Below are 55,562 nucleotides of genomic sequence, written 5' to 3'. Positions count from 1 at the left end.
CCGCCTAACTGTCGGACCTCTTCATGGACCACGTCCATGCCGACGCCACGGCCAGAAATCTGGGTGATTTTTTCGGCGGTGGAAAACCCTGGCTGCAGAATGAATTGCAGCACGTCGCGGTCGCTGATGTCGCTGTCCTGGGCCAGCAAGCCGCGCTTGATTGCCTTACGCCGCACCGCGTCCAGCGGCACGCCCGCGCCATCGTCACGGATGTCGAAAATGATGTCGCCGCCCTCTCGCGACAGGTCGAGCGTAATCTTGCCCTGCGCCGGTTTCCCTGCTGCCAGGCGTACTTCGGCGGATTCCAGGCCATGATCCACGGCATTGCGCAGCATGTGTTCCAACGGCGCCGCCATGCGTTCGAGCACGTTGCGGTCCATTTCGCCTTCCGCATTGCCAACCACGAACTCCACGTCCTTGCCCAGTTCGCTGGATACCTGACGGACGATACGTTTAAGCCGCGGGAGCATTCGCTCGAACGGCACCATGCGCGTACGCATCAACCCTTCTTGTAACTCGGTGTTGATGCGGCCCTGCTGTTGCAGCAGGTTTTGCGCGTCATGACTGCGCCGGTCCAGGGTTTCCTTGAGGTCGAGCAAGTCGGAAGCCGACTCGAACAGCGCCCGCGACAGCTGTTGCAACTGCGAATGACGGTCCATTTCCAGCGGATCGAATTCTTCGTAGCCCAACCGCTCGGCGTCGACTTGCTGCCGGCTGAGAATCCGCCCTTGGGTTTCGGTATCGAGCCGGCGTAACTGGTCGCGCATGCGCTCGATGGTGGTCTCCATCTCGTTCAGCGCGACCTGTGCGTCATTCACCTGTTGCTCGATACGCCCACGAAAAATCGACGTTTCTCCCGCCAGGTTAACCAGATCGTCAAGCAGTTCCGCAGAGACCTTGACCATGTCCGCACCGGCCTCGGGCAATAGCGCCGGCGGCTCGGATTTGAGTACGGCAGGCACCACGGCAGGTACTTCAGGCACGGCCGGGTGGCTGAAATTGCGGATCTCGTCGATCAATCGATCGGCCGGCGGCAAAGGCTGGCCGGCGCGGGTCGCGTCGAGCATCTGCGCCAAGCGGTCATGGCTACTCTGCAACAGCCCGAACAAGGCCGGCGTCGGTTGTAGAACCCCGGCAGACAAGCCTTCGTAAAGAAATTCCAGCTCATGGGCAAGGTCGCCAATCGGGGCGATTTCAACCATCCGGGCGCCACCCTTGAGGGTGTGCAAGTCGCGCAACAGGGTTTCCACTTCCTGGCGATTCGACGGCTCGGACTGCCAGCGGACCAATGCCGCTCCGGAGTTCTCGATGATGTCGAAACCTTCCTCGAGGAAGATATCCAACAGCTCTGGATCGTGGCCCGCTGAATCCTCGGCGGGCATTGCCTCCATGACATCCGGGGCGTTGTTGCTGCCTTGACGGAAGTCGCGAATGGCTTCGATCAGCTCGCGCGGATCGTCCAACGGTGTGTGCGTTTGCAACTGCTCGAGCAACTCGGCCAAGCGGTCATGGCTCTGTTGCAGCAAACTCGATAGCGCTTCGCTGTGACTGTAACGGCGGTCCACCAGACCTTCGTACAGGTTCTCCAGTTCATGGGCCAGATCGCCGACCGGCTCGACCTCGGCCATCCGCGCACCACCCTTCAAGGTGTGCAAATCTCGTTGCAGAGACGACAACGGCGCGCCGTTGTCCGGATCACTCAGCCAGCGTTGCAAGGCTTGGCCAGCGCTTTCGAGAATATCCACAGCCTCTTCGAGAAAGATCGAGACGATTTCATCATCCGGCGAGGCCTGTTCCAGCTCAGCCGTCGCGCTGCCCAGTTCGCGAATACTCAGGGTGCGGCTGCCATCACTGCGAATCAGGCCGGTTGCCGATGGATCAAGGCTCTCATCGAGCAAACTGCGCAACGCTCGAACGCGCTCCGGCTGCGGGCTGACTTCCTGGCCGGCGGCCAGTTCGTCGAACATGTTGATCAGTGCTTCATGTGCATTTTGCGCTTCGTGGAAAAAGCGATCACTGACCGCCAGGCTGCTTTCTTCCACCGCGCCATAAAGGTCCAGCAAGGCTTCGCACAACTCATCCACGGGATGCAGGTCAGCCAGGTGCGCGCCTTCACCGAGGGTGGTCAACTCATCCAATAGCGCACTGAGTTCCTGGCGCTCGCCGGGGTGTTGCTGCCAGCGCTGCAACAGGCTTTCAGCGTCGAGCAGGATGTCCATGCCTTGGGCAAGAAAGTTGTTGATCAATTGCGGATCGCGTTTGGTGCGAAGCGCGGTACTGGACGTATTCAGCAACGTTTGCAGACGCTCCGCCAGCAACGCCTGTGTCTTGCGGATCAAGGCCGGTGCGCCGGGAATCTCGGCCAACGGATCGGACTTGAGTTGGCGCAGCCCCAGGCGAAACAAACCCTCGGCCTCCAACAGCAATTCGACTTCGTCCAGGTCCAGCGCGATCAAATGCGCCTTGTATTCGCGGGCGAGCTGATCAAGCGGCGCCGCCAGTTCGGCAATCGGCAACACACCGGCCATCGAGGCGCTGCCCTTCAGGGTGTGTAACGCACGTTGCAACTGATCGCTGGCCTGCAAGGGCACATGCTCGGCAGCTTGATCGAGGAAACGATTGACGCTGGCCAAGTGAGTGTCGGCTTCGTTGCGAAAGATCTCCAGCAACAGCGGGTCGAGCGCTGCGACATCCTGCACGTCCTCATCCAGCAAGGGTGCTTCACCCTTGGCCAAGGCATGCGCACGTGCCGCCAATTGGTCGACATCGTTGCGTTGGCGCTGGGTATGGGTCGCGTATTCCGTCACCAGTTCCGGCAACAGGCTCAGGGTATCTTCCAGCAATTGTTGCACTGCAAGCCCCGGCTCAACGCTGTGCTCCAGCACGCGATTGAGCAGGTTTTCCACAGCCCACGCCAACTCGCCCAGCACCAAGGCACGAACCATCCGGCCGCTGCCCTTGAGCGTGTGAAAGGCTCGGCGCAGTTCACTCAAGTGCAGCATGTTCTCGGGGTCGGCCACCCACAACGGCAGGCATTCATGGAGGACCTGCAGGACTTCGTCGGTCTCCTCCAGAAAGACTTCGCGCAGTTCATCGTCCACCGGCTCTTCGCCGGCGGGCGGCGGCAGCAGACTACCCGGCGTGCTCTGCGCTGGCGGGTTGACCGCCGACACCGGGCTGGCCAGCACATCGGCCAGGGTCTGGACGATTGCCGGATCGTCCAGCGCCTGCATGTGCTGCATGTCCTGCGCTTCACTCGGACTCAGCACATCCTCAAGCACCGGCACCTGCTGTTCACTGGGGAAAAAACCAAGGGATGCCAGGCTTTTTTCGGCGATGTCGAGCAACTGTTCGCCGGGCGCTTCAGGGTCGTCGCTGAGACGTTCCAGGTAGTACTCAAGGCTGGCAATCACATCGGCCAGGCTGTCGAGTTCCTGCCAGTCGGGCTGGTCCGGGTCCAGCAGCAAATGCTCGCGGATGAAATGATTGCACGTCTCGATCAGGCTCGCCGCACGGCTCAACGGAATCATCGCCAGCGCACCGCGAACCTGTGTCAGCAGGGCCGGTAATGGCTGCAAGTGCTGGCGATCCCAGTCGGCATCGATGTAATCGATGATCATGTCTTTGGCCTGCTGCAGGCAAATACGCGCTTCCTTGATCACGATCTGGTGAATCTGCGTCAGGTCGGTGGTCGGCAGTTGGCTTTCTTCCTGGCTCTGCGTTTCCACGGTGCCGACCATGCCGGCCAACGTCGCTTCGACGTAAAGCAAGGCGCCCGCGACGTCCATGAGGATTGCGTCATTGGGTTCGCGATGACCCTGAGCGAGGCTCAGCACTACCGCCAACTGATCGATGATGACTTTGCGCGGCTGACCGAAACCGAGCACTGCCAAGGTGTCGGCTATTTGCCGCAAGGGCGCCAACAGGCTGTCGAGATCAGAGGTGTGCTGGCGGTCACTGCGCACAAACAAGTCCAGCCGCTCTTTCACCCGCACCAGTTCTTCGCACAACGCCGCCAGCACCGAGCGCATGGCGTCGCGGTCCGGACCGGCCAGGCGTGCACGCTCTTCATCGACCATTGCGCTGTCAGGCAAGGCGTCGTCCAGTGAATAGCGATCTTTCATGGTCAGCATCTGCCCGGTGGGGTGTTCGGCTTTGGCAATGTAGAACAGCAAACTCTTGAGCAGCTCCGACGGAGGCGGCTGATTGATCCCGAGCATACCTTGCTCGAGCAGGCGTTTGAGTTCCTGGTCGGCGTCCTTGAACAGGCTGCGCAACGCCGGACTGTTAGCAATCGAACCGCCGCGCATGCCTTCCACCAGCGCCGAGGCGACTTGCCACAGAGGGCTCAACGGCGCATCGCCACAGATCCCTTCGAGACGCGCAAAAACCTTGGCCAGGTAACCAAGGTGGGTGTCGTCATCTTGCTCGCGCAGCAAACCCACCAGTGCCATCTGCAGCATTTGCCGCAGCTTGCGCAGCACATTCATCAATTCGGCGGGTTCCAGCAGCGCCAGCGCTTCTTCATCCAGTGCAGGCAAATCCGGCAGTTGCGGACTGAACAGGCTGGTTTCCGACAACAGACTTTCGCCTCGTGCACTGCGCAGGTCATTGATCAGCGGCAATACCACCAGCGGCAGATCACGGCGGGCGCTCTGCACCCGGTCAAGGTAGATCGGCAATTGCCCCAGGGCCTGCATCAACAAATGGATCGCTTCATCACGATGCTGCACACGGTTGTGTTGCAAAGCCGTGGTCAGTTGCTCCATTTCTTCGGCCAGCAGCGCGGCGCCGTAGAACTCGACCATCTGCAAACTGCCGTGAACCTGATGGATGCACGACAGGCACTCGCTGAGCGCGTGCGTTGCTTGTGGGTCATCCAGCAGGTTTTCGATTGCCTGATGCGCCACTTTCAACGTTTCGGCAATCTCGCCCTTGACCCATTCGAGGGCCACATAGTCGTGCCGATCACCCATAACCACTTCAGTCCCCGCTCCAATCAAGAGTCTTGCGCTTTTGCGGCCGGCAACGTGAAGCCAGACACCGAACGCCGCAGCTGGTTGGCCATTTTCGTCAGGTTGCCGATGCTTTCAGCGGTGGCGGTAGAACCGGACGAGGTCTGCGTGGTGATCTGCTGAATGACGTTCATTGTCAGCGAGATCTGCCCGGCCGAAGACGTTTGCTGCTGCGCCGCGTTGGAAATGCTCTGGATGAGCGCGGCAAGCGTCTTCGACACCCCTTCGATTTCTTCCAGGGCCACTCCGGCATCCTGCGCCAGACGCGCGCCGCGCACCACTTCGGTGGTGGTTTGCTCCATGGAAATAACGGCTTCGTTGGTGTCGGTCTGAATCGCCCGCACCAGGGTTTCGATTTGTCGGGTGGCGGCAGACGAGCGCTCGGCAAGCCGCTGCACTTCGTCAGCGACCACCGCGAACCCGCGTCCCGCATCACCGGCCATCGAGGCCTGAATAGCAGCGTTGAGCGCGAGAATATTGGTTTGGTCGGCAATATCGTCGATCAGGCTGACAATGTCGCCAATTTCCTGAGACGACTCACCCAGGCGCTTGATGCGTTTGGCAGTGTCCTGGATTTGCTCGCGAATGTTGTCCATGCCATGGATGGTGTTGTGCACCACTTCGTTGCCCTTGTTGGCGATCTCTACCGAACGCTCGGCAACCGCCGAAGACTCGGCCGCATTGGCCGAAACCTGATCAATGGACTGTGCCATTTCGTTGATCGCAGTCGAGGCTTCGCTGATCTGTTGCGCCTGATGTTCGGACGCCTGCGCCAGGTGCATGGCGGTGGCTTGGGTTTCCTGGACGGCAGCAGCCACTTGGCCTGCGGTGAGGTTGATGGTCGCCACCAGATCGCGCAGTTGGTCTACGGAATAGTTGATGGAATCGGCAATGGTCCCGGTGAAGTCCTCGGTGACCGAGGCGGTCACGGTCAGATCACCATCGGCCAGGTCTTCAATTTCGTCGAGCAGACGCATGATCGCATTCTGGTTGCGCTCATTCTTCTCCGCCGTTTCACGCAATTGGCGATTGGTTTCGCGCACCATGACCAAGCCGATCAGGATGATCGACGCCAATGCCAACAAACCCAGCACGTAGCCGCCAATGGTATCGGTGGTACGCCCACCGGCGAGGTTTTCGAAACCGGTGGCCAAATGCGAGGCTTCATCGAGCAGGGTTTGCGACAGTGTGAAAATGTTAGTCGCCGACTCGCGAACCTTGAACAACTCTGGCGAGGTTTCAAGGATTTCATCCACCGAGCCGGAGACGAATTCGAACAGCTCCGAAATCTCGGTCAGCCGTGCCCGTGCGTCGCGGTCCTCCACCTGGCTTACGCGCAGCGTCGTATTGCCCTGCAACATGCCATTAAGCACCTGACCAAAGCGTGCGGCATCACGCCCAAAAGCATCGGCGGCCTGCTGCGAACTTTCATCGCCGGACAACACGGTATTGACCGCGCCCAAAATACGTTCGGCGAGCAGCGATTGCCGCTGAGCCATCGCCACCTGAGCCGCCGGTGCGCCGCGTTGCAGCAGTATCTCGACAACCTTTTCGTACTCGACCTGCAACTGCGGCACGGTTTCGGCGAGGGTCGCGGCAACCTGGTGCAGCGACAACACGGTTTGTTCGCTGGAAAGAATGGCGTCGGTATTTTTCAGCAACCGTTCCCAATCGAGCTGAACGGCGCGCATTTCCGGGCGCACGGTAGCCGGCGCAGGTGGCAGGCCCGTGGCCGGGTCACCCTTTTTCAGGTAACTCCAACGCTGGGCAAAGTCATTGCGCGCATCGCTGAGCAATTTGAACGCGGCAGCTTTGCCGGCGGCGGCTTCAGTGGCGTTTTTGGCGATACGCTGGGACAGCACGCGCAGTTCACCGGCATGGCCGATGTACTGTTTGTCGTAAGTGGCCTGAGTGTTGAGGTAAGCGAAGTTGGCGAACAGCAGCATGATGAAAACAATCAGCGCGATGAACAGCACGATGATCTGCGAACGGCTGCGCGACCCTTCCATTGGCTTGCCTGCTTTTGCTTTTATCATCGGTCCTCGCCTGTTAACCAACCTTTAGAACCCGCCAAACATCCCCTGCGGCAGCGGGTTTGCTCGCGAAAGCGGTCATTCATTCAACATTGAGGTGTGACCTGCACGACGCCTTCGCGAGCAAGCCCGCTCCCACATTGGATGAGTGTTGGGCCAGCCGTCACACCGCGACACTCATAAAGCCCTGCGATTGCACCAGCGCATACGGGCTGAACACCTGCCAGTTTCGCTCGCGCTGAAACCGGCCTTTGATGAAGGCAGCGACCGGGCCAGCCAGGGTTGTCGTCGGTGCAAGGCTGTCCTGGGCAAAGTGCTGCAAGCCTGCGACTTCATCCACTATCAGCCCGGCGAACACCTCGCGATGCTCCACCACCAACACCCGCCGCTGCTTGCGGACCGCCGACAGTTCGTGGCCAAAGAAGCCGCTCAAATCCATGATTGGCAACAGCCGCCCACGCAAGTTGGCCACACCCTTGACCCACGTCTTCACACCCGGCAGTTGAGTGAAGCGCGGTTCATGCAGGACTTCGCTGACTTCGCCCATGGGCGCGACATACCACTCTTCGCCCAAACGAAAACCAATGCCGCTCCAACTGTCTTGCCGGGTTGGCTGGGACGGCAAATCCGCGGCCAGCAAACGACAGCGCTGGTCGATCTGCAGCAGCAGCTCGAAGGCAGTCAGCGACTCGCTCATGGCCGCACGATCAACCGGCCAGCACGTTGTTCAGGGTTTTGATCAGGGTTTCTTCGTCTACAGGCTTGGTCAGGTAATCCTTGGCGCCTTGGCGTGTGCCCCAGACCTTGTCGGTTTCCTGATCCTTGGTGGTGATGATAATCACCGGGATATGCCCTGTTTCCGGGTCTTTGGTCAGCTGACGGGTCGCTTGGAAACCGTTGAGGCCGGGCATGACGATGTCCATCAGCACTGCATCGGGTTTTTCCTGACGGGCCAGGGCCACGCCATCCGCGCCGTTTTCGGCTTTCAACACTTCATGACCGTGCTTTTCCAGCATGCCGGTCAGTTTGTACATTTCAGTCGGCGAATCATCGACGATCAGAATACGTGCCATGGTCTTCCCCATTCTTGTCGACGCCGGGCCCGCTGGCCGAGCATCACTGTGCGTTTCCTATTGCGGCAAAACGGCGGCGAAGCCCGGAACATGGGCCTGGATCGCGTTCAGTAGTTCTTCCTTGCTGAAAGGCTTGGTCAAAAACTGATCGGAACCAACGATGCGTCCCTTGGCCTTGTCGAACAGCCCGTCCTTGGACGACAGCATAATCACCGGCGTGGACTTGAACGCACTGTTGTTCTTGATTAAAGCGCAGGTCTGATAGCCATCCAGTCGCGGCATCATGATGTCGACAAAGATGATGCCGGGATGATTATCGGCAATCTTGGCCAGCGCATCGAAACCATCGATGGCGGTTATGACGTCACACCCCACGTTCTTCAACAGCGTTTCGGCGGTGCGACGAATTGTTTTCGAGTCGTCGATCACCATGACCTTCAAGGCGCTGGAATGCTGTTCCATAGTTGCTCTACCGTCGCCTTTGCGAATCAATTTGTCCGTTTCCGGTTTTCCGGGGCCCGAAACCCTTGATGCTCAAGGGCCAGCACGACATGGCAGCCTTTTTAGCACAGTCTCCAAATCCAATCTATCGGGGCACCTTCGCAGTGGTTTTTCCTTGACCGGGAACACACTCAGCGCCACTCTGACGCCACTTTTATACGGCTCTTTGGACTGATCTTTTACGGGATCGACACCAGGCCTCATCTAATTTTCAGAGGAGTTACCCATGAGCGTTCGCGTCGGGATTGTCATGGATCCTATTGCTGGCATTTCCTATAAAAAGGACAGCTCGCTGGCCATGTTGCTGGCCGCACAGAAGCGCGGCTGGGAACTGTTCTATATGGAACAGAGCGATTTGTACCAGGCCGAAGGGGAAGCCCGGGCCCGGATGCGGCCGCTGAAGGTCTTCGCCAACCCGGAAAAATGGTTTGAGCTGGAAGCCGAAACCGACGCGCTGCTGAGCGATCTGGACGTGATCCTGATGCGCAAAGATCCGCCGTTCGACATGGAATTCGTGTACTCCACGTATTTGCTCGAACAAGCCGAGCGCGCCGGCGTATTGGTGGTCAACAAACCGCAGAGCCTGCGTGACTGCAACGAAAAACTGTTCGCCACGCTGTTTCCGCAGTGCACGCCGCCGACCATCGTCAGCCGTCGCCCGGACGTATTGCGTGAATTCGCCGACCATCATGGCGATGTAATCCTCAAGCCGCTGGACGGCATGGGCGGCTCTTCAATCTTCCGTCACACCGCCGGCCACCCTAACCTGTCGGTGATCCTCGAAACCCTGACGCTGCACGGCAAGCAGCAGATCATGATCCAGGGTTACTTGCCGGCCATCGTCGATGGCGACAAGCGCATCCTGATGATCGACGGCGAGCCTGTGGATTACTGCCTGGCGCGAATTCCTGCCGCAGGCGAAACCCGTGGCAACCTGGCGGCCGGCGGTCGTGGCGAAGCTCGTCCGTTAACCGATAAAGATCGCTGGATTGCCGCTCAAGTCGGCCCGACCCTGCGTGAAAAAGGCTTGCTGTTCGTGGGCCTGGACGTAATTGGTGAGCACTTGACCGAAATCAACGTCACCAGCCCGACCTGCATTCGCGAGATTGATAACGCGTTCGGCACCGACATCGGCGGCCTGTTGATGGATGCCATCGAGAAGAAGCTGCAAGTTGCAAGCGCCAAGCCGACCGTTTGAAGCGCGCGCGTACAGCCTGTCGCTTGAAGCGTGTAGCGTGAAGCTAAAAACCAACATTGCGTTATCATGCCGGGCTTGTAAAAACGCGATGTTGGTTTTTCTGTCATGACGCTCCCGTCCGATCTGCCCTCCGAACTCGCCCACCGTGGCGTGCGCCCGGCCGATCGCCTCGGATTTACCCTGTTCATCGCGGCGCTGATCCACTTGGCGCTGCTGCTGGGCGTGGGCTTTACCATGGTTGAGCCCCAGCAGATCAGCAGAACCCTGGAAATCACCCTCGCCACTTTCAAAAGTGAAAAGAAACCAGCGAAAGCTGATTTCCTGGCCCAGGAAAATCAGGAAGGCAGCGGCACCCTGGATAAAAAGGCAATTCCCAAGACCACCGAGGTCGCGCCGTTCCAGGACACAAAAGTGCAGAAGGTCATCCCACCGCCTTCAGCCAAACCGGAAGTGCAGCAAGCGGCGCCAAAGGCTGCCGTAACAACCATTGCACCGAAGCCGAAAAAAGCACCCGCCAAGAATGAAGAAGCCAAACCTCAGGCCAAACCCGAGGTGGCGGCGCCAACGTTCGATAGCTCACAGCTGTCCAGCGACATCGCCAGCCTTGAAGCCGAACTGGCCAAGGAACAACAGCTATACGCCAAGCGCCCGCGCATCCATCGCCTGAGCGCCGCGTCGACCATGCGCGACAAAGGGGCTTGGTATAAGGATGAATGGCGCAAGAAAGTCGAGCGCATCGGCAACCTCAATTACCCCGAAGAGGCCCGACGCAAGCAGATTTACGGCAATTTGCGCTTGATGGTATCGATCAACCGCGACGGCTCGCTGTATGAAGTGCTAGTGCTGGAATCGTCCGGCCAGCCCCTGCTGGATCAAGCAGCGCAGCGCATTGTGCGCCTGGCAGCACCTTTTTCACCGTTTACCGGTGACTTGTCGGACATCGATCGACTGGAAATCATCCGCACGTGGAAGTTTGCGCGCGGGGACAAGCTCTCGAGTAATTGACCACCACAAATCCCTAGGCCGGGAAAACTGTGGCGAGGGGATTTATCCCCGTTCGGCTGCGCAGCAGTCGTAAAACCGTCGCATGCGGTGTGCCCGACACAGCGGGGCGCAGCCTTGGGGTCGCTTCGCGGCGCAACGGGGTGGTGCGGCATTCCGATAAATCCCCTCGCCACACAAGCCCGCGCCAACATTTGTTCAGTGCTGGCTGCCAAATTGCGGCATCCCCAGCTTGTCAGTTCGCCCCTCCAACGCCACACTAGCGCTCATGAAAAACGTCAGCCCCAGCTACCTCAAGCATCAATTCCTGATCGCCATGCCGCACATGGCCGACCCGAACTTTGCGCACACCTTGACCTATATCGTCGAGCACACGGCCAATGGTGCCATGGGGCTGGTGGTCAATCGCCCGCAAGAGCTGAACCTGGCCGATATCCTCGAGCAACTGCGCCCTGATATCGAACCGCCAGTACTCTGCCAGCACGTGCCGATTTTCATTGGCGGGCCGGTGCAGACTGATCGCGGTTTTGTCCTGCACCCTTCGGGCAAGACATTCCAGGCGACCGTCGATCTGGAAGGCGACTTGTCATTGTCCACCTCGCAAGATGTGCTCTTTGCAATTGCCGACGGCGTTGGCCCGGAAAAAAGCCTGATCGCCCTCGGTTACGCCGGCTGGGAGGCCGGGCAGCTTGAGGCCGAACTGTCCGACAACGCCTGGCTGACCTGCCCGTTCGACGCCGACATCCTGTTCAACACCAGCAGCGAACTGCGCCTGGATGCAGCCGCCAAGCACCTCGGCGTCAACCTGAGCCTGCTGACCAGCCAGGCAGGACACGCCTGATGGCCCTGCGGTTGATTCTGGGTTTTGACTACGGCACCAAACAGATCGGCGTTGCGGTCGGCCAAGTGATTACCGGTCAGGCGCGCGAACTGTGCACCTTGAAGGCGCAAAACGGTATTCCCGACTGGAATCAGGTCGAAGCGCTGATCAAAGAGTGGAAACCCGACGCCGTCGTGGTCGGCTTGCCGTTGAACATGGACGGCACGCCCAGCGACATGTGCCTGCGCGCCGAAAAATTCGCCCGCCGCCTGAATGGCCGTTACAACCTGCCCTTCTATACCCACGATGAACGCCTGACGACCTTCGAAGCCAAGGGCGAACGACGTGATCGTGGCGGGCAAAAGGGCAGTTACCGCGATAACCCGGTCGACGCCATCGCCGCCGCCCTGTTGCTGCAAGGCTGGCTCGACGAAAACAGCGCACTATTCGAATCCTGACGAGCCGTTAAAGCGTCTCTCTTAGCTACACCCCGAGCCACTCTTCAAGCAGTACCCGGCTCGGGCCCAAGAAGGAGCAACCATGAGCCTGCCAAATCCCGCCGAACTGATCAGCCAGATGGCGATCCGTCTCAAGGCACACCTGGAACACCGTGGCATCAGCGAACCGCGTTATATCGGCATTCGTACCGGTGGCGTCTGGGTAGCGCAAGCACTGCTCGAAGAACTGGGCAGCGACTCGCCGCTCGGCATCCTCGATGTCTCCTTCTACCGCGACGATTTCAGTCAAAACGGCCTGCACCCGCAAGTCCGCCCCTCGGCCCTGCCCTTCGAGATCGAAGGCCAGCACCTGGTGCTGATCGACGATGTGCTGATGAGCGGCCGGACCATCCGCGCCGCCATGAACGAACTCTTCGACTACGGTCGCCCGGCCAGTGTGACATTGGTCTGCCTGCTGGACCTGGACGCCGGTGAGCTGCCGATACGCCCGAATGTGGTGGGCGCTACGTTGTCGCTGGCGGCCCACGAACGAGTGAAGCTGTCCGGACCATCGCCGCTGGTGCTTGAACTGCAAGACTTCACCCTTTAATTCGCCCTATTGAGAGTCCCCCTCGCGATGACGCCTCTAGAAACCAAGCGCCCGCTGCAGCTCAATGACCAGGGCCAGTTGCGCCACTTCCTCTCGCTCGACGGGTTGCGCCGTGAGTTGCTGACGGAAATCCTCGACACCGCCGATTCGTTCCTCGAAGTCGGCGCCCGGGCGGTCAAGAAGGTCCCGCTGCTGCGCGGCAAAACCGTGTGCAACGTATTTTTCGAGAACTCCACCCGCACCCGCACCACGTTTGAACTGGCAGCTCAGCGCCTTTCAGCAGACGTGATCACGCTGAACGTGTCGACTTCGTCGGCGAGCAAGGGCGAAACCCTGCTCGATACGCTGCGTAACCTGGAGGCGATGGCCGCCGACATGTTCGTCGTGCGCCACGGTGATTCCGGCGCCGCGCACTTCATCGCCGAACATGTTTGCCCGCAAGTGGCGATCATCAACGGCGGCGATGGCCGTCATGCACACCCAACCCAAGGCATGCTCGACATGCTGACGATCCGTCGGCACAAGGGTGGCTTCGAAAACCTTTCGGTGGCCATCGTCGGCGATATCCTGCACTCACGGGTGGCGCGCTCGAACATGCTGGCGCTGAAAACCCTGGGCTGCCCGGACATCCGCGTGATCGCGCCGAAAACCCTGCTGCCGATCGGCATCGAGCAATACGGAGTGAAGGTCTACACCGACATGACCGAAGGCCTGAAAGACGTCGACGTGGTGATCATGCTGCGCCTGCAGCGTGAACGCATGGCCGGTGGCCTGTTGCCGAGTGAAGGTGAGTTCTACCGCCTGTTTGGCCTGACCACCACGCGCCTGGCCGGCGCCAAACCGGATTGCATCGTCATGCACCCGGGCCCGATCAACCGTGGCGTAGAAATCGAGTCGGCTGTGGCTGACGGTCCGCACTCGGTCATTCTCAATCAGGTGACCTACGGCATTGCGATCCGCATGGCCGTACTGTCCATGGCCATGAGTGGACAAACCGCCCAACGCCAATTCGAGCAGGAGAACGCCCAGTGAAGCTCAGCATTCTCGGTGCCCGCGTAATTGACCCGGTCAGCGGCCTGGACCAAGTGACCGACATCCACGTTGAAGCCTGCAAAATCGTCGCCATTGGCGCTGCACCTGCCGGGTTCGTTGCGCTTGAGACAATCGACGCACAGGGGCTGGTGGCCGCTCCAGGCTTGGTTGACCTGAACGTCGCCCTGCGCGAGCCGGGTTACAGCCGCAAAGGCTCGATCGTCAGCGAAACCCGCGCCGCGGCCGCCGGTGGCGTGACCAGTCTGTGCTGCCCGCCGCACACCAAACCGGTGCTCGACACCTCGGCGGTCACTGAATTGATCCTCGACCGCGCTCGCGAAGCCGGCAACACCAAAGTCTTCCCGATTGGCGCCCTCAGCAAAGGCCTCGAAGGCGAGCAGTTGGCCGAACTGGTGGCATTGCGCGATGCAGGCTGCGTGGCGTTCGGCAATGGCCTGGAGAGCTTTCGCAACACTCGCACGCTGTGCCGGGCGCTGGAATATGCGGCGACCTTCGACCTGACGGTGATTTTCCACTCCCAGGACCATGATCTGGCCGAAGGTGGCTTGGCCCACGATGGCCCGACTGCCAGTTTTCTCGGTCTTCCGGGCATTCCGGAAACCGCCGAAACCGTAGCCTTGGCGCGGGATCTGCTGTTGGTCGAGCAAAGCGGCGTCCGTGCCCACTTCAGCCAGCTCACCAGTGCACGCGGCGTGGCGCTGATCGCTCAGGCACAAGCACGCGGGTTACCGGTGACGGCTGACGTGGCGCTGTACCAGTTGATCCTGACCGACGAAGCACTGATCGATTTCAGCAGCCTCTATCATGTCCAGCCGCCGCTACGCACACGCGCCGACCGCGATGGCCTGCGCGAAGCAGTCAAGTCAGGTGTGGTGTCGGCTATTTCCAGCCATCACCAACCGCATGAGCGCGATGCCAAACTGGCACCGTTCGGCGCAACAGAGCCGGGCATCAGCAGCGTAGAACTGCTGCTGCCGCTGGCGATGACATTGGTGGAGGATGGCTTGCTGGATCTACCGACGCTGCTGGCACGCCTGAGTGCCGGGCCTGCGCAGGCATTGCGCTTGCCGGCCGGGAAACTGGCGGTGGGTGGTGCAGCGGATATCGCGCTGTTTGATCCTGCGGCTTCAACCGTGGCCGGTGAAACTTGGCTGTCCAAGGGTGAGAATTGCCCGTTCATTGGGCACACCTTGCCGGGCGTTGTTCGTTACACGCTGGTGGATGGGCGGATCAGCCACCAGGCTTGATATCGGGTTGGCCCCATCGCGAGCAGGCTCGCTCCCACAGGGGATTTGTGTTGTGCACAGATCCTGTGTGGGAGTGAGCCTGCTCGCGATAACTTATCCGAATGTGCCGCGGTTCTGGGCGTTACGCACCGAAACCTGGTCATTCAGCGTCCAGAAGTCATACAGCACGCCTACAAAGAACAATCCGCCCGTCAACAGGTACAGCAATCCGCTGATCCATTTCCCCTGATACATGCGGTGCACGCCGAATACCCCAAGAAACGTCAGAAGAATCCACGCCACGTTGTATTCGATAGGCCCGGCGGTAAACCGCAGGTCGGCTTCACGATCCATCGCCGGGATCAAAAACAGGTCGATCAACCAGCCAATACCCAACAAACCGAAGGTGAAAAACCAGATCGTCCCGGTGATTGGCTTCCCGTAATAGAAACGATGAGCGCCGGTAAAGCCAAAAATCCACAGCAGGTACCCGATCACCTTGCTGTGAGTGTCTTGCTGCAGAACGGGCTGCTGATAGGTGTTCATGGATGACCTCGATTCACACGATAGATAAATATTCTTGGATTCTTTGTGACTTTTTTACGGGTGCCCGACGTATGGCAAATGTTACCTTGTGTCCCGTCAAAGCCTTATACCACCTGAGTTCTGTCCGACAATTGCGTCCATTTGCCGCTTGTTTGGTTCCGTTGACCTCCAGGTTGAATCGACCAACGGCCTCGGAAGGGACAAAAAAGCTGTTATAAAGTTGCGCGCTAACTAATTATGAGCCTTGCCTAATGCGTCCATTTTTCAAGACATGGCTAACCATTTGCCTTTTGATGCCACTGGCCGCCCACGCCACCAATCGTGAGCAACGTCTTCCTAATGTTAATGGTTACACCCCGAAATCCCATGTTTCTGCTCCTGTCAGCAAAAACAAAGCCACTACCAAAAAAACCACTCACCTGAGCAAAGCCAACAGCAAACTTGTACCGCCGATGGCGACCAAGGAAAGCAGCAACGTGTTGAGCCGCGCAGTAAACGTCTTGGGTACTCCTTACCGTTGGGGCGGCAGCAGCCCAAGTAAAGGGTTCGATTGCAGTGGCCTGGTGAAATACGCGTTTAATGACGCGACGTTCGACCTGCCGCGCACCTCGAATGCCATGGCCAGCGGTCATGGCCAGAAAGTCGATCGCAAGGATTTGAAGCCGGGCGACCTGATTTTCTTCAACATCAAGAGCCGTCAGGTTAATCATGTTGCCATCTACCTGGGCAACGACCGCTTTATCCACGCACCGCGTCGTGGCAAGTCGGTGACCATTGATACCTTGAAGAAACCGTATTGGGAAAGCCACTACGTGGTTGCCAAGCGGGTTCTGCCAAAAGAGCCTAATCAGCTGCGCGTCGTACAGCGCTGATCCTCTTCCAAAATCTGCTTCGAATTTGATGCCCTCATCGCGAGCAGGCTCGCTCCCACAGGATTGATGCAGTCCATGTGGGAGCGAGCCTGCTCGCGATGGCGTCCTTAAAAGCGACGCATCTCCCACAGCATTGATGCAGTCCATGTGGGAGCGAGCCTGCTCGCGATAGCGCTCTTGAATACGCTACGCATCTGCGCTCAGAAACTGTCCGGCGATCGCGCTTTCTCTCGCGCATGATCGCGGCTGATCAGCCCTTTGCTCACCAATTCCTTCAAGCACATATCCAGCGTTTGCATTCCCAGATTCCCGCCGGTCTGAATCGACGAGTACATCTGCGCCACCTTGTCTTCGCGGATCAAGTTACGGATCGCCGACGTTCCCAGCATGATTTCGTGCGCGGCAATCCGCCCGCCACCTATCTTCTTCACCAACGTCTGCGACACCACGGCCAGCAACGACTCGGACAGCATCGAGCGCACCATCGATTTCTCATCGCCAGGAAACACGTCCACGACCCGGTCAATGGTTTTCGCCGCCGAGGTGGTGTGCAACGTGCCAAACACCAAGTGACCTGTTTCGGCCGCGGTCAGTGCCAGGCGAATAGTCTCCAGGTCGCGCATCTCACCCACCAGAATCACATCCGGGTCTTCACGCAGCGCCGAGCGCAATGCCGTGGCAAAGCTGCGTGTATCGCGATGCACTTCACGCTGGTTGATCAGGCATTTGCGCGACTCGTGGACGAACTCGATCGGGTCCTCGATGGTAAGGATGTGGTGGTGGCGATGGTTATTCAGGTAATCGATCATCGCCGCCAGCGTGGTGGACTTGCCGGAGCCGGTCGGGCCAGTCACCAATACCAGTCCGCGCGGCGACTCGGTAATTTTGCGAAATACGTCGCCCATACCCAGGTCGTCCATGCTCAGGACCTTCGATGGAATGGTCCGAAACACCGCGCCAGCACCGCGATTCTGGTTAAAAGCGTTTACCCGAAAACGTGCCACACCGGGCACATCGAACGAAAAGTCGGTTTCGAGATGTTTCTCGAAATCCACCCGCTGGGTGTCATTCATGATGGCGTAGATCAGCTCCTGAACCTGCCTGTGGTCCAAAGCGGGCAGATTGATACGTCGCACGTCGCCATCGACACGAATCATCGGTGGCAGCCCTGCAGACAGGTGCAAGTCGGAAGCGCCTTGTTTCGCGCTAAACGCCAGCAGCTCAGTGATATCCATAGCACTCCTCAATTCCAGTAGAATGCCGCCAACCCTCAGACCGCTGGCGCCTCTTGATGTCCACGATAGCAGACAACATTGCCTTGGTTAGCTCACGCATCCGTGCCGCTGCCCTCGCCGCTCAGCGCGACGAACACAGCGTTCAACTATTGGCCGTGAGCAAAACCAAACCCGCCGAAGCCCTGCGTGAAGCGTATGCCGCCGGGCTGCACAACTTTGGCGAGAACTACTTGCAGGAAGCCCTGGGCAAACAGCTCGAATTGGCCGACCTGCCCTTGATCTGGCACTTCATCGGCCCCATTCAATCGAATAAGACTCGCGCTATCGCCGAGCACTTTGCTTGGGTGCACTCCGTGGATCGTTTGAAAATCGCACAACGCCTGTCCGAACAACGCCCTGCCGACTTACCGCCCCTCAACATCTGCATCCAGGTCAATGTCAGTGGTGAAGCCAGCAAGTCCGGTTGCACCCCGGCCGATCTGCCGGCCCTGGCCAGCGCAATCAGCCGGTTGCCGCGCATCAACTTGCGCGGGCTGATGGCGATTCCCGAGCCGACTGAAGATCGCGCCGCGCAGGACGCCGCTTTTGCTGCCGTGCAACATCTGCAAAACAGCCTTGATCTGCCGCTCGATACACTTTCCATGGGCATGAGCCACGACCTAGAGTCGGCCATCGCCATGGGCGCAACCTGGGTCCGCATTGGTACGGCCCTGTTCGGCGCCCGCGACTACGGCACGCAGCCTTGAACCATGGCTGCGCATCACTTTATAAGGAACTGACATGAGCAAAACCCGTATTGCCTTTATCGGTGCCGGCAACATGGCTGCCAGCCTGATCGGCGGCTTGCGCGCCAAAGGCCTGGACGCTGAACAGATCCGCGCCAGCGATCCGGGGAGCGACACTCGCGCCAAGGTCGCCGCAGAACACGGCATCGAAGTGTTCACCGACAACGCAGACGCCATTCAAGGCGCTGACGTCGTGGTATTGGCGGTCAAGCCGCAGGCCATGAAAGCCGTGTGCGAAGCCATCCGCCCAAGCCTTGCACCGAATCAACTGGTGGTTTCGATTGCTGCCGGCATCACCTGCGCCAGCATGAACAACTGGCTCGGCGCCCAGCCAATCGTGCGCTGCATGCCCAATACGCCAGCGCTGCTGCGCCAGGGCGTGAGCGGTTTGTTTGCCACGGCACACGTCACCGAACAGCAACGCCAGCAAGCCGAAGAGTTGCTGTCGGCTGTGGGCATTGCCTTGTGGCTGAATGAAGAACAGCAACTGGACGCGGTCACCGCCGTGTCCGGCTCGGGCCCGGCCTACTTTTTCCTGCTGATTGAAGCGATGACCGCAGCAGGCGTGAAGCTCGGCCTGCCTGCAGATGTTGCAGCACAATTGACGGTACAAACTGCACTGGGCGCAGCGCACATGGCTGTTGCCAGTGACGTGGACGCCGCCGAACTGCGTCGTCGCGTAACCTCGCCTGCCGGCACCACGGAAGCTGCAATCAAATCGTTCCAGGCTGACGGTTTCGAAGCCCTGGTAGAAAAAGCACTCGGCGCCGCCGCGCACCGTTCAGCCGAGATGGCTGAGCAACTCGGTCGCTAATCAGCTCTTACAAAGGAATAAATGATGCTCGGACTCAACGACGCTGCCATTTTCATCATTAAAACCCTGGGCAGCCTGTACCTGCTGATCGTGCTGTTGCGCTTCATCCTGCAACTGGTCAGGGCGAACTTTTACAACCCGCTGTGCCAATTCATCGTGAAGGCCACTCAACCGCTGCTCAAACCGCTGCGCCGGGTTATCCCGAGCATGTTCGGGCTGGACATGTCGTCGCTGGTATTGGCGTTGATCGTGCAGATGCTGCTGATCGCAGTGATCCTGACGCTCAAAGGCTTCATGGTCGACTGGGTGCTGTTGATTCCTTGGGCACTGATCGCACTGTTCTCGCTGTTTTTGAACATCCTGTTCTACGCCATGATCATCAGCGTGATTTTGTCCTGGGTCGCCCCGGGCAGCCACAATCCAGGCGCCGAACTGGTGGCTCAGATTACTGAACCGGTTCTCGCCCCGTTTCGCCGGATCATTCCTAATCTGGGGGGTCTCGACATTTCCCCGATCTTCGCGTTTATCGTGATTCAGCTGCTGCAGAGCTGGCTGATTCCGCGACTGGCGTACTTCGCGTTCATGCCACAAGGTCTGCTCGGCCTGATCTGATCGGGGTGACCGAGTCATCGTTCTTCGCGAGCAATGGCGCTCCCACATTTGGAATGCAGTTTCCTGTGGGAGCAGGCTTGCTCGCGAATGGCGCACCTGGGTCTGACCGAATGAAATCAGCTGGGCCCTTTGCTTGCCGCTAACCCCACCGGTCTTTAGACTTACGCCTCATTTCAACGAGAGCAGGGTCGATGCCAACTGCCTTTCCCGCCGATTCTGTTGGTTTGGTGACGCCGCAAGTGGCGCACTTCAGCGAGCCCCTGGCCTTGGCCTGCGGCCGTTCGCTTCCAGCTTATGACCTGATCTACGAAACCTATGGCACGTTGAACGCCGCGGCGAGCAACGCCGTGCTGATTTGCCATGCCTTGTCGGGCCACCATCACGCGGCCGGTTTCCATAGCCCCGAAGACCGAAAACCGGGTTGGTGGGACAGCTGCATCGGCCCCGGCAAACCGATCGACACTCGCAAATTCTTCGTGGTCAGCCTGAACAATCTCGGCGGCTGCAATGGCTCCACAGGTCCAAGCAGCATCAACCCGGAAACCGGCAAGCCCTTCGGCGCCGATTTTCCGGTGTTGACCGTGGAAGACTGGGTGCACAGTCAGGCGCGCTTGGCCGACCTGCTCGGCATCGGCCAATGGGCGGCCGTGATTGGCGGCAGCCTTGGCGGCATGCAGGCCATGCAATGGAGCATCACGTACCCCGAGCGCATCCGCCATTGCCTGGCCATCGCCTCGGCGCCCAAGCTGTCGGCGCAGAACATCGCCTTCAACGAAGTCGCGCGCCAGGCAATCCTCACCGACCCCGAGTTCCACGGCGGCTCGTTCCAGGAAGCGGGTGTCATCCCCAAACGTGGGCTGATGCTGGCGCGGATGGTGGGACACATTACCTACCTGTCCGACGATTCGATGGGCGAGAAATTCGGTCGCGGCCTGAAGAGCGAAAAGCTCAACTACGACTTCCACAGTGTCGAGTTCCAGGTCGAAAGCTACCTGCGTTATCAGGGTGAAGAGTTCTCCGGCCGTTTCGACGCCAACACGTATCTGTTGATGACCAAGGCGCTGGATTACTTCGACCCGGCAGCGAACTTCGACGATGACCTGGCAAAAACCTTCGCCAACGCCCAGGCCAAGTTCTGTGTGATGTCCTTTACCACCGACTGGCGCTTCTCGCCGGCCCGCTCGCGGGAACTGGTAGACGCACTGATGGCGGCCAAGAAAGACGTTTGCTACCTCGAGATCGATGCTCCGCAAGGCCATGACGCCTTCCTGATTCCGATTCCGCGGTATTTGCAGGCGTTCAGCAACTACATGAACCGAATTACGTTGTGAGAAAGCCATGAGAGCTGATCTGGAAATCATCCAGGAATGGATACCCGCCGGCAGCCGCGTACTCGACCTTGGTTGCGGCGATGGCGAATTGCTGACCTGGCTGCGCGACAACAAGCAAGTGACCGGCTACGGCCTGGAAAACGACCCGGACAACATTGCCGAGTGCGTGGCCAAGGGCATCAACGTCATCGAGCAGGATCTGGACAAAGGCCTGGGTAACTTTGCCAGCAACAGCTTCGATGTGGTGGTCATGACCCAGGCACTGCAAGCCGTACATTACCCGGACAAGATCCTCGACGAAATGCTGCGGGTCGGTCGCCAATGCATCATCACCTTCCCCAACTTCGGTCACTGGCGCTGCCGCTGGTACCTGGCGAGCAAGGGCCGGATGCCGGTGTCCGAGTTTCTGCCCTACACCTGGTACAACACACCGAACATTCACTTCTGCACCTTCGAAGACTTCGAAGCGCTCTGCCGTGGGCGTGAAGCCAAGGTCATCGATCGACTTGCCGTGGATCAACAGCACCGGCACGGGTGGGCCAGTAAGCTATGGCCTAATCTATTAGGTGAGATCGGCATTTACCGCGTCAGCAGCCCAGGGCTGCAGGATCACAAGATCGCGGTGTGAACCACGACATTCCAAGGAGAACGATCATGGGTCGTCTAGCGCTATTATTACTTTCTACCTGCCTGAGCTTCACGGCCATGGCGGCCGACGTCATCAAAGGTGAGCGCCAGGAAACCTTCGGCGACGTGACGGTGCACTACAACACGTTCAATTCGACTTACCTGACACCGGACATTGCCAAGGCAGCCGAGCTGATCCGCAGCAAGAATCAAGGCGTGATCAACGTGTCAGTGATCAAGGGTGGCCAGCCGCTGATGGCTCAGGTAAGCGGTTCGGTCAAAGACCTGACCAGCAAATCCGTACCGTTGAATTTCCGCCAGATCACCGAACAAGGCGCGGTGTATTACATTGCGCAGTACCCGGTAGATCAGCAGGAAACCCGTACCTTTGAAATCAAGGTGCAGACAGGCGACAAGATCAACACCATCAATTTCAACCAAGAGCTTTTCCCCGGCGAATGATCAACTTCACGCAACTCGTACTGGCCAGCCATAACGCCGGCAAACTCAAGGAACTCCAGGCCATGCTCGGCGAGTCGGTGCAACTGCGCTCGATCGGCGAGTTCAGCAGCGTCGAGCCCGAAGAAACCGGTTTGTCGTTTGTCGAGAACGCCATCCTCAAGGCCCGCAATGCGGCACGTATTTCCGGCCTGCCAGCGCTGGCGGATGACTCCGGGCTGGCGGTGGATTTCCTCGGCGGCGCGCCGGGTATCTACTCGGCTCGTTATGCCGACGGCAAGGGCGACGCGGCGAATAACGCCAAATTGCTCGACGCCTTGAAAGAAGTACCGGAGGCCGAACGTGGCGCGCAGTTTGTGTGCGTATTGGCGCTGGTGCGTCACGCCGACGATCCGCTGCCCATTCTCTGTGAGGGTTTGTGGCACGGGCGCATCCTGCCGGCCGCCAGTGGCGAGCACGGTTTTGGCTACGATCCGCTGTTCTGGGTGCCGGAGCGCGACTGCTCCAGCGCAGAACTGAGCCCGAGCGAAAAGAACCTCATCAGTCACCGCGCCCGTGCAATGGATCTGCTGCGCCAGCGTTTGGGCCTGAAATGACCCACGACTCATCCGCGTCGCCGCTGATTTTCGGCGGCGCCGCACAATCGCCACGGGCCGCATTGCCAGTGCTGCCGCCGTTGGCGCTGTACATCCATATTCCATGGTGTGTACGCAAATGCCCTTATTGCGACTTCAACTCCCACACGGCAAGCGCCGTGCTGCCGGAGCAGGAGTACGTCGACGCGTTGCTGGCTGACCTCGATCAGGACTTGCACGCGGTTTACGGCCGGCAATTGAGTTCGATCTTCTTTGGCGGAGGCACGCCGAGCCTGTTCAGCGCCGAGGCCTTGGGCCGTTTACTCAAAGGTGTCGAGCAGCGCATCCCGTTTGCCAGCGACATCGAGATCACCCTAGAAGCCAATCCGGGAACCTTCGAGCAGGAGAAGTTCGTCGCCTATCGCGCGCTGGGCATCAATCGCCTGTCGATCGGCATCCAGAGTTTTCAGGAAGAAAAACTCAAGGCGCTGGGCCGAATCCACAATGGTGACGAAGCGGTACGTGCCGCCGGGATGGCGCGAAAGGCCGGGTTCGATAACTTCAACCTGGACTTGATGCACGGTTTGCCCGATCAGTCGCTGGACGATGCCCTGAGTGACTTGCGCCAGGCCATCGCCCTCAAGCCAACGCATGTGTCCTGGTATCAATTAACGCTGGAACCGAACACGGTGTTCTGGAACCAACCGCCTGTGCTGCCGGAAGACGACACGTTGTGGGACATTCAGGAGGCAGGGCAAGCGCTGCTGGCCGAACACGGTTACGCGCAATACGAGGTCTCGGCCTATGCGCAGCCAGGCCGCCCGGCGCGGCATAACCTGAACTACTGGAGTTTCGGCGACTTCATCGGTATCGGCGCCGGTGCTCATGGCAAGCTCAGCCATCCCGACGGGCGCATTGTGCGCACCTGGAAGACGCGCCTGCCGAAGGACTACCTTAATCCGGACAAAAGCTTTCAGGCCGGCGAGAAGGCGCTAACCAATGATGAGTTGCCGTTTGAGTTTTTGATGAACGCTTTGCGCCTGACCGAAGGCGTAGATTCGCGGCTGTATCCGGAGCGCACCGGGCTGTCGCTGGAAAGCCTTGCCGAAGGCCGTCTCGAAGCAGAACAAAGTGGCTTGTTGCAGGTCGAACCGTCACGTCTGGCGGCCACGATGCGCGGGCAACTGTTTCTCAATGACTTGCTGCAGAAATTTCTGAGCTGATCTCAGCCTAAGGAAAACCAATGGATCTGATACTCGACCTGCTCGCCACCGTGTCCCGCTGGAGCCGCAGCAACCTGTCGGAAATCTCACTGGCACTGGTAGGCTGTTTGCTGGTGCTGTTCGGGGCCGACATCAAGGGCTGGGTCGACCAACGCCTGGGCAGCATTGCCGGCGCGTTGCGTGTCCCGCTGATGGCGTTGGTGTGCATGGTCGGCAGCGGCGTCGCGCTGATCTATGCGACACCGTGGATCATTCGCGGGTTGAGCCAGTTCAACAACTACAGTCTGGCACCGGTATTGTTGGTGGTGCTGGTGTTGATCGGCGTAGTTGCCGACCGCCGCTGAACCTCGAAAACACCGCAAAACAAATGTGGGAGATTCTATGTTTGGGGGGAACCCCCAACCATAGAATCTCCCACATTGGGTATTGCGTAGGGTTCAGGACTGTTTTTCGAATTTCAAATCCCACACGCCATGCCCGAGGCGTTCGCCACGGCGTTCGAACTTGGTGACAGGACGCTCGGTTGGGCGCGGTACGCATTTGCCGTCATCGGCCAAATTGCGATAACCCGGGGCGACGTTCATCACTTCCAGCATGTACTCGGCGTACGGTTCCCAATCGGTGGCCATGTGCAGTACACCGCCGACTTTCAACTTGCTGCGCACCAATTCAGCAAACGAGGCCTGAACGATACGGCGCTTGTGGTGACGACTCTTGTGCCAAGGGTCCGGGAAAAACAGCATCAGGCGATCAAGGCTGTTGTCAGCCACGCACCGGTTGAGCACTTCAATCGCATCGCAATCGTAAACGCGCAGGTTGGTCAGGCCTTGAGTCAGCACGCCATTGAGCAACGCGCCGACACCTGGCCGGTGCACTTCCACGCCAATAAAATCCTGATCCGGCGAGGCTGCGGCCATTTCCAGCAGCGAATGACCCATGCCGAAACCGATTTCCAGCGAACGCGGTGCCGAGCGGCCAAATACTTGGTCGAAGTCCACCGGCGCATCGGCCAATGGCAGCACGAACAGTGGAGTGCCCTGGTCCAGGCCTTTTTGCTGGCCTTCGGTCATGCGACCGGCGCGCATCACAAAACTCTTGATGCGGCGATGTTGGCGTTCGTCGCCTTCTTCCGTCTGGATTGGCGTGTCGTTTGATTCAGTCATCAATGGCTCTTACTTGATCAGACCATCCAGCGGCGAAGAGGCGCTGGCATAGAGTTTTTTCGGCATGCGGCCGGCGAGGTAGGCCAAGCGGCCCGCCACGATGGCGTGCTTCATGGCTTCAGCCATCATGATTGGCTGCTGGGCGTTGGCGATGGCCGAGTTCATCAGCACCGCTTCGCAGCCCAGTTCCATGGCGATGGTTGCGTCGGAAGCAGTACCGACACCGGCATCCACCAGCACAGGAATTTTTGCTTCTTCAAGGATGATCTGCAGGTTGTACGGATTGCAGATCCCTAGGCCCGAGCCGATCAGACCGGCCAGCGGCATGACCGCGATGCAGCCGATTTCCGCCAGTTGACGGGCGATGATCGGGTCGTCGCTGGTGTAGACCATCACGTCGAAGCCTTCCTTGACCAACACTTCGGCGGCCTTGAGGGTTTCGATCACGTTGGGGAACAGGGTTTTCTGGTCCGCCAGCACTTCCAGCTTCACCAAGTTGTGGCCATCGAGCAGCTCACGGGCCAGTCGGCAGGTGCGCACGGCTTCGATGGCATCGTAGCAACCCGCGGTGTTAGGCAGGAACGTGTAGCGATCCGGCGACAGGACTTCGAGCAGGTTCGGTTCGCCCGGGTTCTGGCCGAGGTTGGTGCGCCGTACCGCAAAGGTGACGATCTCGGCACCCGACGCTTCGATGGCCAGGCGGGTTTCATCCATGTCCTTGTACTTGCCGGTGCCGACCAGCAAACGCGACTGGAAGGTACGACCGGCCAGGACGAAAGGCTTGTCGCTACGAACGATGCTCATGGGAAATCCTCTGTTGGGGTGAGGTTCTTGCATAATAATTCTGTGCCCTTGCGGGCCGGGCGACTAGCCGCCGCCGATGGCGTGCACCACTTCGACGTTATCGCCGTCGTTCAGCGTGGTTTGCTGATGTTGGCTGCGCGGGACGATATCCAGATTGAGTTCGACCGCCACCCGGCGTCCGGTCAGGTCCAGACGGGTGATCAGGTCCGCGACGGTTTCGCCGTCGGGCAGTTCAAGGGATTCGCCGTTCAACTGAATGCGCATGCCGAATGCCGCCATCATTTTTAGGGGCTGGCATTCTAGCCCGATCGTGACCTAAAGGTCAGCAACAAGCATCACGCAGTCAGTGGCAGGCGCCAAGCGGCTAGTCCGAGGCAAATCCAGCCTGCAAGAAACGCCAGGCCGCCGAAGGGAGTGATGATCCCAAGCTTGCTGACACCAGTAATCGTCAGCAGATACAAGCTGCCGGAGAACAGCAGGATGCCGATCGCAAAGGAAACACCCGCCCACGTAACCAGGCGCCCCGGAATGTGCGCCGCCAGCAATGCGACACCCAGCAAAGCGAGCGTGTGCACCAGTTGGTAGGTCACGCCTGTGTGGAAAATCGCCAGGTATTCGGGGGTCAAACGGTTTTTCAGGCCGTGAGCGGCGAACGCGCCAAGGGCAACGCCGGTGAAGCCGAAAAAAGCGGCCAGCATCAGAAAGCCACGCAGCATGAAGAACTCCAGTCAGACTCGATCAACAGGGTCTGTATAATGGCCCGCTCAACGGGTTCGGCCAAGCCATCTCTATGCTGCGTTTAATTTTTCGACGTTTCACCAAAGCCCTGCTGTGGTTCGCGGGCGGCAGCGTAGTGCTGGTGCTGATTTTTCGGGTGGTACCGCCGCCGGGAACGGCGCTGATGGTCGAGCGCAAGGTCGAATCCTGGTTCGACGGCGAGCCCATTGACCTGCAACGCACCTGGAAACCCTGGGACCAGATTTCCGATGATCTGAAAGTCGCGGTCATTGCTGGCGAAGATCAAAAATTCCCGGAGCACTGGGGCTTCGACTTCGGCGCCATCCAGGCAGCGCTGGCCCACAATGAGCTGGGCGGTTCGATTCGTGGCGCCAGCACGCTCAGCCAGCAAGTCTCGAAAAACCTGTTTCTGTGGTCGGGACGCAGTTGGCTGCGCAAAGGGCTGGAAGCGTGGTTTACCGGCCTGATCGAGGTGTTCTGGCCCAAGCAGCGCATTCTTGAGGTGTACCTTAATAGCGTGGAATGGGATGACGGTGTGTTTGGCGCAGAAGCGGCTGCCCGACATCACTTTGGTGTGAGCGCCAAGTCGTTGTCCAGGCAGCAGGCAAGTTTGCTGGCGGCCGTACTGCCCAATCCGCGAGTGTGGAGCGCAAGTCATCCCACTAACTATGTTGCACGGCGAGCCGGGTGGATTCGGCAGCAAATGAGTCAACTGGGCGGCGACAGCTATTTGCTGGGGCTGAACGATTCACGGCGAGCGCCGTGGGCTCAGTAACACCACAAATCCCCTGTGGGAGCGGGCTTGCTCGCGAATGCGGTGTGTCATTCAGCAATGATGTTGACTGATACTCTGCATTCGCGAGCAAGCCCGCTTGTATGTTTAGACTTGAAGGGGTGGGTGGGACTAAAGCCTCGCTTCTGACTCTGACCAGTACAGACTGTGGGAGACATCGTCCCACCCCTTCACCTAATGCGCCGATAAGGAATGCATCGGCTCGGACCGACGATAGAAGCAAGCCAGCGCAACGGTGAACCCCGACAAGCCTTTAAACCGTAGCTCGGAGGACGGGCCATGACAATCTCGAATTCGCAGGTGGTCGTTGGTGTTGATGTCGCCAAGGACGAAATCGTGGTCTATCGAACCGATCTACAGAAAACGCAGGTCGTCAAAAACGAGCGCTCAGCTCTCAAACAGTGGTTAAAGAAGCTGCCTGCAAACAGCGCCATCGCGCTTGAGGCGACCAACACTTACCATCTCGACACAACGGAAATAGCCCATGAAATGGGGCATGACGTTTACGTTATTGATGGCTCTCGACTCAACCGCTATCGCGATGGAATAGGTATTCGAGCTAAAACAGATGCTTTGGACGCGGTGCTGCTGGCACGCTACCTCAGCAAGGAATCTGACCGGTTACGCATCTGGAACCCACCGCCCAAGGCTTACACACAACTCAAAAGCGTACTGCGGCGCAGGGCCGAGCTCGTTCAGCATCGCGTCGCACTTAAGCAAAGCTGGAAGGATGAACCCCTGCTCAAAGAGGCGCTGTCGGCGTATCTGGCCAATATTGAGCAGACTGAAAAAGACATCCAGGCGCTCTTGAAGAAGATCGTCAGTGAAGCCGGCATGGACGCGCAGGTAAAACGTTGCCAAGCCGTTGAGGGTGTAGGTGTCTTGACCGCCACCGCGGCGGTAACCGCCTTCATGCGTGGCGAATTTTCTGACAGCGACGGCTACATCGCCTTCTTGGGGATGGATCCACGGGTCAGGCAATCAGGCAAGAAAGACCAGCGACGTTACTTGTCCAAACGAGGTGACTCGGAGTTTCGGCGTCTGTTTCATAACAGCGCGATGGCCGCCAGTCGCTCTGCGACCTGGAAACCTTACTATCAGAGCTATTTGGCACGAGGCCTGAAAGGGACTGAAGCACTCGTAATCCTTGCCAGAAAACTGGCTCGGGTACTGTTTGCCTTGATGAAAAATCAAAGCGAATACAAACCAAATTCTATGGTTGGGGGTTCCCCCCAAACATAGAATCTCCCACAGGGGTAATGTGTTGGGCACAGAAACAAAAACGCCCCGATCATCACTGATCGGGGCGTTTTTTATTGCCGGTGCGCAGGTTATGCGGCGATCGACAACTTGAGCTTGTTCATCGCGCTCTTTTCGAGCTGACGAATACGCTCGGCCGACACGTTGTACTTCTGAGCCAGGTCATGCAGCGTGGCTTTCTCTTCAGCCAACCAGCGCTGATAAAGAATGTCCCGGCTACGGTCGTCCAGCACTTCCAGCGCTTCGTGCAGGTTGTGGTTGGAGTTGTCGCTCCAGTCGGCATCTTCCAGTTGACGGGCCGGGTCGTACCGGTGGTCTTCCAGATAGTTGGCCGGCGATTGGAAAGCGCTGTCGTCGTCCGCTTCAGCGGCCGGGTCGAAGGCCATGTCATGGCCGGTCAGGCGACTTTCCATCTCACGCACTTCCCGCGGCTCTACGCCGAGGCTTTCCGCCACGCGGTGGACTTCCTCGTTGTTCAGCCACGCCAGACGTTTCTTCTGGCTGCGCAGGTTGAAGAACAGCTTGCGCTGGGCCTTGGTGGTCGCGACTTTCACAATGCGCCAGTTGCGCAGGATGAACTCGTGAATTTCCGCCTTGATCCAGTGCACGGCGAACGAAACCAGACGCACACCCATTTCCGGGTTAAAGCGCTTCACGGCCTTCATCAGGCCGACGTTGCCTTCCTGGATCAGGTCAGCCTGAGCCAGGCCGTAACCGGAATAGCTACGGGCAATATGTACAACAAAACGCAGGTGGGCGAGCACCATCTGCCGAGCCGCCCCCAAATCCTGCTCATAGTAGAGACTCTCGGCCAGTTCACGCTCCTGCTCCGGCGTCAGCAATGGAATGCTGTTCACGGTGTGCACATAAGCCTCCAGGTTCGCACCCGGGACCAGAGCATATGCAGGTTGCAAAGAATTGGTCATTCAAAACCTCCGTCTTACAAAACTCGTGCAGTTCAGCACTGCGAAAATTGACCGAAAACCGAAGAACAAGTTCCCATAAACGCTGAAAGGTCAATACGAGCAAAATGATATTACTTGGGCGCAAGCTCCCTAAGGTGGCGTGCGACTGCAATCCATGCACCGATATACCCCAACAGCACCGCGCCAAGCAAGAGAGACAGACCGTCGGCAACTGGCACTCCTGCCAGCGCAAAATTACTGCCGTACAAACCGGCCAGTCCAACCACTGCCTCGTTCAACCAATTCAGGCCAAACGCCAACAAACCCCAGGAAAGAATCCCTGCACCGAAGCCATACAGCGCGCCCATGTACAAAAAAGGCCTGCGCACATAACTGTCAGTGCCGCCCACGAGTTTAATCACTTCTATCTCTGTGCGGCGGTTTTCAATATGAAGACGAATGGTATTGCCTATCACCAAAAGTAATGCAGAAACCAAAAGCACCGTCAGGCCGAACACAAATCGGTCGCCCAGCTTGAGAATGGCCGCCAAACGCTCGACCCACACTAGATCAAGCTGCGCTTGTTGTACCTTCGGCAGCTCGGAAAGTTTTTGTCTCAATGCTTCAAGAGCGGGTTTGTCGACTTCGTTCGGCGTCACCAAAACCACGCCCGGCAGCGGATTTTCCGGCAGTTCCTTGAGCGCATCGCCCAGGCCAGACTGCTGCTGAAACTCTTCAAGCGCTTGATCACGGCCGACATACTCCGCATCAGCGACACCCGGCATGCCTTTGATCTGCTCGCGCAGCGCCTCACCCTCAGCCGGGCTGGCCTCAAGCTGCAGGTACAACGAAATCTGCGCCGCACGCTGCCACGAGCCGCCGAGTCGTTCCACGTTACTCAGCAAAAGTGACAGGCCCATTGGCAAGCTCAGCGCCACCGCCATCACCATGCAGGTGAAAAAGCTACCGATTGGCTGCTTGCCCAAGCGGCGCAAGCTGTCCATCAGACTGGCGCGATGGCTTTCAATCCAGGCGCGAAACAGCGTGGCGAAGTCCGGACCGTCGTCCTCGTCGCGTTTTTTCTTCTTTTGTTGTGGGTCAGCGGCCTTCGGCGCCACGCGCTCGGAAACCTTGGGGCTGCGCGTTGCACTCATACGCCGGCCTCCCCGTCACCGATCAATCGACCGCGTTGCAGGGTCAGCATGCGATGACGCATGCGGGCGATCAAGGCCAGGTCGTGACTGGCGATCAGCACGCTGGTGCCCAAACGGTTGATGTCTTCGAACACGCCCATGATCTCTGCCGCCAGTCGCGGGTCGAGGTTACCGGTCGGTTCGTCCGCCAGCAGCAAGGCCGGGCGATGGACGATGGCGCGAGCAATACCTACACGCTGTTGCTGGCCGGTGGACAGGTCGCCAGGGTACAGATCGGTCTTGTCCGAGAGCGCCACGCGCTCCAGCGCCGAATCCACACGCTTGGCGATCTCGGGTTTGGACAAGCCCAGAATCTGCAGCGGCAGCGCGACGTTGTTGAACACCGTGCGATCAAACAGCAACTGGTGATTCTGGAACACCACGCCGATCTGCCGGCGCAGGTAAGGAATTTGCGCATTGCTGATGGTGCCAAGGTCCTGGCCCGCCAACAGTAATTTGCCAGTGGTTGGACGCTCCATCGCCAGCAACAGGCGCAGCAAGGTACTTTTACCGGCGCCGGAGTGGCCGGTCACAAACAGAAACTCACCGCGACGGACTCGAAAGCTCAGCTCATGCAAGCCGACGTGACCGTTCGGGTAGCGCTTACCGACCTGCTCGAAACGAATCATGAACGCTCCCGTTCGGCAAACAATGCCTGGACAAAGGGTTCTGCTTCAAAAGTGCGCAAATCATCGATGCCTTCACCGACGCCGATATAGCGAATCGGCAGGCCAAACTGTTTGGCCAGCGCAAAAATCACGCCGCCCTTGGCCGTGCCATCGAGTTTGGTCAGCGCCAGGCCGGTCAATTGCACGGTCTGGTTGAATTGCTTGGCCTGGTTGATGGCGTTCTGTCCGGTACCTGCGTCAAGCACCAACAGCACTTCGTGTGGCGCATCGGCGTCCAGTTTGCTGATGACGCGGCGAACCTTCTTCAGCTCTTCCATCAAATTGTCTTTGGTGTGCAGGCGACCGGCGGTATCGGCGATCAACACATCGATACCGCGCGCCTTGGCGGCCTGCACCGCATCGAAGATAACCGAGGCAGAGTCGGCGCCGGTGTGCTGGGCGATGACCGGGATCTTGTTGCGCTCGCCCCACACCTGCAATTGCTCGACCGCTGCGGCGCGGAAGGTGTCGCCAGCCGCGAGCATGACTTTTTTGCCTTCCAGCTGCAGCTTCTTCGCCAATTTGCCGATGGTGGTGGTCTTGCCGGCGCCGTTGACGCCCACCACCAGGATCACAAACGGCTTGTTTTGCAAACTGATTTTCAGCGGCTGCTCGACAGGCTTGAGCATCGCCGCCAATTCAGCTTGAAGGGATTTGTACAGTGCATCGGCATCGGCCAGCTCTTTGCGCGCAACCTTCTGGGTCAAGCGCTGGATGATCACCGAAGTCGCCTCAACGCCAACATCGGCGGTCAGCAGACGGGTTTCGATGTCGTCGAGCAGTTCGTCATCGATGATTTTCTTGCCCAGGAACAGGCTGGCCATGCCTTCGCCGATACTGGCGCTGGTCTTGGACAGGCCTTGCTTGAGACGGGCGAAGAAACCGGCCTTGGTTTCCTCGGTGCGCACAGGCTCGGCCGGGACTTCGGCGGGCTCGACAACTGCAACAGGCTCCGGAGTCAGAACGACCGGGGTAACGGGCACTTCACGCGCGGGCATCTCAGGTTCTGCAACGACCGCCGGCGCGGGTGCAGCAACAGCCACCGGCTCACGCTCGAGCGCAGGCTCAGGCTCAGGCTCAGGCGCCAATGCAACGGGAGCGGGAATCGGCGGCGTAATGTGCGGCGCCAACGCGTCTTCGACCAGGGCCACTGGCTCTTCCGCTACCGGAAGCGTAAGCCACGGTTCGGCGGCGGGCGCCAGCGGCAGTTCGACTTCGGGTTCAGCCTCGGCCACCGGTTGCAGCACCGGTTCGGCATTCAGCAGGACAATCGGCGCTGGCTCTTCTTCTATTGTCGGCGCAGGCGTTGGCTCTGGGAGTGGCTGTGGCTGTTCGACGGCGGTTTCCTGCGGCTTTTTGCGCAGCCATCCGAACAGGCCTTTCTTCTCGCCAGCCGCAGCTGGGGTCTTCTTGTCGTCGTTGGAACCAAACATGGAGGACGGCTATCTCACGGTAGCGACGCGCCAAAGGGCGCCCCGGCAAATAAATATTCAATGCAGAACAGACTGCGATTCATCGAGCTTGTTCACGCGCAACATTTTGTTGAGGCGCAAACAGCGCCTCAAAGGTCGACTAATACGAAGGACTGCAACGGCATCGTCGGCGAAAACGCTGAGTTTAGCTGACAAACTCAAAGCTTCAGACGCAAACCCAAACAACCTGCTGACCCATTAAAGGCCTGATAGGCGTGGCCGCCAGTAAAACGGATCAGTATCCTAGCACCCTCTCGCCCGCTGACGCTAAGAACAAGCGGGCAGCCCCAAAGGTTTAAAAACGAATGAATGCTCTAGCCCGCCGCGCTGCAGGCCTGCTGCTCAGCACAGTTTGCCTGCCACTTTCAGCTTTGGCTGCCGACCCTCAACCCACCCACGAATTCACCCTGGACAATGGCCTCAAGGTTGTTGTGCGCGAAGACCATCGTGCGCCAGTGGTGGTTTCGCAGATTTGGTACAAGGTCGGCTCCAGTTACGAGACACCGGGGCAAACCGGTTTGTCCCACGCACTCGAACACATGATGTTCAAGGGCAGCGAAAAAGTCGGCCCGGGCGAAGCGTCGTTGATTCTGCGTGACCTGGGCGCTGAAGAAAACGCGTTCACCAGTGATGACTTCACCGCTTATTACCAAGTGCTGGCCCGTGACCGGCTCGGTGTAGCGTTCGAGCTCGAAGCCGATCGCATGGCCAGCCTGCGTTTGCCAGCCGACGAGTTCGCCCGTGAAATTGAAGTAATTAAAGAAGAACGCCGGTTGCGCACCGACGACAAGCCGATGTCCAAGGCCTACGAGCGTTTCAAGGCGATGGCGTACCCGGCCAGCGGTTATCACACGCCAACCATCGGCTGGATGGCAGATCTGGACCGCATGAAAGTCGAGGAACTGCGCCACTGGTACCAGTCCTGGTATGTGCCGAACAACGCCACACTGGTAGTGGTTGGCGATGTGACGCCGGACGAGGTGAAAACCCTGGCTCAGCGCTACTTCGGGCCCATTGCCAAACGTGATGTACCACCGTCGAAAATCCCGCTGGAGCTGGCCGAGCCCGGCGAACGCTTGATTACGTTGCACGTGCAGACTCAATTGCCGAGCCTGATGCTGGGCTTCAACGTGCCGAGCATCGCCACTGCCGAAGACAAGCGCTCGGTGAATGCGCTGCGCCTGATTTCAGCCCTGCTCGATGGCGGCTATAGCGCACGTATCCCGACGCAACTGGAGCGCGGTGAAGAGCTGGTGTCCGGGGGCTCGTCGAGTTACGACGCCTACACCCGTGGCGACAGCCTGTTCACGTTGTCCGCTACACCGAACACCCAGAAAAACGTCACCCTGGCGCAAACCGAGGCCGGTTTGTGGAAGCTGCTCGATCAGTTGAAAACCACCGCGCCGTCCGCTGAAGAACTGGAGCGCGTGCGTGCGCAGGTGATTGCAGGCCTGGTCTACGAACGTGATTCGATCACCAGCCAGGCGACGGCCATTGGTCAACTGGAAACGGTTGGCTTGTCGTGGAAGCTGATGGACACCGAACTGGCCGACCTCGAAAGCGTGACCCCGCAAGACATTCAGAAAGCCGCCACGCTGTATTTCACCCGCGAGCGTCTCAGCGTCGCCCATGTCCTGCCACTGGAGACGACTCATGAGTGAGCGTAAAAAACCACGTCTGGCCCTGATTGGCCTGATCGTTGTCGCATTGATCGGCGCTACCGGTGTCTACCTGTTTCAATCTGACAACTCGAACGCCAGTGAAGCCCTGGACAAAGCCCAATCCAGCAACAAACTGCAGTCGCTGGCCGAACTCGACGGCAAGGCCCCCAGCAACCGCTCGCTGAATGTACAAACCTGGCAAACCGCTGAAGGCGCCAAGGTTCTGTTCGTCGAGGCTCGCGAGTTGCCGATGTTCGACATGCGGCTGATCTTCGCCGCCGGCAGCAGCCAGGACGGCGACGCTCCAGGCCTGGCAGTATTGACCAATGCGATGCTCAACGAAGGCGTCGCAGGCAAAGATGTCGGCGCCATTGCTCAAGGTTTTGAAGGCCTGGGCGCCGATTTCGGTAACGGCGCCTATAAGGACATGGCGCTTGTGTCGTTGCGTAGCCTGAGCGCTGCCGACAAGCGTGAACCCGCCCTGAAGTTGTTCTCTGAAGTCGTCGGCAAACCGACCTTCCCTGCCGACTCCTTTGCCCGCATCAAGAACCAGATGCTCGCAGGCTTCGAATACCAGAAGCAAAACCCCGGCAAACTCGCCAGCCTGGAGCTGATGAACCGTCTGTACGGCGACCACCCTTACGCACACTCAAGCGATGGCACGGCCAAAACGGTTCCAGCCATTACCCTGGAGCAACTGCGTGAGTTCCATCAAAAAGCCTATGCGTCGGGCAACGTAGTGATCGCACTGGTGGGCGACTTGTCTCGCGCTGAAGCCGAAGCGATTGCCGCGCAAGTGTCGAGCGCACTGCCGAAAGGTCCGGCGCTGGCAAAAATCCCGCAACCGGTCGAACCCAAGGCCAGCGTCAGCCATATCGAGTTTCCGTCCAAGCAGACCAACCTGATGCTCGCGCAACTGGGCATCGACCGTGACGATCCGGACTATGCAGCCTTGTCGATGGGCAACCAGATTCTCGGCGGTGGCGGTTTCGGCACCCGTTTGATGAGTGAAGTGCGCGAGAAACGTGGCCTGGCCTATGGCGTGTATTCGGGCTTCACCCCGATGCAAGCACGCGGCCCGTTCATGATCAACCTGCAAACCCGTGCCGAGATGAGCGAAGGCACTCTCAAACTGGTACAGGACGTACTCGCCGACTATCTTAAAACCGGCCCGACCGAGAAAGAACTCGACGACGCCAAGCGTGAACTGGCCGGCAGCTTCCCGCTGTCCACGGCCAGCAACGCCGACATCGTTGGTCAGCTCGGCGCGATGGGGTTCTACAACTTGCCGCTCAGCTACCTGGAAGACTTCATGCAGCAGTCCCAGAGCCTGACCGTCGAACAGGTCAAAACTGCAATGAACAAACACCTGAGCACGGACAAAATGGTCATCGTCAGCGCTGGCCCGACCGTGCCGCAAAAGCCGTTACCGGCCCCATCTGATAAACCTGCCGAGCAGCCGCTCGGGGTTCCGGAGCATTAATGGCTACTCGTCCAAAAAAACCTGTTCACAACGTGCATAACGGCGTGAACCAACTGCGCATCATTGGCGGCGAATGGGGCAGCCGCAAGCTGAGTTTCCCCGATGCGCCGGGCCTGCGCCCGACGCCTGACCGGGTACGTGAAACCCTGTTCAACTGGCTCGCACCGTACATTGCCGGGGCCAAGGTGCTGGACCCGTTCGCTGGCAGCGGCGCGCTGTTTCTGGAAGCGCTGTCGCGTGGCGCCGCGATGGGCCAGGCGCTAGACGCCAGCAATATTGCGGTTTCCAGCATCAAGGAGCACTTGGGCACGCTGCGCTGCACCACCGGCCAGATTCAGACGGCCGATGCGTTGCGCTACCTGGAAACCCAGGCAGCCACGGCCTACGACGTGGTGTTCCTCGACCCGCCGTTCAACCAGAACCTGTTACCGACCGTTTGCACGCTGCTTGAAGAGCGCCAATGGCTGGCTGACGAAGCCTGGATCTACACTGAAAGCGAAAATGCACCGTCCAGCCTTGGTTTGCCGGGCGGCTGGCGTCTGCACCGCGAGCAGAAATCCGGGCGGGTCTACTACGCCTTGTGGCAACGTATGGCAGAGATCGCCGGTTAATCGACCGGCCTGAAAAAGGTGCGCGCCTCGAACGAGGCCCGCACCGCTGCATCGAGAACAATCGTGCCCTCACCGTCTGAACGTTTTACCCCCGCCTTCGGCCTAGGCAACCCGCACCTGCAAACCTTGTGGGGCCCGCTGTGGCGCAAAACCACGCACATCGAACGCGAGCGCGAACGCTTGTGGCTCGACGATGGCGACTTCCTTGATCTGGATTGGCACGGCCCGCACAGCGCTGATGCACCGTTAGTATTGGTGTTGCACGGGCTGACGGGTTCTTCGAATTCACCTTATGTAGCCGGTTTGCAAAAAGTGCTGGGCACCCAAGGCTGGGCCAGCGTCGCGCTGAACTGGCGCGGCTGCTCCGGCGAGCCCAACTTGCTACCCCGCAGCTACCATTCGGGCGCCAGCGAAGACCTGGCAGAAGCCATCAGACACTTGCGGGCAAAACGGCCGTTGGCGCCATTGTATGCAGTCGGATACTCGCTGGGCGGTAACGTCCTGCTGAAGCATCTGGGCGAAACCGGCAGTGACAGCGGCGTACTCGGCGCCGTAGCGGTGTCGGTGCCGTTTCGTCTGGATCAATGTGCAGACCGTATCGGCCAGGGTTTTTCCAAGGTCTATCAGGCGCACTTCATGCGCGAAATGGTGGGCTACATCAAGAACAAGCAACGGCAGTTCCAGCATGACGGGCGCGAGGATGGCCTGGCTGAGCTGGCAGCGTTGGGCTCGCTGGAAAACATGCGTACGTTTTGGGATTTCGATGGGCGGGTGACGGCCCCGCTGCATGGTTTTACCGATGCCGAGGATTACTATCGCCGCGCTTCCAGCCGCTACTTCCTCGGTGAAATCCGCACCAGGACCTTGATCATTCAAGCGGCTGATGACCCGTTCGTGTTTCCTCACAGCCTGCCCGATGCCGAAGAACTGTCTGCCACCACCGAATTCGAATTGCAGCCAAAAGGTGGGCACGTCGGCTTCGTCGATGGCTCCTTCAAGCAGCCGGGTTATTACCTGGAACGGCGTATTCCGCATTGGCTGGCCGCTGTGGGTCGCGGATAGGCCGATGAACACCGATCACGGCGAGTCGATTCGTTTCTGGCAAACGGCACCATTGGCTGGGGTCGAACTGTTGTCGGCGCGCTACATCGAGCACCGCTTTGCGCCTCATGTGCACGACGGCTATGTGATCGGCATGATCATGGCCGGTGCACAGCGTTACCGTTATCGCGGCGCCGAACACCTGGCGGGCAGCGGCACGCTGGTGCTGATCAACCCCCACGAACTGCACACCGGTCATAAGGGCACGGAGGACGGTTGGTTATACCGGGCGTTTTATCCCGACAGCGATCAGATTGTCTCGCTGCTGGCAGAACTGGAGTTGCCGACCAACACGCTGCCGACATTTGGCGCCACGTTGTACCGCGACCCGGATCTGGTGAAGGGTTTCTGCCAACTGCATCGTTTGCTGGAAAGCCCTGCTACCGCGCTGCAACAACAGACGGTTTGGCGAGAAATGATGCTGTCGCTGCTGCAACGTCATGCAGCGGTGCCGATTGCCGGCAAACCCGGCAAGGAGCATCGAGCCGTGATCATGGCCAAGGACTTGCTGCACGCGCAATTGGCGGCGCCGCCGTCGCTGGAAGATCTGGCGGCAGCGGTCAACCTGTCACCGTTCCACTTCGCCAGGGTATTCCGCCGCGCGACGGGCATGCCGCCGCATACCTGGCTGATGCAGCAACGCATCGCACAGGCCCGGGCACTGCTACAGAATGGTTGTTTGCCACTGGAAGTGGCGACGCAGTTGGGATTTGCCGACCAGAGTCATCTGAGTCGGCAGTTCAAACAGGCTTACGGGGTGGGTCCGGGCGCTTATCGCAGCGCCCGGCAATCGCTCAGGCAATGAACCGATGCGGGCGCTGACTTGCAGGCGATGGAGTATCAATCGACATCAATGTGACTGACCCGCCATCGCTGGCAAGCCAGCTAGGGGATTGGGGATTCTTCGCCCTTGGCGACGCCTCGTGCCGGGTCGTTGATCCACTCGCTCCACGAGCCGGCATACAACGCCCCCAATGGATAACCCGCCAGGCACAACGCGAACAGGTTATGGCACGCCGTCACGCCGGACCCGCAGTAAGCCACCAAATCATCCGGGGACCGAGCGCCTATTTTCTCGGCGAAACGCTGCTTGAGCTGATCAGCCGGTAGAAAACGCCCGTCACTGCCAAGGTTGTCAGTAAACGCTGCGCACTGCGCGCCAGGAATATGCCCGGCGACCGGATCGATAGGCTCAACTTCACCCTTGAAGCGTGGCAAACCGCGCGCATCAAGCAATGTCAGCGCGGGCTGGCCCAGACGTTGCTGAAGTTGGTCTGCGCTCAACAGCAGCGTGTTGTCTGGCGTGCCGCTGAAGGTGCCTGGCTTGAGGGTGCACGCATCCAGACTCAGCGGCAATCCGGCGGCGTGCCAAGCCTTGAGGCCGCCATCGAGGATGAACACGCCGTCACGCTTGCCCAGCCAGGCCAGTAACCACCAGGCTCTCGCTGCGAAGGCGCCAGGGCCGTCGTCGTACAAAACAACTTCACTGTCGGCATTGATGCCCCAGGTTTTCAGCCGCTCGATCAGTGCTTCTGGTTCCGGCAGTGGATGACGACCGGTCACACCCTTCACCGCCCGCGCGCTTAGATCACGCTCCAGATCGGCAAAAACCGACCCGGCAATATGCCCCTCGGCATAGCTACGCTGCCCGTAATCCGGGTCTTCGAGGGCAAAACGACAATCCAGAATCACCAACCCCGGCGTGTCCTTTTTAAGGTCTAACGCTTGCGGGCTGATCAGTTGCGCAATGGGCATGACGGGCTCCTGTGATTAAAGCGATGTTTGATCCTAATGTACTTCTTCCAGAGCCTGGACCAGCGGCACGTAAAACTCTTCATACAGCGCATTTACCGCGTCGCGCGCCTGATCCGTGACAAATCCGGCTTCAAGCACCAGCACTTGGTAAATGCCACGTTTGATGGCCTGTTCGCTCAAGTGATTGGAGTTTTCCCGTGTGGTGCACAAAAACCGTACCCAGGACGTGAGGATGATCCAGGCATTCAGGGTCAGGGATTCGATTTGCACCTTGTCCATGGACAGAATGCCGGCCTCCACGAAACCGGCGTAGATGTGAGTGCCATAAATAAGGCAGCGTTGCGAAAAACGCCGGTAGCGGGCAGCCAGTTCGGGATCGCTGTCGAGCAGATGCTCAAGATCACGGTGTAAAAACCGATAGCGCCACATCGCCGCCAGCAGCTCCTGCAGATAGAAACGCTTGTCTTCCACGGTGGCCGCGCGCCCTTGAGGTGGGCGCAAAAAGCTGTCCACCAGGCTTTCGTACTCACTGAACAGCACGGCGATAATCGCCTGCTTATTGGGGAAGTGGTAGTACAGGTTGCCCGGAGAAATCTCCATATGGGCCGCAATATGGTTGGTGCTGATGCTGCGCTCGCCCTGTTGATTGAACAGCTCCAGGCTGTTCTGGACGATGCGCTCGCTGGTTTTTATCCGAGGGGCCATGGCTTGAGCTTTAATTCAGAGTGCGATGAGGGGCATCTTACGACCTATCGTCAGGTGGATAAAACAAAGCGACGTCAGGATGTCATTTGACTTTTTAGAGCATAGACTCTAAAAAAGCTTCATAACACTAAAACCGGAGCCGACCATGACTGCTGACATTGCCTACCTGCAGAACCTGCAGCAGCCTTTGGATGAAGTGCTAACGCTGTTTAACGCTCAGCGCGCAGCTTACGCGGCGAACCCCATGCCGCCGGCAGCCCAACGCTTGCAATGGCTAAAGGCGCTGCGAGATCTGTTGAGCAACGAGCGTCAGGCGCTGATAGCGGCGATCAGCCAGGACTTCAGCCACCGCAGCGCGGATGAAACCTTGCTCGCCGAACTGATGCCCAGCCTGCATGGCATTCACTACGCCAGCCAGCACCTTAAAGGCTGGATGAAAGCCTCGAGGCGCAAAGTAGGCGTTGCTTTTCAACCGGCGTCGGCCAAAGTGGTTTACCAGCCGCTGGGCGTAGTCGGCGTGATCGTGCCCTGGAATTATCCGCTGTACCTGGCCATCGGGCCGCTGGTGGGCGCGTTGTCGGCGGGCAACCGGGTCATGCTTAAACTCAGCGAGTCCACCCCCGCGACCGGCCTGCTGCTGAAAGAACTGTTGGCCCGCATCTTCCCTGAAGACCTGGTGTGCGTCGTGCTGGGTGAAGCTGACATCGGCGTAGCATTTTCCCGCCTGCGGTTCGATCATTTGTTGTTCACCGGTGCCACCAGCATTGGCAAACACGTCATGCGCGCCGCTGCCGAGAACCTGACGCCGGTGACGCTTGAACTGGGTGGCAAGTCGCCGGCCATCGTTTCCCACGATGTACCGCTGAAGGACGCGGCTGAGCGCATCGCGTTCGGCAAAACACTCAACGCCGGGCAAACCTGTGTGGCGCCGGACTACGTGCTGGTGCCTGAAAACCGCGTGGGTGCTTTCGTCGAAGCTTACCGCCAGGCAGTTCGCGGTTTTTTTCCGACGCTGGCCGACAACCCGGACTACACCGCCATAATCAATGACCGTCAATTGGCACGACTCAGCGGCTACATCAGCGACGCCACCAGCAAGGGCGCACTGCTGATTCCGCTATTCGAGCAAGGCCAGGGCCGGCGCATGGCGCACAGCTTGCTGCTGAATGTCAGCGACGACATGACCGTGATGCAGGACGAGATCTTCGGCCCGTTGCTGCCAATCGTCCCTTACACCGATCTGGATGAGGCGTTTGCCTACATCAACCAACGGCCCCGTCCGCTGGCGCTGTATTACTTCGGCTACGACAAACGCGAACAAAACCGAGTGCTTCACGAAACCCATTCCGGTGGCGTCTGCCTCAACGACACGTTGCTGCACGTGGCGCAGGACGACATGCCGTTTGGTGGGATCGGGGCGTCGGGCATGGGCCATTACCATGGCCATGAAGGCTTCCTGACCTTCAGCAAGGCCAAGGGCGTGTTGATTAAACAGCGCTTCAACGCCGCAAAATTGATTTATCCACCGTACGGCAAATCGATTCAGAAACTGATTCAGAAGCTGTTTATTCGCTAACGATGGTCCGCGTCGGGTAATAACAATAATGAACCCCAGCCTGTCTGATACACCCGCGCTGTCACGGCGCGGCCTGCTTAAATTCAGCCTCGGCGCCAGCGCTTTTCTGGCCACGGCCGGTGTGACCGCCAGCCTCAGCGGTTGCTCGTCGAGTGTCCCGGCCAATGGTTTTGCAATTCTGCGCAGCGCCGACCTGTTGTTTTTGCGGGCCCTGGTGCCGGTGATGCTGGAGGGCGCGGTGACTGTCGAGCACATGCCCAGCGCAATCGATGCCACCCTCAAGTCCCTGGATAACGGGTTGAATCACCTGTCACCGTCAATGCTCAAGCTCACGCAGCAACTGTTCGACGTGCAGGCAATGACCGTGACGCGCGGGCCGCTTACCGGAATCTGGGGCAGCTGGGAAAACGCCAGCGCCGACGATATTCGGCACTTTCTGCAGCGCTGGGAAAACAGCTCGTTGAGTTTGCTGCGCATGGGCCATAGCTCGTTGCTGCAGTTGGTGATGATGGCTTGGTACAGCCGCAAGGAATCATGGGCACATTGCGGGTATCCCGGGCCGCCTACTGTTTAAGACCGTGTCGCGCCCTTCGCGGGCAAGCCGCGCTCCCACAAGGGTTTGAGGTGGACCAACCTTTTGTGAGCGACGCAAATCCTCTGGGAGCGTGGCTTGCCCGCGAATGCGCAAGCCGCCTCACCTGCGAATCAACAATAAGAAGAGACCTGAAAATGCCTGTACCTGATCCGTTCCGTGAAGGCTTGGCCCGTGGCTGGAAAACCTACAACGGCGCGCAATTGACCCAAGACCTGACACTGGAAGCGGACGTCGCGATCATCGGCAGCGGCGCCGGTGGTGGTACCACCGCCGAAATTCTCAGCGCTGCCGGCTACAAGGTTTTGCTGATAGAAGAAGGCCCGCTCAAGACCAGCAGCGACTTCAAGATGCTTGAAGACCAGGCCTACAGCAGCCTGTATCAGGAAGGTATTGGCCGCATGAGCAAGGACGGGGCGATCACCATCCTTCAAGGCCGAGCGGTGGGTGGTACCACGTTGATCAACTGGACATCGAGTTTTCGCACCCCCGATCCAACCCTTGAACACTGGGCCACCGAGCACAACGTCAAAGGTCACAGCCCTGCCGAAATGGCGCCATGGTTCGAAAAAATGGAGCAACGTCTCGGCGTTGCGCCCTGGCTGATCCCACCGAACGCCAACAACGATGTTATCCGCAAGGGTTGTGAGCGTCTGGGTTACGCCTGGCATGTGATCCCGCGCAACGTGCGCGGCTGCTGGAACCTCGGCTATTGCGGCATGGGCTGCCCGACCAACGCCAAGCAATCGATGATGGTGACGACCATTCCGGCGACTCTGGAAAAAGGTGGCGAGTTGCTGTACCTGGCCCGAGCCGAAAATCTTTCGATCAAGGACGGCAAGATCACAGGCCTGCAATGCGTGGCGATGGATGAACGCTGCGTCGCGCCCACCGGCTATACCATCACGGTCAAGGCACGGCATTACGTGCTAGCGGGCGGCGGCATAAACAGTCCGGCGTTGCTGCTGCGCTCTGACGCACCAGACCCGCACAAGCGACTGGGCAAACGCACCTTCCTGCACTTGGTCAACATGTCCGCCGGGCTGTTCGACGAGGTGATCAACCCGTTTTATGGGGCACCGCAGTCGATCTATTCCGACCACTTCCAATGGCAGGACGGCACCACTGGCAAGATGTCCTACAAACTCGAAGTACCACCGCTGCAACCCGCGTTGGCCGCGACGCTGCTGGGCGGCTTCGGCCAGGAAAACGCCCGGCACATGCAGAATCTGCCAAACACCCACGCCATGCTTGCGTTACTGCGCGACGGTTTTCACCCAGACAGTCCCGGTGGCAATGTAGAACTGCGCGGGGATAACACGCCGGTGCTCGACTATCAGGTTTCGCCCTATGCCTGGGACGGTTTGCGCCGGGCCTTCCACAGCATGGCCGAGATCCAGTTCGCCGGTGGCGCCAACGCTGTGATGCCGATGCACGCGGACGCTCGTTACGTGAAAACCATCGCCGAAGCGCGCACGCTGATTGATGGTTTGAGCCTTGAGTTGTATCGAACGCGCCTTGGCAGCGCGCATGTCATGGGCGGTTGTGCAATGGGCGAAGACCCGAAAAATGCAGTCACCGACAGTTGGGGACGCCATCATCAGATCAGTAATCTGTCGATCCACGACGGCTCGTTATTCCCTACCAGCATTGGGGCAAACCCGCAGTTATCGGTCTATGGGCTGACCGCACAACTGGCGACGGCGCTGGCCGATCGTTTAAAAAACCCGTGAAAACGAAGGATATTCCTATCGTCTATAGTGCTTTCTTACCCAACAGGCGACTTGGCCGACCGGGAAGGCTGCGATACCATCCGACTCCCCAACGGACTCCCGCCAGGACGACGCGATGAACCGAGTGTTGTACCCAGGTACCTTCGACCCTATTACCAAGGGCCATGGCGATCTGGTCGAACGCGCCTCGCGCCTGTTCGATCACGTGATCATCGCCGTCGCTGCCAGCCCGAAAAAAAACCCGCTATTCCCTTTGGAACAGCGTGTAGAGCTGGCCCGCGAGGTCACTAAACATCTGCCAAACGTTGAAGTCGTCGGCTTCTCGACGCTGCTGGCGCATTTTGCCAAAGAGAAGAACGCCAACGTCTTCCTGCGTGGTTTGCGCGCGGTATCAGACTTCGAATACGAGTTTCAGCTGGCTAACATGAACCGCCAGTTGGCGCCGGATGTGGAGAGCCTGTTTCTGACGCCCTCCGAACGTTATTCGTTTATTTCTTCGACACTGGTCCGAGAAATCGCGGCTTTGGGCGGCGATATCACCAAGTTCGTGCACCCTGCGGTGGCGGACGCCCTGACCGAACGCTTCAAGAAGTAAGACCCAACTGTAGGCGCGGCCAATCGACGCTCGATCGCTGGAGATGGACGTTAACGGTAACGAGAGCTGCCTGAAATAAACGCGGCGCTCTCTCGTCCATCGCCAGTAAGCTGGCTCCTACAGCGCCAATGCGGCACAATTGCGCGCATTGGTTTATTGCGCCCGGGCCTCGCGCCCCGGCTGGAGTTAGCATGTCCCTGATCATCACCGACGATTGCATTAATTGCGATGTCTGCGAACCCGAGTGCCCGAACGCCGCTATTTCACAAGGCGAAGAGATCTACGTCATCGACCCGAACCTGTGCACACAGTGTGTCGGCCACTACGATGAACCGCAGTGCCAACAAGTGTGCCCAGTGGATTGCATTCCGCTGGATGAAGCGCATCCGGAGACTGAAGAACAGTTGATGGAGAAGTACCGGGTGATTACCGGTAAGGCTTGAGCCTGAAGTTGTGTGGCGCTTATTCGCGCTTTATCGCCAGCAGGCTGGTCCCGCATTAGGTTTGTGAACAGTTCAGATCCAATGTGGGAGCCAGCCTGCTGGCGATAAAGCCATCAGCCAAACCAGAAAATCCGGCTGACTTATTCCCGCTGTTCAAACCCCTCCCCAATACACCCAAGGCATCGCACGAACGCAGCCTTCGCCGGGTCGACCACCAACGCCTGTCCCGCATCGCCAATACCGCCGCCCAACGCGGTAAACGGCAACGACACCACAAATGCTCCCGCACCGATGACCGTTGCCACGACCAGCAAGGGTCGGGCAATCAACAGATCGCCGATCATGGCGTACGCCGGTGGATTTTGAATGGTGTAGCGCGGGTCGCCGCTGCCGCTGTTTTCCGCCAATGCTGGCACACCAATGCTCAGCAGCAACGCAACGACAAGGGTTTTAAACAGGTTCATGGCACGGTCCTTCGGCTAGGCAGTGATTACTGACTATAGACCGTAGGCGCTATCAGCTCTGACAGCGAGGGCAAAAGACGCTGGCGCGCTGACCCAGTTTCACGTCTCGCAACTCGGTACCGCAGACTTTGCACTGCTCACCGCCGCGCCCGTAAACAAAAAGTTCCTGCTGGAAATACCCCGGCTGACCATCGCCGCCAATGAAATCGCGCAGCGTGGTGCCGCCACGTTCGATGGCGTGGGCGAGGATGCGCTTGATCTCGATTGCCAATTTCAAATAACGCGCTCGGGAGATGCTTTTGGCCTCCCGGCGCGGGTCGATCCCGGCAGCAAACAGCGCCTCGGTTGCATAGATATTGCCAACTCCTACCACCACAGCGTTGTCCATGATGAACGGCTTGACCGCCATCGAGCGAGAACGTGAAAGCTGGAATAGCCGATCGCCGTCAAACAGATCGGTCAAGGGCTCCGGCCCCAGGCGAATCAGCAGCTCGTGATTCAGCGGGTCGAGGCTCCAGAGCATCGCACCAAAGCGGCGTGGGTCGGTGTAGCGCAGTGCCAGACCCGACTCGAGTTCGATGTCCACATGTTCATGCTTGGCTGCCGGCATGCCGACTTCCACGAGGCGCAGGTTGCCGGACATGCCCAAATGGCTGATCAACGTGCCGACTTCGGCATTGATCAGCAGGTATTTGGCACGACGTTCGACCAGCACGATACGCTGGCCGGACAGCCGCACATCCAGGTCTTCCGGAATCGGCCAGCGCAAGCGGCGATCACGCACGATCACCCGACTGACGCGCTGTCCTTCCAGGTGCGGTGCAATTCCGCGGCGGGTGGTTTCGACTTCTGGCAGTTCAGGCATGGTGCTCTCGAATCAGGCTGTGAGGCACTCAGCGATGAGTGCCGAGGTCGCGAATCGTTTGTTTGAGGGTCTCGAAGTCGTAGTCCGAAAGACCGACATAATCGAGCACCAAATGCCCGATGCTGTTCCATTCGTAGTCTTCGGTCTGGTTGCCCAGCACACGGTAAGACGCACAGATGTGCTCGGCCATTTTCAGGATTGCCAGCAGGTTTTTCAGTTGGGCGTTACGCGAAGACTCGTCGCTGAAGATCGCCAGCGCATTGTGGTGATTGGCAATCGCGGTACTCACGTGCTCCGGCAGGCGCCAGGATTTGGCGGTGTAGTAACCGACCACGGCATGGTTGGTGTTAAACGCACGGTTCTCGGTATCGACCACCCGGCACTCGGCGCTGGCGTTGGCATAGGCCTCCTCCAGCACAGACATGTAGTTGGGGAAGCGCTGAAGCATCAGCGGCACGCCACAGTCGTGGAACAGGCCCAACGCGTACGCTTCATCGCCCGCCTGACCGCCGATACGCTTGGCCAGCGTCAGGCAAGTCATTGCCACGTCCTGCGCGGTGTCCCAGAAACGGTTCAGGGTGACGATGGTGTCGTCATTCATCTCGCCCTTGATCGACTGCGCGTTGATCAGGTTGATGATCGAACGACTGCCCAACAGGTTCACCGCGCGCTGAATCGAAGTGATCTTGTTTGTCAGCCCGTAATACGGCGAATTGACGATTTTCAGCAATGAGCCGGAAAGCCCCGGGTCTTGGGAGATCAGCTTGGCAATCACCTCCAGATCCGGGTCGGGCATGTACTGCTCCATCTGCAAATCCACCATGATCTGCGGCTGGGCCGGCACGCTGATGCCTTGCAGGGACTGTTGAATTTGTTCGGTGGTCAGCTCTGGGGACATAAGTTCACGCTCTGAGTCAGGCGCCGATTCTAACCTTTATGAACTTGGATCCGACACACCAGCTGGCATATCGCCGGAACTTTCATCCAGGCCAGGGCTTCGGACTCTGTAATGCCCACGGGCAAACACTTACCGAGCCAGGAGTTGTCGTCATGTCCCAGTCGTTGAATGGCAAGCGCGTCGCAATTTTAGTAACAGATGGTTTCGAACAGGTCGAATTGACCGGGCCCAAACAAGCACTGGAGCAAGCCGGCGCCACGGTCGAGATCCTTTCCGACAAGGAAGGCCAGGTCAAAGGCTGGAATCACGATAAACCGGCGGATGATTTCAACGTCGATCAGACGTTCAAAGCGGCCAGCATCGAACAGTACGACGCAGTGGTCTTGCCGGGCGGGGTGCAAAATTCCGACACCATTCGAATTGATCTGGACGCGCAACACCTGGTCAAAACCGGAACCTCGGCCGGCAAACCGATTGCGGTGATCTGCCATGGCGGCTGGTTGCTGGTGTCCGCAGGCCTGGTCAGGGGCAAGACCATGACCAGTTACAAAACCCTCAAGGACGACCTGGAGAATGCCGGCGTCAATTGGGTGGACAAGGAAGTGGTCACTGACGGCAAATTGATCAGCAGCCGCCAACCCGATGACATCCCGGCGTTCAATCGCGAACTCATCAGTGCGTTGTCTGACTGACCCGACCTTGCATGGTGAGGGGATTGATCCCCGTTGGCAGCGAAGCCGCCCCAAGATTACTGGCCTCCTGCGACCGCGATAATCCCCTCACCACATGTCACTCACCGGCCATCCATCGTCATCAACACGCTATACTCCCGCTCTTTTTTCCGGAGCGACGTCATGTCCCTGCCTAGCCTGCGCCTCAAAGCCAACGCCGACCGTCGCCTGCGAAACGGCCACTTGTGGGTCTACAGCAACGAAATCGATGTCGCTGCAACGCCATTGCATGGCTTCAAGGCCGGTGATCAGGCGATCCTCGAAGCGGCTGGCGGCAAACCGCTGGGCATCGTGGCCATGAGCCCCAACAACCTGATCTGCGCTCGCCTGTTGTCGCGCGACATTAAATTGCCACTAGACAAATCGCTGCTGGTGCATCGCCTGAACGTGGCCCTGTCCTTGCGCGACCGTCTGTTCGACAAGCCGTTCTACCGCCTGGTTTACGGCGATTCCGACTTGCTGCCAGGTTTGGTCGTCGACCGTTTCGGCGACATTCTGGTGGTGCAAATCGCCTCGGCAACCATGGAAGCGCACAAAGAAGACGTGATCGCGGCGTTGACTCAAGTGCTCAAGCCAAGCGGCATTCTGTTCAAGAACGATTCCGCTGCGCGTGACGCCGAAGGCCTCAACCGCTACGTCGAAACCGTGTTCGGCCTGGTGCCGGAGTGGGTCGCCCTGGAAGAGAACGGCGTGAAATTCGAAGCCCCGGTCATCCAGGGTCAGAAAACCGGCTGGTTCTACGACCACCGCATGAACCGCGCACGCCTGGCCCCTTACGCCAAAGGCAAGCGCGTTCTCGACCTGTACAGCTACATCGGCGGCTGGGGCGTTCAAGCAGCGGCTTTCGGCGCCAGTGAAGTGTTTTGCGTCGATGCCTCGGCCTTCGCCCTCGACGGCGTGGAGCGCAACGCCGCACTGAACGGTTTCGCTGAAAAAATGACCTGCATCGAAGGCGACGTCTTCGAAGCCCTGAAAGAACTGAAAGCCAGTGAAGAACGTTTCGACGTGATCGTGGCCGACCCGCCTGCGTTCATCAAACGCAAAAAAGACATGAAAAACGGTGAAGGCGCCTACCGCCGCCTGAACGAACAAGCCATGCGCCTGCTCAGCAAGGACGGCATCCTGATCAGCGCTTCGTGCTCGATGCACCTGCCCGAAGACGACCTGCAGAACATCCTGCTGACCAGCGCCCGTCACCTGGACCGCAACATCCAGATGCTGGAACGCGGCGGCCAAGGCCCGGATCACCCGGTTCACCCGGCCATTGCTGAAACGCGTTACATCAAGAGCATTACTTGCCGGTTGCTGCCGAACAGCTAAGGCTTGCTGAACGCTACGCTGATGGTTCGCACTGCCGGGTGCGAACCATCTACTTCATCCCTAATCCCCGATTTCCGGCATTCCCTCCAGCCGCCAGCGGTGTAGAATCGGCCGTATTCATCGCCAGTCATCCCCCGGCGGGTTTATGAGCTCAAGCTGAAGCGCGCGGTGATCCCGCAAAGTTATCGGCAACTTCCGGACACACGGCTATTTCTGAGTGTTCCAGACGTCAATAGAAGCTCACTTCCCTTTTGATACCTGATTAGCCGCCCGGAGTGCTTCATGCCTGATTATCGCTCGAAAACATCCACCCACGGCCGCAACATGGCCGGTGCCCGCGCATTGTGGCGCGCAACGGGGATGAAAGATGACGACTTTAAAAAGCCGATCATCGCCATTGCCAACTCGTTCACCCAGTTCGTACCGGGCCACGTTCACCTCAAGGACCTGGGCCAACTGGTCGCCCGCGAAATCGAACGCGCTGGCGGTGTTGCCAAGGAATTCAACACCATCGCCGTCGATGACGGCATCGCCATGGGCCACGACGGCATGCTGTATTCGCTGCCGAGCCGCGAGATCATCGCCGACTCCGTCGAGTACATGGTCAACGCCCACTGCGCCGACGCCATCGTCTGCATCTCGAACTGCGACAAGATCACACCGGGCATGTTGATGGCGTCGTTGCGCCTGAACATTCCAGTGATCTTCGTTTCCGGCGGCCCGATGGAAGCCGGCAAGACCAAACTCGCGTCCCACGGTCTCGACCTGGTCGACGCCATGGTGATCGCCGCCGACGCCAGCGCTTCTGACGAGAAAGTCGCTGAATACGAGCGCAGTGCTTGCCCGACGTGCGGTTCGTGCTCCGGCATGTTTACCGCCAACTCGATGAACTGCCTGGTTGAAGCGCTGGGCCTGGCCTTGCCGGGCAACGGTTCGACCCTGGCCACCCACAGCGACCGCGAACAGCTGTTCCTGCAGGCCGGGCGCACCATCGTCGAGCTGTGCAAGCGTTACTACACCGACAACGATGAGTCGGTGTTGCCGCGCAACATCGCCAACTTCAAGGCGTTCGAAAACGCCATGACACTGGACATCGCCATGGGCGGTTCCACCAACACCATCCTGCACTTGCTGGCCGCTGCCCAGGAAGCCGAGATCGATTTCGACCTGCGCGACATCGACCGTCTGTCCCGTCACGTGCCGCAACTGTGCAAAGTTGCGCCGAACATCCAGAAGTACCACATGGAAGACGTGCACCGTGCCGGTGGCATCTTCAGCATCCTCGGTTCACTGGCCCGTGGCGGCCTGCTGCACACCGAGCTGCCGACCGTGCACAGCAAGACCATGGCCGAAGGCATCGCCAAGTGGGACATCACCCAGACCACCGATGAAGCCGTACATCACTTCTTCAAGGCCGGCCCTGCGGGTATCCCGACGCAAACCGCGTTCAGCCAGTCGACCCGTTGGGAAACCCTCGACGACGACCGTGAAAACGGTTGCATCCGCAGTGTCGAGCACGCTTATTCGCAAGAAGGTGGCTTGGCCGTTCTGTATGGCAACATCGCGATCGACGGCTGTGTGGTGAAAACGGCGGGCGTCGACGAGTCGATCCACGTGTTTGAAGGCAACGCGAAAATCTTTGAAAGCCAGGACAGCGCCGTGCGCGGCATCCTCGCTGACGAAGTGAAGGCCGGCGACATCGTGATCATTCGTTACGAAGGCCCGAAAGGTGGCCCGGGCATGCAGGAAATGCTGTACCCGACGTCCTACCTGAAATCCAAAGGCTTGGGCAAAGCTTGCGCCCTGCTCACCGATGGACGCTTCTCTGGCGGTACTTCGGGCTTGTCCATCGGCCACGCTTCGCCGGAAGCGGCTGCGGGCGGCGCGATTGGTCTGGTACAGGACGGCGACAAAGTGCTGATCGACATTCCGAACCGCTCGATCAACCTGTTGATCAGCGATGAAGAAATGAATGCACGCCGTGCCGAGCAGGACCAGAAAGGCTGGAAGCCTGTGGAAAAACGTCCGCGCAAGGTGACCACGGCACTGAAAGCCTACGCCCTGCTGGCAACCAGCGCCGACAAAGGGGCTGTGCGTAACAAGGCAATGCTCGACGGGCTGTGATGCTTAACCGTTGAACAAAAAAATGCCCCGCCAAGTGCGGGGCATTTTTTTGCGTTCACTTCAGCAACCAGTGGGATCTGCTGTGAACACAATATTGGTGTGCAGCACAGATCGAACTGTGGGAGCAAGCTTGCTCGCGAAAGCCGTGGGTCAGTCAGCATCATTCTCGAATGTTTCGGCCTCATCGCCAGCAGGCTGGCTCCCACAGGGGATTTGTTGTGAACACAAGATCAGTGAACAACACAGATCAAACTGTGGGAGCGAGCCTGCTCGCGAAAGCGGTGGGTCAGTCGACATCGTCATCGGATGTGACGGCCTCTTCGCGAGCAAGCCCGCTCCCACAAGTTAGTTTTGCGGATCGAGGTTATCCAGCGCCTGATTGACCGCCAGCTCGCCCATCGTGATGATCTGCGCAATCGCCAGCATCGTGCTGCGTTGCGTGCCTTCCAGCTGTGCGGCGAAATCGCTGGCCATGACATTCGCCGACGCCAGGGATTCACAGGCGTGGGCCAAGAGGCTTTCGGTGTCGATACCGGGGGTGATCATGAACATCCTGCTGGGCTTGCGCGGAGTGGCGTTGACGCGGGCGGACAGGTTGTCGGGTTCTGGGGGATCGGGGGTGATTTTTTTCATTGATGAATCTCCTTACACCATAAGACAAGGAGCCATCACCCTCGCTACCAAACGAAGGGTGGCGGCCATGCGCAGGTTGGTAGACCGGGGTGTAAGGAAACCGGCGCGCCCGAAAGCGCCCTGTGCATGACCACCATAAAAAGCAGAGACGAAAAAACGCTGCAAATGATGATGCATTGCACCCTACACACCCAGGCTACCAAACCCGATCACTGATATTCAGCGACAGGTAAACGGTAAGTCCCAGGAGCAAGGCGCACAAGCCGGCGGATTCTGAAGCACGCGTAGTCCGCTACGCAAGAATGTGTAGCCTGCGAGAGTATCTGGAGATGTTTTTTAAACAGATTCTTCCATTTCGCCCCATGGCCTCATCGCCAGCAGGCTGGCCCCCACAGGGGATTTGTTGTGAACACAAGATTAGTGAACAACACAGATCAAACTGTGGGAGTGAGCCTGCTCGCGAAAGCGGTGGGCCAGTCAGCATCATTCTCGAATGTTTCGGCCTCATCGCCAGCAGGCTGGCCCCCACAGGGGATTTGTTGTGAACACAAGATTGGTGAACAACACAGATCAAACTGTGGGAGCGAGCCTGCTCGCGAAAGCGGTGGGCCGGTCAGCATCATTCTCGAATGTTTCGGCCTCTTCGCCAGCAGGCTGGCTCCCACAGGGGATTTGTTGTGAACACAAGATTAGTGATCAACACAGATCAAACTGTGGGAGCGAGCCTGCTCGCGAAAGCGATGGGCCAGTCAGCATCATTCTCGAATGTTTCGGCCTCATCGCCAGCAAGCTGGCTCCCACAGGGGATTTGTTGTGAACACAAGATTAGTGAACAACACAGATCAAACTGTGAGAGCGGGCTTGCTCGCGAAAGCGGTGGGCCAGTCAGCATCATTCTCGAATGTTTCGGCCTCATCGCCAGCAGGCTGGCTCCCACAGGAGAGTTGCTGAGAACACAAGATTAGTGAACAACACAGATCAAACTGTGGGAGTGAGCCTGCTCGCGAAAGCGGTGGGCCGGTCAGCATCATTCTCGAATGTTTCGGCCTCATCGCCAGCAGGCTGGCTCCCACAGGGGATTTGTTGTGAACACAAGATTAGTGAACAACACAGATCAAACTGTGGGAGCGGGCTTGCTCGCGAAAGCGGTGGGCCAGTCAGTATCATTCTCGAATGTTTCGGCCTCTTCGCGAACAAGCCCGCTCCCACAGGGATCTTTGGTGTTCACATAATCTGTGGTTCACCGGAAACCTTTGTGGGAGTGAGCCTGCTCGCGATGGCAGCACCTCGCTCTTACTGAATCTCTTCAGGCTTGACGATCACCCAGTTCTTGTCTGCGGTTACCGGCAACCCTTCCTTGGCCTGGGCCGCGGCGTGTTTGGCCATCATGCCGTTGAGCTGGGTCATGTATTTGTCTTTGCGATTGACCCACAAATGAATGCCACCCTTGGCCACGTCGACGCTGTGGAACAGCATGTAACCGTCGCTGGTCGGGGTATCGCCGCCGACCAGAACCGGTTTTTTCCATTCATCAATGTAGGTCAGGATCGCGGCCTGTTTGCCGGCCATCCAGGTGGCCGGGGTCCACAAGTACGGGGTCAGTTCGAGGTCCAGGTTAGCCTTCTCGTCATACTTACCAGCGGTGATCTGCTTGCGCGCGGTCGTCAGCTCGCCGGTCTTGCGATCTTTCAGCAGCGTGGTCACGCCGATCACGTTTTGCGGTTTGACGTTGTAGCCATACTTTGGATCGGCAGCGACCATGCGCACCAGTTCTTCAGAGGCGGCGGTCATGACGTAGACCTCGATGCCGTTCTCCATCAGCTTGTTGTACAGCTCGGCCTGGCCGGTGAAGACTTTTGGCGGCGGAACATCGATGGTCTTGACCTCATCGCCATCGTAATAAGTGCTCGGCACCGGTTTGCCGGAAGCCATCAACTCGTCAACGTAGCCCTTGAGCTCTTTGAGGGTGAAGCCGGAAAACACCTGCGCAACCCACGGATAGCAAACCATGTCGTCGATTTCGCAGAGTCGATAGTAGTAACTGAACAGGCTTTCCTTGTGGTCGGCGGTGTCTTTGAACGGGATCAGTTTCAGGGAGGGGTCGAGCGTCTCGCGGGTGATCAGGCCCTTGTTCTCCATGAACGGCAACAAGGACTCTTCGAGGTCGTAGCGGTAACTGGTGTTGTCCATGTCGAACACCGCAAAGTTACCTTTGTTGGCATTGGCAGCGATCATCGCGTCCAGTGCCTTGGCCTGATCGGCTGGCCAGTGCTTCAAATCCGTTGCGAACACCTGGCCGGTAAGTCCCAGGCCCAAACTTAACGCTACGGCGGCAGCCAAAAATTTCGGTGCGAACTTCATCGGTAGTTCTCCCTGATTCAAAGACATCGACGCTAACAAATTAGTGTGACAGTCCTCGTCTGTCAGCGACGGTTAACGTACCCATTGCGTCAACTGCATCCCCGTCAGCGACGCCGGCTTATTCCAAAAACGACAGTCATCCTCATTTTTTGGTATTAATTCATTAGATATCAAGCTGTTAGGCTTGCCGGTTCGCAGTCACCCCAGAATGTGGCTGGCACAAGTCTTATCGGAGTTTTTATGAATCTGCCGCTGATCCTCAATCTGCTGGTGTTTATCGCCTTGCTCGTGGCGCTGGCGCAAACCGGTCACACCACATGGAGCCTGGCCAAGAAAGTGCTGCTGGCATTGGTCCTTGGCGTGGCATTCGGCGTTGCCCTGCACGCGATCTATGGCGCCGGCAATCCGGTGTTGAAAGCTTCGATCAGTTGGTTCGACCTGGTGGGCAATGGTTACGTGCAGTTGCTGCAAATGATCGTTATCCCGCTGGTGTTTGCCTCGATCCTCAGTGCTGTGGCGCGACTGCACAACGCCTCGTCGCTGGGCAAGATCAGCTTCCTGACCATTGGTACGCTGCTGTTCACCACGGCGATCGCGGCGTTGATCGGTATCGGCTTGACCAACCTGTTCGGCCTGACCGCTGAAGGCCTGGTGGCCGGCACGCAGGAAATGGCGCGCCTGCAAACGATCCAGACCGATTACGCCGGCAAGGTAGCGGACCTGAATGTGCCGCAGCTGTTGCTGTCGTTCATCCCGCAAAACCCGTTCGCAGACCTGGCTCGGGCCAAGCCGACGTCGATCATCAGCGTGGTTATTTTTGCGGCATTCCTCGGGGTTGCGGCGCTGCAGTTGCTGAAAGATGACGTCG

Annotated in this window: 55 protein-coding genes (2 of these 55 cut by a window edge); 33 read left to right on the top strand and 22 right to left on the bottom strand. The window is 58.8% G+C overall.

All coding sequences use genetic code 11. The features are described from left to right. The 5 genes from ACQR3R_RS19310 to pilG all read right to left on the bottom strand — a co-directional run. Nucleotides 1–4,976 carry the 5' portion of an Hpt domain-containing protein gene (locus ACQR3R_RS19310; RefSeq protein ID WP_428274306.1) on the bottom strand. 913 nt of this gene lie to the left of the window's left edge, so 4,976 of the gene's 5,889 nt are visible here — the first part of the coding sequence; the start codon lies at nucleotides 4,974–4,976; the stop codon falls past the left edge of the window. A gap of 23 nt (nucleotides 4,977–4,999) precedes the next feature. Continuing rightward, a complete protein-coding gene (locus tag ACQR3R_RS19305; protein ID WP_428274304.1) occupies nucleotides 5,000–7,051 on the bottom strand; it encodes a methyl-accepting chemotaxis protein in 2,052 nt (683 codons plus the stop codon). A 160-nt stretch (nucleotides 7,052–7,211) separates the two neighbouring features. Further along, a complete protein-coding gene (locus ACQR3R_RS19300) occupies nucleotides 7,212–7,745 on the bottom strand; it encodes a chemotaxis protein CheW (protein WP_428274302.1) in 534 nt (177 codons plus the stop codon). A gap of 10 nt (nucleotides 7,746–7,755) precedes the next feature. Beyond that, nucleotides 7,756–8,121, bottom strand: coding sequence for a twitching motility response regulator PilH (gene pilH / locus ACQR3R_RS19295; protein ID WP_008068134.1), 366 nt, complete (start codon nucleotides 8,119–8,121; stop codon nucleotides 7,756–7,758). A 57-nt stretch (nucleotides 8,122–8,178) separates the two neighbouring features. After that, nucleotides 8,179–8,583, bottom strand: a complete 405-nt coding sequence (gene pilG, locus ACQR3R_RS19290; RefSeq protein ID WP_428274299.1) for a twitching motility response regulator PilG — start codon at nucleotides 8,581–8,583, stop codon at nucleotides 8,179–8,181. 265 nt (nucleotides 8,584–8,848) lie between these two features. Between pilG and gshB the strand changes: the two genes are divergently transcribed. The 7 genes from gshB to ACQR3R_RS19255 all read left to right on the top strand — a co-directional run bounded on the left by gshB (nucleotide 8,849) and on the right by ACQR3R_RS19255 (nucleotide 14,989). After that, on the top strand, nucleotides 8,849–9,820 hold the full coding sequence (gshB, locus tag ACQR3R_RS19285) for a glutathione synthase (protein WP_428274297.1): 972 nt from the start codon (nucleotides 8,849–8,851) through the stop codon (nucleotides 9,818–9,820). Nucleotides 9,821–9,925: 105 nt separating this feature from the next. Beyond that, nucleotides 9,926–10,825, top strand: coding sequence for a TonB family protein (locus tag ACQR3R_RS19280; protein ID WP_428274296.1), 900 nt, complete (start codon nucleotides 9,926–9,928; stop codon nucleotides 10,823–10,825). A 265-nt stretch (nucleotides 10,826–11,090) separates the two neighbouring features. Further along, the gene (locus ACQR3R_RS19275) at nucleotides 11,091–11,663 is read left to right on the top strand and encodes a YqgE/AlgH family protein (RefSeq protein ID WP_428274294.1); all 573 of its coding nucleotides are present in this window, start codon (nucleotides 11,091–11,093) and stop codon (nucleotides 11,661–11,663) included. Next, nucleotides 11,663–12,100 (top strand): Holliday junction resolvase RuvX, encoded by a 438-nt coding sequence (ruvX, locus tag ACQR3R_RS19270; RefSeq protein WP_090178626.1) that lies wholly within the window; start codon nucleotides 11,663–11,665, stop codon nucleotides 12,098–12,100. The genes ACQR3R_RS19275 and ruvX overlap by 1 nt, the downstream gene beginning before the upstream one ends. Nucleotides 12,101–12,182: 82 nt before the next feature. Beyond that, nucleotides 12,183–12,689 carry a bifunctional pyr operon transcriptional regulator/uracil phosphoribosyltransferase PyrR gene (gene pyrR, locus ACQR3R_RS19265; RefSeq protein ID WP_428274291.1) on the top strand — a complete coding sequence of 169 codons (507 nt, stop codon included), beginning with the start codon at nucleotides 12,183–12,185 and terminating at the stop codon, nucleotides 12,687–12,689. Between the two features lie 27 nt (nucleotides 12,690–12,716). Next, complete coding sequence (locus tag ACQR3R_RS19260; protein ID WP_428274289.1) at nucleotides 12,717–13,721, top strand: aspartate carbamoyltransferase catalytic subunit; 1,005 nt, start codon at nucleotides 12,717–12,719, stop codon at nucleotides 13,719–13,721. Then, nucleotides 13,718–14,989, top strand: a complete 1,272-nt coding sequence (locus ACQR3R_RS19255; protein WP_428274288.1) for a dihydroorotase — start codon at nucleotides 13,718–13,720, stop codon at nucleotides 14,987–14,989. Before ACQR3R_RS19260 ends, ACQR3R_RS19255 begins: the two co-directional genes overlap by 4 nt. Nucleotides 14,990–15,082: 93 nt before the next feature. Here the strand turns inward: ACQR3R_RS19255 and ACQR3R_RS19250 are convergent, their stop codons facing one another. Then, the gene (locus ACQR3R_RS19250) at nucleotides 15,083–15,514 is read right to left on the bottom strand and encodes an NINE protein (protein WP_428274286.1); all 432 of its coding nucleotides are present in this window, start codon (nucleotides 15,512–15,514) and stop codon (nucleotides 15,083–15,085) included. A 251-nt stretch (nucleotides 15,515–15,765) separates the two neighbouring features. On the opposite strand from ACQR3R_RS19250, the gene ACQR3R_RS19245 reads away from it, so the two are divergent. Continuing rightward, nucleotides 15,766–16,386 carry an NlpC/P60 family protein gene (locus tag ACQR3R_RS19245; RefSeq protein WP_428274284.1) on the top strand — a complete coding sequence of 207 codons (621 nt, stop codon included), beginning with the start codon at nucleotides 15,766–15,768 and terminating at the stop codon, nucleotides 16,384–16,386. A gap of 200 nt (nucleotides 16,387–16,586) precedes the next feature. Here ACQR3R_RS19245 and ACQR3R_RS19240 read toward each other — a convergent pair whose 3' ends face one another. Continuing rightward, entirely contained in the window at nucleotides 16,587–17,621 is a 1,035-nt protein-coding gene (locus ACQR3R_RS19240; protein ID WP_428274282.1) for a PilT/PilU family type 4a pilus ATPase, read from the bottom strand. Nucleotides 17,622–17,677: 56 nt separating this feature from the next. On the opposite strand from ACQR3R_RS19240, the gene ACQR3R_RS19235 reads away from it, so the two are divergent. From ACQR3R_RS19235 to ACQR3R_RS19195, 9 genes are all read left to right on the top strand, one after another. Further along, the gene (locus tag ACQR3R_RS19235; protein ID WP_428274280.1) at nucleotides 17,678–18,367 is read left to right on the top strand and encodes a YggS family pyridoxal phosphate-dependent enzyme; all 690 of its coding nucleotides are present in this window, start codon (nucleotides 17,678–17,680) and stop codon (nucleotides 18,365–18,367) included. 34 nt (nucleotides 18,368–18,401) lie between these two features. Continuing rightward, entirely contained in the window at nucleotides 18,402–19,220 is an 819-nt protein-coding gene (gene proC / locus ACQR3R_RS19230) for a pyrroline-5-carboxylate reductase (RefSeq protein WP_428274278.1), read from the top strand. 24 nt (nucleotides 19,221–19,244) lie between these two features. Then, nucleotides 19,245–19,832, top strand: coding sequence for a YggT family protein (locus ACQR3R_RS19225; protein ID WP_428274276.1), 588 nt, complete (start codon nucleotides 19,245–19,247; stop codon nucleotides 19,830–19,832). 191 nt (nucleotides 19,833–20,023) lie between these two features. Then, nucleotides 20,024–21,163 (top strand): homoserine O-succinyltransferase MetX, encoded by a 1,140-nt coding sequence (metX, locus tag ACQR3R_RS19220; protein ID WP_428274274.1) that lies wholly within the window; start codon nucleotides 20,024–20,026, stop codon nucleotides 21,161–21,163. 7 nt (nucleotides 21,164–21,170) lie between these two features. Continuing rightward, nucleotides 21,171–21,791: a methionine biosynthesis protein MetW gene (gene metW, locus ACQR3R_RS19215; protein ID WP_428274272.1), complete on the top strand. Its 621-nt coding sequence runs from the start codon at nucleotides 21,171–21,173 to the stop codon at nucleotides 21,789–21,791. 26 nt (nucleotides 21,792–21,817) lie between these two features. After that, complete coding sequence (locus ACQR3R_RS19210) at nucleotides 21,818–22,252, top strand: DUF4426 domain-containing protein (RefSeq protein ID WP_428274270.1); 435 nt, start codon at nucleotides 21,818–21,820, stop codon at nucleotides 22,250–22,252. Beyond that, nucleotides 22,249–22,845, top strand: a complete 597-nt coding sequence (gene rdgB / locus ACQR3R_RS19205) for an RdgB/HAM1 family non-canonical purine NTP pyrophosphatase (protein WP_428274268.1) — start codon at nucleotides 22,249–22,251, stop codon at nucleotides 22,843–22,845. The genes ACQR3R_RS19210 and rdgB overlap by 4 nt, the downstream gene beginning before the upstream one ends. Next, nucleotides 22,842–24,047 carry a radical SAM family heme chaperone HemW gene (gene hemW / locus ACQR3R_RS19200; RefSeq protein ID WP_428274266.1) on the top strand — a complete coding sequence of 402 codons (1,206 nt, stop codon included), beginning with the start codon at nucleotides 22,842–22,844 and terminating at the stop codon, nucleotides 24,045–24,047. The genes rdgB and hemW overlap by 4 nt, the downstream gene beginning before the upstream one ends. Nucleotides 24,048–24,067: 20 nt before the next feature. After that, on the top strand, nucleotides 24,068–24,391 hold the full coding sequence (locus ACQR3R_RS19195; protein ID WP_428274264.1) for a DUF3392 family protein: 324 nt from the start codon (nucleotides 24,068–24,070) through the stop codon (nucleotides 24,389–24,391). 93 nt (nucleotides 24,392–24,484) lie between these two features. Here ACQR3R_RS19195 and trmB read toward each other — a convergent pair whose 3' ends face one another. From trmB to ACQR3R_RS19175, 4 genes are all read right to left on the bottom strand, one after another. Continuing rightward, entirely contained in the window at nucleotides 24,485–25,210 is a 726-nt protein-coding gene (gene trmB / locus ACQR3R_RS19190) for a tRNA (guanosine(46)-N7)-methyltransferase TrmB (RefSeq protein WP_428274262.1), read from the bottom strand. A 9-nt stretch (nucleotides 25,211–25,219) separates the two neighbouring features. Continuing rightward, nucleotides 25,220–26,014, bottom strand: a complete 795-nt coding sequence (locus ACQR3R_RS19185; RefSeq protein WP_428274260.1) for a thiazole synthase — start codon at nucleotides 26,012–26,014, stop codon at nucleotides 25,220–25,222. Between the two features lie 63 nt (nucleotides 26,015–26,077). Next, the gene (gene thiS / locus ACQR3R_RS19180; RefSeq protein ID WP_428274258.1) at nucleotides 26,078–26,278 is read right to left on the bottom strand and encodes a sulfur carrier protein ThiS; all 201 of its coding nucleotides are present in this window, start codon (nucleotides 26,276–26,278) and stop codon (nucleotides 26,078–26,080) included. Nucleotides 26,279–26,349: 71 nt separating this feature from the next. Next, nucleotides 26,350–26,730, bottom strand: a complete 381-nt coding sequence (locus tag ACQR3R_RS19175) for a DUF423 domain-containing protein (protein ID WP_428274256.1) — start codon at nucleotides 26,728–26,730, stop codon at nucleotides 26,350–26,352. 74 nt (nucleotides 26,731–26,804) lie between these two features. Between ACQR3R_RS19175 and mtgA the strand changes: the two genes are divergently transcribed. Beyond that, the gene (gene mtgA, locus ACQR3R_RS19170; RefSeq protein WP_428274254.1) at nucleotides 26,805–27,527 is read left to right on the top strand and encodes a monofunctional biosynthetic peptidoglycan transglycosylase; all 723 of its coding nucleotides are present in this window, start codon (nucleotides 26,805–26,807) and stop codon (nucleotides 27,525–27,527) included. 297 nt (nucleotides 27,528–27,824) lie between these two features. Continuing rightward, a complete protein-coding gene (locus ACQR3R_RS19165; RefSeq protein WP_428274252.1) occupies nucleotides 27,825–28,787 on the top strand; it encodes an IS110 family transposase in 963 nt (320 codons plus the stop codon). Nucleotides 28,788–28,876: 89 nt separating this feature from the next. Here the strand turns inward: ACQR3R_RS19165 and rpoH are convergent, their stop codons facing one another. The 4 genes from rpoH to ftsY form a co-directional block, all read right to left on the bottom strand. Then, nucleotides 28,877–29,731: an RNA polymerase sigma factor RpoH gene (rpoH, locus tag ACQR3R_RS19160; RefSeq protein WP_007897890.1), complete on the bottom strand. Its 855-nt coding sequence runs from the start codon at nucleotides 29,729–29,731 to the stop codon at nucleotides 28,877–28,879. Nucleotides 29,732–29,841: 110 nt separating this feature from the next. After that, entirely contained in the window at nucleotides 29,842–30,864 is a 1,023-nt protein-coding gene (gene ftsX / locus ACQR3R_RS19155) for a permease-like cell division protein FtsX (RefSeq protein WP_428274249.1), read from the bottom strand. Then, nucleotides 30,861–31,532 (bottom strand): cell division ATP-binding protein FtsE, encoded by a 672-nt coding sequence (gene ftsE / locus ACQR3R_RS19150; protein ID WP_054044439.1) that lies wholly within the window; start codon nucleotides 31,530–31,532, stop codon nucleotides 30,861–30,863. The genes ftsX and ftsE overlap by 4 nt, the downstream gene beginning before the upstream one ends. Then, nucleotides 31,529–33,004: a signal recognition particle-docking protein FtsY gene (gene ftsY, locus ACQR3R_RS19145; protein ID WP_428274247.1), complete on the bottom strand. Its 1,476-nt coding sequence runs from the start codon at nucleotides 33,002–33,004 to the stop codon at nucleotides 31,529–31,531. The genes ftsE and ftsY overlap by 4 nt, the downstream gene beginning before the upstream one ends. A gap of 344 nt (nucleotides 33,005–33,348) precedes the next feature. Between ftsY and ACQR3R_RS19140 the strand changes: the two genes are divergently transcribed. From ACQR3R_RS19140 to ACQR3R_RS19120, 5 genes are all read left to right on the top strand, one after another. Next, nucleotides 33,349–34,704, top strand: coding sequence for an insulinase family protein (locus ACQR3R_RS19140; RefSeq protein WP_428274245.1), 1,356 nt, complete (start codon nucleotides 33,349–33,351; stop codon nucleotides 34,702–34,704). Then, nucleotides 34,697–36,187, top strand: coding sequence for an insulinase family protein (locus tag ACQR3R_RS19135; RefSeq protein WP_428274243.1), 1,491 nt, complete (start codon nucleotides 34,697–34,699; stop codon nucleotides 36,185–36,187). The genes ACQR3R_RS19140 and ACQR3R_RS19135 overlap by 8 nt, the downstream gene beginning before the upstream one ends. Continuing rightward, complete coding sequence (gene rsmD, locus ACQR3R_RS19130) at nucleotides 36,187–36,798, top strand: 16S rRNA (guanine(966)-N(2))-methyltransferase RsmD (RefSeq protein ID WP_428274241.1); 612 nt, start codon at nucleotides 36,187–36,189, stop codon at nucleotides 36,796–36,798. Before ACQR3R_RS19135 ends, rsmD begins: the two co-directional genes overlap by 1 nt. Nucleotides 36,799–36,861: 63 nt before the next feature. Next, on the top strand, nucleotides 36,862–37,860 hold the full coding sequence (locus tag ACQR3R_RS19125; RefSeq protein ID WP_428274239.1) for a hydrolase: 999 nt from the start codon (nucleotides 36,862–36,864) through the stop codon (nucleotides 37,858–37,860). Nucleotides 37,861–37,864: 4 nt separating this feature from the next. After that, entirely contained in the window at nucleotides 37,865–38,704 is an 840-nt protein-coding gene (locus tag ACQR3R_RS19120) for an AraC family ligand binding domain-containing protein (protein WP_428274238.1), read from the top strand. A gap of 80 nt (nucleotides 38,705–38,784) precedes the next feature. Here ACQR3R_RS19120 and ACQR3R_RS19115 read toward each other — a convergent pair whose 3' ends face one another. Together ACQR3R_RS19115 and ACQR3R_RS19110 are read right to left on the bottom strand one after the other, a co-directional pair. Next, entirely contained in the window at nucleotides 38,785–39,654 is an 870-nt protein-coding gene (locus tag ACQR3R_RS19115; RefSeq protein WP_428274236.1) for a rhodanese-like domain-containing protein, read from the bottom strand. 33 nt (nucleotides 39,655–39,687) lie between these two features. Further along, nucleotides 39,688–40,359, bottom strand: a complete 672-nt coding sequence (locus tag ACQR3R_RS19110) for a TetR/AcrR family transcriptional regulator (RefSeq protein WP_428274234.1) — start codon at nucleotides 40,357–40,359, stop codon at nucleotides 39,688–39,690. Nucleotides 40,360–40,504: 145 nt separating this feature from the next. Between ACQR3R_RS19110 and ACQR3R_RS19105 the strand changes: the two genes are divergently transcribed. From ACQR3R_RS19105 to ACQR3R_RS19085, 5 genes are all read left to right on the top strand, one after another. After that, entirely contained in the window at nucleotides 40,505–41,935 is a 1,431-nt protein-coding gene (locus tag ACQR3R_RS19105; RefSeq protein ID WP_428274232.1) for an aldehyde dehydrogenase family protein, read from the top strand. A 28-nt stretch (nucleotides 41,936–41,963) separates the two neighbouring features. After that, nucleotides 41,964–42,509, top strand: coding sequence for a hypothetical protein (locus tag ACQR3R_RS19100; protein WP_428274230.1), 546 nt, complete (start codon nucleotides 41,964–41,966; stop codon nucleotides 42,507–42,509). Nucleotides 42,510–42,664: 155 nt separating this feature from the next. Continuing rightward, nucleotides 42,665–44,260: a GMC family oxidoreductase N-terminal domain-containing protein gene (locus tag ACQR3R_RS19095; RefSeq protein ID WP_428274228.1), complete on the top strand. Its 1,596-nt coding sequence runs from the start codon at nucleotides 42,665–42,667 to the stop codon at nucleotides 44,258–44,260. A 115-nt stretch (nucleotides 44,261–44,375) separates the two neighbouring features. Continuing rightward, nucleotides 44,376–44,855: a pantetheine-phosphate adenylyltransferase gene (gene coaD, locus ACQR3R_RS19090; protein ID WP_045059801.1), complete on the top strand. Its 480-nt coding sequence runs from the start codon at nucleotides 44,376–44,378 to the stop codon at nucleotides 44,853–44,855. A gap of 191 nt (nucleotides 44,856–45,046) precedes the next feature. Beyond that, nucleotides 45,047–45,298 (top strand): YfhL family 4Fe-4S dicluster ferredoxin, encoded by a 252-nt coding sequence (locus ACQR3R_RS19085; protein ID WP_162439378.1) that lies wholly within the window; start codon nucleotides 45,047–45,049, stop codon nucleotides 45,296–45,298. 140 nt (nucleotides 45,299–45,438) lie between these two features. On the opposite strand, the gene ACQR3R_RS19080 is transcribed toward ACQR3R_RS19085, so the two are convergent. The 3 genes from ACQR3R_RS19080 to ACQR3R_RS19070 are packed head-to-tail and all read right to left on the bottom strand — an operon-like array spanning nucleotide 45,439 to nucleotide 47,525. Next, nucleotides 45,439–45,762: a hypothetical protein gene (locus ACQR3R_RS19080; protein ID WP_428274225.1), complete on the bottom strand. Its 324-nt coding sequence runs from the start codon at nucleotides 45,760–45,762 to the stop codon at nucleotides 45,439–45,441. Nucleotides 45,763–45,814: 52 nt separating this feature from the next. Continuing rightward, on the bottom strand, nucleotides 45,815–46,627 hold the full coding sequence (gene mutM / locus ACQR3R_RS19075) for a bifunctional DNA-formamidopyrimidine glycosylase/DNA-(apurinic or apyrimidinic site) lyase (protein WP_428274223.1): 813 nt from the start codon (nucleotides 46,625–46,627) through the stop codon (nucleotides 45,815–45,817). A gap of 28 nt (nucleotides 46,628–46,655) precedes the next feature. Continuing rightward, nucleotides 46,656–47,525 (bottom strand): HDOD domain-containing protein, encoded by an 870-nt coding sequence (locus ACQR3R_RS19070; RefSeq protein ID WP_428274221.1) that lies wholly within the window; start codon nucleotides 47,523–47,525, stop codon nucleotides 46,656–46,658. Nucleotides 47,526–47,677: 152 nt separating this feature from the next. On the opposite strand from ACQR3R_RS19070, the gene ACQR3R_RS19065 reads away from it, so the two are divergent. The 3 genes from ACQR3R_RS19065 (at nucleotide 47,678) to ilvD (ending at nucleotide 51,700) form a co-directional block, all read left to right on the top strand. Further along, entirely contained in the window at nucleotides 47,678–48,217 is a 540-nt protein-coding gene (locus ACQR3R_RS19065; RefSeq protein WP_428274219.1) for a DJ-1/PfpI/YhbO family deglycase/protease, read from the top strand. A 162-nt stretch (nucleotides 48,218–48,379) separates the two neighbouring features. Beyond that, entirely contained in the window at nucleotides 48,380–49,576 is a 1,197-nt protein-coding gene (locus ACQR3R_RS19060) for a class I SAM-dependent methyltransferase (protein WP_428274217.1), read from the top strand. A gap of 282 nt (nucleotides 49,577–49,858) precedes the next feature. Further along, on the top strand, nucleotides 49,859–51,700 hold the full coding sequence (gene ilvD / locus ACQR3R_RS19055; protein WP_428274215.1) for a dihydroxy-acid dehydratase: 1,842 nt from the start codon (nucleotides 49,859–49,861) through the stop codon (nucleotides 51,698–51,700). Nucleotides 51,701–52,045: 345 nt separating this feature from the next. Here ilvD and ACQR3R_RS19050 read toward each other — a convergent pair whose 3' ends face one another. Both ACQR3R_RS19050 and ACQR3R_RS19045 read right to left on the bottom strand, forming a co-directional pair. Beyond that, entirely contained in the window at nucleotides 52,046–52,333 is a 288-nt protein-coding gene (locus ACQR3R_RS19050) for a DUF6124 family protein (protein WP_428274213.1), read from the bottom strand. A gap of 1,293 nt (nucleotides 52,334–53,626) precedes the next feature. Continuing rightward, nucleotides 53,627–54,694 carry a hypothetical protein gene (locus ACQR3R_RS19045; protein WP_428274211.1) on the bottom strand — a complete coding sequence of 356 codons (1,068 nt, stop codon included), beginning with the start codon at nucleotides 54,692–54,694 and terminating at the stop codon, nucleotides 53,627–53,629. Between the two features lie 240 nt (nucleotides 54,695–54,934). On the opposite strand from ACQR3R_RS19045, the gene ACQR3R_RS19040 reads away from it, so the two are divergent. Next, nucleotides 54,935–55,562: the beginning of a cation:dicarboxylate symporter family transporter gene (locus ACQR3R_RS19040; protein ID WP_428274209.1), read on the top strand. It continues 764 nt past the right edge of the window; the window shows 628 of its 1,392 coding nt (coding positions 1–628); it begins with the start codon at nucleotides 54,935–54,937; its stop codon lies beyond the right edge, outside the window.

Source organism: Gordonia sp. IEGM753, assembly GCF_050321825.1.
Lineage (GTDB): Bacteria > Pseudomonadota > Gammaproteobacteria > Pseudomonadales > Pseudomonadaceae > Aquipseudomonas.
Note: the sequence above shows the minus strand (reverse complement) of the source record. Positions and strands in the feature narration are given on the sequence as shown.

Bases quoted from the DNA above. Each gene is read 5' to 3' on its own strand.
- ACQR3R_RS19305 (WP_428274304.1), bottom strand. From the start codon at position 7,051: ATGATAAAAGCAAAAGCAGGCAAGCCAATGGAAGGGTCGCGCAGCCGT.
- ACQR3R_RS19300 (WP_428274302.1), bottom strand. From the start codon at position 7,745: ATGAGCGAGTCGCTGACTGCCTTCGAGCTGCTGCTGCAGATCGACCAG.
- pilH (WP_008068134.1), bottom strand. From the start codon at position 8,121: ATGGCACGTATTCTGATCGTCGATGATTCGCCGACTGAAATGTACAAA.
- pilG (WP_428274299.1), bottom strand. From the start codon at position 8,583: ATGGAACAGCATTCCAGCGCCTTGAAGGTCATGGTGATCGACGACTCG.
- gshB (WP_428274297.1), top strand. From the start codon at position 8,849: ATGAGCGTTCGCGTCGGGATTGTCATGGATCCTATTGCTGGCATTTCC.
- ACQR3R_RS19280 (WP_428274296.1), top strand. From the start codon at position 9,926: ATGACGCTCCCGTCCGATCTGCCCTCCGAACTCGCCCACCGTGGCGTG.
- ACQR3R_RS19275 (WP_428274294.1), top strand. From the start codon at position 11,091: ATGAAAAACGTCAGCCCCAGCTACCTCAAGCATCAATTCCTGATCGCC.
- ruvX (WP_090178626.1), top strand. From the start codon at position 11,663: ATGGCCCTGCGGTTGATTCTGGGTTTTGACTACGGCACCAAACAGATC.
- pyrR (WP_428274291.1), top strand. From the start codon at position 12,183: ATGAGCCTGCCAAATCCCGCCGAACTGATCAGCCAGATGGCGATCCGT.
- ACQR3R_RS19260 (WP_428274289.1), top strand. From the start codon at position 12,717: ATGACGCCTCTAGAAACCAAGCGCCCGCTGCAGCTCAATGACCAGGGC.
- ACQR3R_RS19250 (WP_428274286.1), bottom strand. From the start codon at position 15,514: ATGAACACCTATCAGCAGCCCGTTCTGCAGCAAGACACTCACAGCAAG.
- ACQR3R_RS19245 (WP_428274284.1), top strand. From the start codon at position 15,766: ATGCGTCCATTTTTCAAGACATGGCTAACCATTTGCCTTTTGATGCCA.
- ACQR3R_RS19240 (WP_428274282.1), bottom strand. From the start codon at position 17,621: ATGGATATCACTGAGCTGCTGGCGTTTAGCGCGAAACAAGGCGCTTCC.
- ACQR3R_RS19235 (WP_428274280.1), top strand. From the start codon at position 17,678: ATGTCCACGATAGCAGACAACATTGCCTTGGTTAGCTCACGCATCCGT.
- proC (WP_428274278.1), top strand. From the start codon at position 18,402: ATGAGCAAAACCCGTATTGCCTTTATCGGTGCCGGCAACATGGCTGCC.
- ACQR3R_RS19225 (WP_428274276.1), top strand. From the start codon at position 19,245: ATGCTCGGACTCAACGACGCTGCCATTTTCATCATTAAAACCCTGGGC.
- metX (WP_428274274.1), top strand. From the start codon at position 20,024: ATGCCAACTGCCTTTCCCGCCGATTCTGTTGGTTTGGTGACGCCGCAA.
- metW (WP_428274272.1), top strand. From the start codon at position 21,171: ATGAGAGCTGATCTGGAAATCATCCAGGAATGGATACCCGCCGGCAGC.
- ACQR3R_RS19210 (WP_428274270.1), top strand. From the start codon at position 21,818: ATGGGTCGTCTAGCGCTATTATTACTTTCTACCTGCCTGAGCTTCACG.
- rdgB (WP_428274268.1), top strand. From the start codon at position 22,249: ATGATCAACTTCACGCAACTCGTACTGGCCAGCCATAACGCCGGCAAA.
- hemW (WP_428274266.1), top strand. From the start codon at position 22,842: ATGACCCACGACTCATCCGCGTCGCCGCTGATTTTCGGCGGCGCCGCA.
- ACQR3R_RS19195 (WP_428274264.1), top strand. From the start codon at position 24,068: ATGGATCTGATACTCGACCTGCTCGCCACCGTGTCCCGCTGGAGCCGC.
- trmB (WP_428274262.1), bottom strand. From the start codon at position 25,210: ATGACTGAATCAAACGACACGCCAATCCAGACGGAAGAAGGCGACGAA.
- ACQR3R_RS19185 (WP_428274260.1), bottom strand. From the start codon at position 26,014: ATGAGCATCGTTCGTAGCGACAAGCCTTTCGTCCTGGCCGGTCGTACC.
- thiS (WP_428274258.1), bottom strand. From the start codon at position 26,278: ATGCGCATTCAGTTGAACGGCGAATCCCTTGAACTGCCCGACGGCGAA.
- ACQR3R_RS19175 (WP_428274256.1), bottom strand. From the start codon at position 26,730: ATGCTGCGTGGCTTTCTGATGCTGGCCGCTTTTTTCGGCTTCACCGGC.
- mtgA (WP_428274254.1), top strand. From the start codon at position 26,805: ATGCTGCGTTTAATTTTTCGACGTTTCACCAAAGCCCTGCTGTGGTTC.
- ACQR3R_RS19165 (WP_428274252.1), top strand. From the start codon at position 27,825: ATGACAATCTCGAATTCGCAGGTGGTCGTTGGTGTTGATGTCGCCAAG.
- rpoH (WP_007897890.1), bottom strand. From the start codon at position 29,731: ATGACCAATTCTTTGCAACCTGCATATGCTCTGGTCCCGGGTGCGAAC.
- ftsX (WP_428274249.1), bottom strand. From the start codon at position 30,864: ATGAGTGCAACGCGCAGCCCCAAGGTTTCCGAGCGCGTGGCGCCGAAG.
- ftsE (WP_054044439.1), bottom strand. From the start codon at position 31,532: ATGATTCGTTTCGAGCAGGTCGGTAAGCGCTACCCGAACGGTCACGTC.
- ftsY (WP_428274247.1), bottom strand. From the start codon at position 33,004: ATGTTTGGTTCCAACGACGACAAGAAGACCCCAGCTGCGGCTGGCGAG.
- ACQR3R_RS19140 (WP_428274245.1), top strand. From the start codon at position 33,349: ATGAATGCTCTAGCCCGCCGCGCTGCAGGCCTGCTGCTCAGCACAGTT.
- ACQR3R_RS19135 (WP_428274243.1), top strand. From the start codon at position 34,697: ATGAGTGAGCGTAAAAAACCACGTCTGGCCCTGATTGGCCTGATCGTT.
- rsmD (WP_428274241.1), top strand. From the start codon at position 36,187: ATGGCTACTCGTCCAAAAAAACCTGTTCACAACGTGCATAACGGCGTG.
- ACQR3R_RS19120 (WP_428274238.1), top strand. From the start codon at position 37,865: ATGAACACCGATCACGGCGAGTCGATTCGTTTCTGGCAAACGGCACCA.
- ACQR3R_RS19115 (WP_428274236.1), bottom strand. From the start codon at position 39,654: ATGCCCATTGCGCAACTGATCAGCCCGCAAGCGTTAGACCTTAAAAAG.
- ACQR3R_RS19110 (WP_428274234.1), bottom strand. From the start codon at position 40,359: ATGGCCCCTCGGATAAAAACCAGCGAGCGCATCGTCCAGAACAGCCTG.
- ACQR3R_RS19105 (WP_428274232.1), top strand. From the start codon at position 40,505: ATGACTGCTGACATTGCCTACCTGCAGAACCTGCAGCAGCCTTTGGAT.
- ACQR3R_RS19100 (WP_428274230.1), top strand. From the start codon at position 41,964: ATGAACCCCAGCCTGTCTGATACACCCGCGCTGTCACGGCGCGGCCTG.
- ACQR3R_RS19095 (WP_428274228.1), top strand. From the start codon at position 42,665: ATGCCTGTACCTGATCCGTTCCGTGAAGGCTTGGCCCGTGGCTGGAAA.
- coaD (WP_045059801.1), top strand. From the start codon at position 44,376: ATGAACCGAGTGTTGTACCCAGGTACCTTCGACCCTATTACCAAGGGC.
- ACQR3R_RS19085 (WP_162439378.1), top strand. From the start codon at position 45,047: ATGTCCCTGATCATCACCGACGATTGCATTAATTGCGATGTCTGCGAA.
- ACQR3R_RS19080 (WP_428274225.1), bottom strand. From the start codon at position 45,762: ATGAACCTGTTTAAAACCCTTGTCGTTGCGTTGCTGCTGAGCATTGGT.
- mutM (WP_428274223.1), bottom strand. From the start codon at position 46,627: ATGCCTGAACTGCCAGAAGTCGAAACCACCCGCCGCGGAATTGCACCG.
- ACQR3R_RS19070 (WP_428274221.1), bottom strand. From the start codon at position 47,525: ATGTCCCCAGAGCTGACCACCGAACAAATTCAACAGTCCCTGCAAGGC.
- ACQR3R_RS19065 (WP_428274219.1), top strand. From the start codon at position 47,678: ATGTCCCAGTCGTTGAATGGCAAGCGCGTCGCAATTTTAGTAACAGAT.
- ACQR3R_RS19060 (WP_428274217.1), top strand. From the start codon at position 48,380: ATGTCCCTGCCTAGCCTGCGCCTCAAAGCCAACGCCGACCGTCGCCTG.
- ilvD (WP_428274215.1), top strand. From the start codon at position 49,859: ATGCCTGATTATCGCTCGAAAACATCCACCCACGGCCGCAACATGGCC.
- ACQR3R_RS19050 (WP_428274213.1), bottom strand. From the start codon at position 52,333: ATGAAAAAAATCACCCCCGATCCCCCAGAACCCGACAACCTGTCCGCC.
- ACQR3R_RS19045 (WP_428274211.1), bottom strand. From the start codon at position 54,694: ATGAAGTTCGCACCGAAATTTTTGGCTGCCGCCGTAGCGTTAAGTTTG.